Origin of the sequence: Bulleidia extructa W1219 (assembly GCF_000177375.1) — a bacterium.
Classification (GTDB): domain Bacteria; phylum Bacillota_I; class Bacilli_A; order Erysipelotrichales; family Erysipelotrichaceae; genus Bulleidia; species Bulleidia extructa.
This window is the reverse complement of record NZ_ADFR01000001.1, coordinates 1-56,578: the sequence shown is the minus strand read 5'-3', so window position 1 is coordinate 56,578 and position 56,578 is coordinate 1. Positions and strand designations below refer to the sequence as shown.

The window sequence follows — 56,578 nt, the reverse complement described above, 5'->3', positions numbered from 1 at the left end:
AAATTGCAGATGTGCAAAACTTAACGAAAATCTTGAATTTATTACATGTCGAAGTACATCAGGTTGCCAAGGATCATCTTATTATTGACCCGGGTCAAATGAAAGATGTGGAATTAGTGGATGAGGCGGTCACAAAGTTAAGAGCTTCTTATTATTTTATGGGAGCTTTATTGGGGAAGTATGGTCATGTCAAAATGAAAATGCCGGGGGGATGTGATTTAGGACCAAGACCGATTGATTTGCATTTAAAGGGGTTTGAAGCTTTAGGGGCTAAGGTGACCTATGAAAGAGGTTGTTATGTAATTAAAGCCGATGAATTGGTGGGTACTAATATTTTCTTGGATTTTGCCTCTGTTGGAGCGACTATCAATATTATGATGGCTTCTGTTTATGCTAAAGGTAGGACGACGATTGAAAATGCGGCGAAAGAACCTGAAATCATTGATGTCGCAACTCTATTAAATAATATGGGAGCTAAGGTTCGTGGAGCCGGTACGGATGTGATCACCATTGATGGAGTTAATACTATGTATGGTTGTATTCACGAAATTATCCCGGATCGAATTGAAGCGGGTACTTTCTTAATCATGGCTGCGGCTTGTGGAAAAAATGTGACTATTAAGAACGTGATTCCTCCCCACTTAGAAGCGCTTACTTCAAAATTAAGAGAAATGGGTGTTCCTTTAAAGATTGAAATTGATAAGATCATCGTGAAAGAAAGTCATTCTTTAAAAACAACGGATATTACCACCCGTATTTACCCGGGATTTCCAACGGATTTACAGCAACCGTTAACCGTATTACTAACCCAGGCAGATGGTGATTCTCATGTGGAAGAAACTATTTATAAAGAACGCTTTAAACATTGTGAAGAGCTCAATGGTATGGGGGCCAATATTGAAGTGGGACCGGGAGAGGCTGTGATTCATGGCCCAACTCCTTTATTTGGAGCAAAGGTAACGGCAACGGATCTTCGTTGTGGAGCAGCTATGTTGGTGGCCGGTTTGATTGCGGACGGGATTACAGAAATTCATGATATTTATCATATTGAAAGAGGCTATTCGGAGATTGACCAAAAATTGTTGGCGTTAGGGGCAGAAATTTGGCGAGAAGAGGTTGAATAAGACTTGCGATTGAAGAGAAATATGGTACTATATTATGGCAATAAGCACTTACTTTAAGCACAAATGAGGCTTAAGGCAGAAGGGAGATCATATTTATGAAACAAGGGATTCATCCGGAATACCATAAGGTAAAAGTGGTTTGTTCAAGTTGTGGTACGGAATTTGAAACAGGTTCTACAGCAAAAGAATTAAAGGCAGATACATGTTCAAACTGTCACCCATTTTACACAGGTAGACAACGTTTCGCTCAAGCTCAAGGACGTATTGAGAAGTTTAATCGTAAATACGGCATTAAGGAAGGCGAATAAGAGTGAGAAATCACTCTTTTTTTTGGCAGTCCAATTAGAGTACAATGTTTTAGTAAGGAGTGTTATACATGGATGCAGTAAGAGAAAAATTAATAGGAATGGATCAGCGATACCAAACTATTACTAATGATTTAATGGATGAAAAAGTATTTAGTAACCCTGCTTTATTAACGAAATTATCCAAAGAACAAGCTTCTTTGACACAAGCGGTAGAGGCTTGGCATAAATTAAAAGCCTTGGATGAACGAATTGAACAAGCGAATGAAATGATGAAAGAAAGTGATGTAGAGTTAAAAGAAATCGCAAAAATGGAGTTGGAAGAATGTTTGCCAGTACAAGAAGAGCTATTAGAACATATTCAACACTTATTAATTCCAAAAGATCCGGATGATGACCATGATGTTATTATGGAAATCCGTGGTGGTGCCGGCGGAGATGAGGGGAATATTTTTGCAGGGGATCTGTATCGAATGTATACACGTTATGCGGAATCTAAGGGATGGAAGGTTCAAGTCATGGAAACTTCTATTAGTGAAGCGGGTGGTTTCTCACAAGTGATTTTCTCCATCAAGGGTAATGAAGTGTATCGGGATCTAAAGTGGGAATCCGGTGTGCATCGTGTTCAACGGGTGCCTAAAACTGAATCGCAAGGGAGAGTTCATACATCAACTGCGACGGTTCTTTGTCAACCGGAAGCGGAAGAAGCGGACATTGAAATTGATCCGGCTGATTTAACGATTGAAACGCATCGGGCTTCAGGAGCCGGAGGTCAGCACATTAATAAAACAGATTCAGCTGTTCGCATTGTTCATGTACCAACCGGTATCACTGTTAATTGCCAAGAGGGGCGTTCTCAGATTGAAAATAGAGAAACAGCCATGCGCTTGATTCGTGCTCGTGTGTATGAGGAAATTAAGCGTCAAAGAGATGAAGAAGCTGGTGCTGCACGGAGAGCTAAGATTGGCACAGGAGATCGCTCGGAAAAGATTCGCACGTATAATTATCCACAAAATCGAGTCACCGATCATCGAATTGGATTAACCATTACACAACTTGATCGCATTATGGAAGGTAAATTGGATGGCATCATCGCAGGTTTACAAGCAGAAGAAGAAAAAAAGAAGCTAGAGGAAAGCCAAGGATGAGCCTATTCAGAAAATTGGTGTTGGATTTTGAAAAGAAAGCTTTAGAGAAAGGGATTCCCGAAGAAACCGTCATGGCGTATTTGGTGGAATTGAGTCAAAGAGAACGTTATGATTTATACCTTCACTTTGAAGAAGAGGCTCCGCAAGAGTTGGAAAAAGAATTTTGTTTAGGAATGGGAAGAATTCTAAATGGGGAACCCATGGCTCATGTTTTGGGTTATTCGTGGTTTTATGGTTATAAAATGTTGGTGAATGGAGAAGTTTTAATTCCTCGTTATGAAACGGAAGAATTGTGTGCCAATATTTTGAATCGAATGGATACTTTTTTTCCTCATTTAGAAAAAATTGATATTGCGGATGTGGGAACCGGTTCTGGAGCTATTGCAGTTACTCTTTGCAAGGAAGAAAAAAAATGTCAAATGAGAGCGAGCGATATTTCTTTAGAAGCGATAGAAATGGCGAAGAAGAACGCCCGACTTAATGAAGCTACTATTGAATTCTTTGTGGGAAATATGCTAGATCCTTTGATTGAAAAAGGAATTTACTTGGATGTGCTCGTGTGCAATCCACCTTATATTCCTCAAGAGGAAGAAATGGAGTCATCTGTTGTGGATTATGAACCCCATATTGCTTTATTTGGAGGAAAAGATGGTTTGAAATATTATCGGGAAGTATTTGAAAATGCCAATCGTATTTTAAAAAAGAAGTCTTTTATGGCTTTTGAAATGGGATGGAACCAAAGAGAAGCCATATCTCAGCTGATTCAAGAAATGTTGCCAAATGATCGTTTTGAAATTCTTAAAGATATGAATGGAAAAGATCGAATGTTGTTTGTGTATCATAACGGATGAAGAGTCGATGGAAGTGGAAAAACGCTCACTTCATTTGTACTCTTTTTTATTTCGTCTATAATGTATCCGTGATGAAAACGAAAAATAGTAAACCGAAAAAGTGGATTCTTATTTTGACAACTTTATTTTTCTTGTTGTCACTGTTGTTGACATTTACGGTGGTTTGGTTATTTCATACCTGGCCTAAATTACAAATACAGGAATTGATGTTTGAAATTGCGACTCCCTTAAAAGGAACGGGTTCAGATCAAATTCAAAAGTTTATAGTATGGGTCTTTTTGCCAACGCTGTTAGGATTGATATTGGTAGGCTTGGGTTATTATCATCTTAGAGAAGAAAAAAGGAAAAGGAGATATCGACAAGTGATATTGGTTGTATCAAGTCTGTCTCTGATTTTAAGCTTTTTACATTTTTGGATAAAACTGGATGTTGGTCATTATCTGAAAAATCAAGCCATGGATTCAACATTTATTCAAAAAGAATATGTGGATCCATCTAAAGTAAATTTGCAGTTTCCAAAGAAAAAAAGAAATTTAATTTATATTAGTTTAGAATCTATGGAAACCGGCTATTCCAGCAAAGAATATGGTGGAAAAAAACAGGATAACTATATTCCGGAATTGACTAAATTATCTCTTGCCGAACAAAATTTTTCAGCGAATCAATCCCGCTTAAATGGAGCAGTTTCGCTAACCGGAACGACGTGGACAATGGGAGGGTTATTTGCTCAAACATCAGGTCTTCCTTTAAAAATTAATGCAGAAGATCATCGAATGAATACGCAAGATTCTTTTTTCCCAAATATCACAAATCTAGGAGATATTCTCCAAAAAGAAGGGTATCATAATGTCTTTATGTTGGGATCGGATGCTGAATTTGGAGCCCGCCGGTTATTTTTTAAGAGTCATGGAAATTATGAAATTAATGACTATAATTATGCCAAAGCAAAAGGAATGATTCCGTCTAACTATCATGTGTTTTGGGGCTTTGAAGATCATAAACTGTTTGACTTTGCTAAAACAAAATTAACTGATTTAGGGACGAAAGAACAGCCATTTAATTTTCATTTGTTAACAGTAGATACACATTTTGAAGATGGCTATAAGGATCAGGAAACACCAACTAAATTTGGCAAAGATCAATATGGTAATGTGATTTATGGATCAGATCATCGAGTTGGGGAATTTGTGCGGTGGTGTCAGAAACAATCATGGTATCAAAATACAACCATTGTGCTTTCTGGGGATCATCCCACTATGGATAAAGATTTTATGGAAGGAGTGGATGCTCATCATAAGAGAACGGTGTATTACACGATTGTCAATGGGGCAGCTAAAAGGGAAGATGACTCTGTCAGTCGGTATTATTCCACCATGGATAGTTTCCCAACGACCTTAGCAGCGCTAGGGGTGAAAATACCTGGTGATCGTTTGGCTTTAGGTACGAATTTATACGCTAATAAAAAGACGCTTGTGGAAGAATATGGGGAAGACTTTCTGAATGAAGAATTGGCTAAGAAATCAATTTTTATGGAAAAATTAGCTTCGCTTAAGAGTCCGTCAAATGAACACAATTATACATTAGGTTTTACCAGCACTGTGAAAGATAAACAGCTGAAAATTGATTGGAAATATCTATTAGAAAAAGATCAATGGATCGATATAAAAGAAGTCCATGTCTGGCAAAAAAATAAGGAATTAACCAAGTCTTCAGATAATAGTTATCACTTATTAGATGAAAAGGCACCGATCACTTTGAAAGTGAAAGACCAATCTGTTCTTAGCGGAGATCCTCAATTTTTCAGTTTAGATTTTCATTCTTTCATACAAAGCTTAAAACAAGCTGACTTAAAGAAATATGATTGGTATATGGTCAGTTCAGGTGACTTTATGAACCAATTAGATGCAGAAAAAAAACAGGATCTAGAATCTCTGGGTTTATTACAAGAAAAATTTCTTTCGGATTCCAATGTACTTTTGACATCAACCGGTATTAAAGAAAGCTCAAAAGACTCAATTTATAAGAAACAAGATGAGGTGGAGTGCCTTTCTTCTTCAGATTCTAATCAAAAAGCTCGATTCATTTATAAAGGAAAAAAATACCCTATTTCGCAAGGGATTAATTTCTTTGTGGTTAATAAGGAAACAGGGGAAGTTACCAATCGTTCTTTTAATACCGTTGAAGGATATCCTTCTTTTGCTAAAAAATCCATTCGAGTTAAGAATCATCATCTTCACGTTGAAGTGGCTCAGTATTCCGGTATTATGGGGGAAGTCTTTGGCCATTTTCTGTTTGTGAGTGATGGAAAAGAAAGAAGAATGGTTTATTTGGATTTATCAAATGGAGTGTGGAAGGCGGATTTGGATCTTCAAGGAATGGATGAGACAAAGTTAAAAGTCATGGGCTTCTTGAATATAAAGAATCAAATATACTTTATCAAGGACATGGAGGTAAAGAAGTAAAATATAGGACTGATATATAATGAAGATAAGATAAGATGAGAGGTAAGCATGAAACAAAATAAGACGAAAAAGCCGTTAAGTAAGGGAATGAAGATTTTCTTGGATATTGCCATGGTTGTTAGTTTATTGGTGGCGGGCTTTTCAGCTTGGAATATTGTTCAGGTTTTAAAGGGATATCAAGAATCTAAACAAGCTTACGAAGAAGTCCGTAAAGAAGTTGTGGTAGTGGATAAAATCACAAAAAAGGAAAAAGTGGATTTTAAAAAATTGAGACAGCTTTATCCGGATACGGCAGCTTGGATTAAGATGAAAAATAGTGCCATTAATTATCCAATTGCGTATGGTGATTCTTTGATTCCGGAAAGAAGGGGGAATGAATTTTATTTGCATCACTTGATGGATGGTCGTTACCAAAATTCAGGAACTTTATTTTTGGATGTTCAAAATGGTCGTCACTTGAATTCGAAAGTACTGGTGGTGTATGGTCACCATATGCGAGATGGTTCTATGTTTGCAGATATTGATAAATTCCAGAAACAATCCTATTACGATAGTCATAAAGAAATGGAATTAGAAACTCCTAGTGGGAAATATAAAGTGTATCCAATTGCCGGTATTAAGACGACCGGATCGGATGATTATGTGCGATATCGTTTTGGATCAGATCAAGATTTTATGAAATATGTTCAAAGGTTTGAAAAGAATAGTACGTTTCGTTCTGAGCAAAAAGTGAGTGCTAAGGATCGCTTGATTTTATTTTCAACTTGTGATTATAGTTTGGAAGATGGTCGTTATGCCTTAATTGCGAAGTTGGTTAAGGAGTAGAAGGTGGATATATGTTAAAAACAAAAGATTGTTTTGATTTAAGCCATAGTTTAGCTGGCGATTATTTGAAAAAATATGAGTATCCTTGGCAAGCTTTGTCGGGAATCAAAGAGTTGATTCTGGATTTAGGAAATCAGCTTGGTGATGAATATGAAGAAGTACAACCACAAGTGTGGGTGCATAAGACGGCGAAGGTTTTCCCTTCAGCTTATTTAGGATCTCCTTGTATTATCGGGGCACGTACAGAAGTGCGTCACTGTGCGTTTATTCGTAGTTGTGCTTTGGTAGGAGAAGATTGTGTAGTGGGTAATTCTGTGGAATTAAAGAATGTGATTTTGTTTGATCATGTTCAAGTGCCTCATTACAATTATGTCGGTGATTCTATTCTTGGTTATTATAGCCATATGGGAGCCGGTGCAGTCACTTCTAATGTTAAATCCGATCATAGTTTGGTGACTCTTCGGGAAGGGGATCAGAAAATAGGAACGGGGCTAAAAAAGTTTGGAGCTATTTTAGCGGATTATGTTGAAGTTGGTTGTAATTCTGTTTTAAATCCGGGTACAGTTATCGGTTCTCATTCACGAGTTTATCCGACAACGGGGGTTCGTGGTTTTGTGCCGGAGAATAGTATTGTGAAAAAAACGGATGTAATTGTAAGAATAAAAGAAGAAAGATAAGTGTTTTTTGGTCTGTAGATGGGAATTGAAAGAAGAAGGTTGTGAAATCTTTTTCTTTTGTTGTATCAATCAGTAATAAATGATTGACTTCTTGATTTTAAGTTGTGAAGTAACCGGAATCTAAGTCGTATCTTATGTTTGTTCGAGGTGAGGGGTTTTCCTGTTGGGATGGCGATTGTGCATAGGTAGGAACGGTGGGTACCAAGAAACTAAAATCGATGGGTAGAGTCGTATTAAAGTGAAGGGGACAACATGAAAACTTATTATGTATGGATTGGGACGTTTGAAGAGGGTGATTTTGAACAGTATTGGGATAATGAACTTTATGAAAATGAAATAGAACTGTGGAAGAAAGGACAAAGAGCTAAACCGAGTGAAACCTTAAAGTGCGGATTTTGCAAGGAAATGGGCTTAGAAAAATTGGACAAGAAAGATTTTTGGTTTTCTGATAGGGCTTCTTTATGTACGATACGAGAGCTGGCAAAAGACTATATCGCAGATATAGGTGAATTTGAAAGAAAATGTGATGAGAAAGGAATTTTAGAGGGAAATGTAATTTGGGGCGTCTCTGTGAAAGATTTCTCTGATTTAGAACCGGAAGCTTGCCGCAGTATGTATTATGTTGGGAAGATAGAGATGTAAATAGGATGGTGTCAGATACTAGAAAATAGTGAAAATATAGTGGAATAAAATTTGATGTTGGAAAGCCTAAAATATTGATCTAAGACCTTTTATTTGTTTGTGGATTCATCCTAAATATAGAAAAGAGAAAAAACGATGCTTATATGTCAAAATAGTGAAATTAATGTGTTGGTAGACCTTCTTAGAAAAGATGAAGTCGTTGCGGTGCCTACGGATACGGTTTTTGGTGTCTGTGCTCGTTATGATCATATACAAGCGCAGGAAAATCTAAGAGATTTAAAAAAAAGACCGGAAACCAAGGCCTTTCCAATCATGTGTGCAGATATGGAACAAGTTTTACAAATTTGTGAAATGTGTGAAGAAGAAAAACGGGTTATGAATCAGTTTATGCCCGGTCCTTTGACCATGATTCTGAAGAAAAAGAAAGGAGTTCCTTCCTTTGTGAATGGGGGAAAGGATACAATTGCGATTCGTCTAGCGACGAGTCCTATCTTAGCAGAAATGATTGGAAAGCTTGGTGTTCCTGTCTATATGACGAGTGCAAATGTATCAGGTGAGCCGGCCGCTTTGACGGTAGAAGACGTTCCGGGGGTCAAAGCTGCTTTGGCGGGAAAGGTAGAGTTTGCCCAAGCCAGTACCATTGTTTTCTATGGAGAAGCAGGTTGGAAAGTATTGCGTCAAGGACCAATTTTGCTACAACAGATTCAAGAAGCTACTTCAAAAGGGAAGAAAGACTAGTCAATGGCTGAGTCTTTTCTTTTTCTTGTAAAGCTTTGGTATGAAATTTTCGACTATTTAAAGCGTAATGGATGGCTTCTTGCAGTTGATCAGGATGACACTCTTCTTTTTCAAGACATAAGCCGACCGAATACGGAATGTGCTTTTTCTTAGGCAATATGAGCTGAGGAATTCCTGCTTGCTTGCAAGTTTGGTATAAATATATATTTTCTTGATGGATGACTAAAGGGGCTTTATAGAATAAAATTTGACCTGGTTCTAAAAAACGATACTGATCCAGTATTGATGTCAATATCTTTTCATAATCAGTACCACGTTCTAAAAGAACTTTATTGGTAGAAATAAAGGATTCACTATTTTGAACTTTTAAAAGATGACCGGGGATATCAAAACTGAAATAGATACCCAGTTTTCGAAGATCTTGATATTGGAAGATTTGTTCAAGACGATTTTCTCTAAATAAACGGTTTAAACCACGAAATAGATTATGATCACTATGTAGTTTTTCAAGGTATCGCTCTTGTAAAAAGTAAAGAGGGATGTGGTATAGCGAAGTAACTACAAACGCCGCATATCTACCTAAAGAAATACAACAATCAGGCTGGTAATCTTGAATCGCTTTTTCCATAGAGGCGAGGTCTTTTTTTAAGAAGGAATAGGATAGTTCTCCTTTAGCGTAGTGATCTTCTAAAGCATTTTCAGGACAGAAAAAGAAAAGATGATGGTTTTTTGGGGAAGGATAATTTTTTTTCGCCCAAGAAAAGGTGTTAGTGGCACAAATCGCAAAGTCGGCGTCAAGATTAGATTGAAGACTTCTTAAAAGAGATTGATAATCCGCTTGATTTCGAACAAACCAAAGTACTTTCATGGCTCAAATATAGCATGATTTGGGTTTTGGGAAAATGAGGTTGTCTTGAATTCCTCTCTAATTTCGTATAAAATAGCGAAAGAAAATTGGAGGTAGAATCATGCTAGAAGTCTTACATCATCCACTTATTACGCATAAATTAACGCAAATGCGCCAAAATTCAACGACAACCAAGGATTTTCGTGAAAATTTAGATGAAATCGCTGAATTGATGGCTTATGAAGTTTGCCGTGATTTACCAACAAGACCGATTGAAATTGAAACACCGGTTTCTAAGTGTATTGGTTACGAATTGTCGAAGGAAGTTGTTATTGTGCCTATCCTTCGGGCAGGAATTGGGTTATTGGATGGAATTCGCCGTTTGGTGCCAACCGCTAAAGTTGGATTTATTGGTATGTATCGAGATGAAGAAACTTTAGAACCGGTTGAATATTTTGCAAAATTTCCTAATGATTTGGAACATTCGATCGTGATGATCGTAGATCCTATGTTAGCAACTGGAGGTAGTGCGAACGATGCTATCAATCAAATCAAGAAACGAGGGGCGAAAAATATCAAGTTGGTTTGTTTGGTAGGAGCGCCAGAAGGTGTTCAACTGATTCAAAAGAATCATCCTGATGTGGATGTATATTTAGCGGCACTGGATGAAAGATTGAACGAGCATGGCTATATTGTACCTGGTTTAGGGGATGCGGGAGACCGTATTTTTGGGACAAAGTAATTGTTTAAGTCGATGATTCAATCTTTTCTTTATTTGATGTCTTTGGTGATAAGCTATTATGCTTTACAAGCTTTTAATTTTGAAAAGGTATTGCGAAAAAATAGAGTGTATCAGGCACAAGTTTTATATGGTCTATTGGTGATTGCCTTAGCTTATTTGGTAGGATCATTTTTCTGTTTCTTTATTCATTAAATGATAAAAAGGAAATTTGGCTTTCTATGGGAATATAACCATAGGAGGCTTTTTATCATGAGTGCAAAAGAATTATGGGCAAATTATATGGATGAAAGAAGAAAAGTGTATGGCCTGGTGGTTCCAGAACAAGTCAATTCTGCTTTGATTTCAGAAGCGAACTGGATCACAAGATCACAATATAGTTCAGGGCAATATCTAGGTGTGCATGTTAAGGTAGGGGATATTTGTTACCTGGATTATGGACAAGCGTATCTTAACGAAATGGGTTATCAGCATTTTGGTTTAGTTTTTTCTTTATTTGCGAAAAAAGCATTGATTATACCAATGACTTCTAATCCAAACACTTATGCAAAAGCCTATGATGCTCGTTACCAACAACATGGTAAGGAACATTTGATGCGCATTGGGCTAATTCCGGGATTGATCAGACCCTCTGTGCTATTTTTAAACGATTTACGTTTTATCAATACGGCAAGAGTGATTGATGTCAAGGCATATATTTCACCGGATTCTTCTTTGTTTAAACGTATTGAAGAAAGAGTGAAAGAAGTGGTCTTTTCAGAAAGAAGGCGTTGAAATGTTGTAAAATAGGAACATGAAGAAATTAGAAGGAAAATGGTTAGTGGCTGTTTCAACAGGACCGGATTCTATGTATTTGGTGCACCAATGTTTAGAATTGGGAATGGATATTCAAATAGCTCATGTGAATTATCATCATCGCAAGCAAGCGGCTGAAGAAGAAGCGTTTATTCGTTTTTTTGCGGAAGAAAACCAAATTCCTCTTCATGTTCGAAACGATGCTTTTAAACCAAAAGGAAACTTTGAAGCTGAAGCGAGAGAATGGCGTTACACTTTCTTTGCGAAAATTGTCAGAAAAGAACAATTGAAGGGCGTATTGGTAGCTCATCAACAAGAAGATCTTTTAGAAACATTTTTAATGCAAGAAGAGAAGAGATTAGAACCGGATTATTTTGGTTTAAAAGAGCGAACGATGATGCAAGGGATTTCGGTTGTGCGTCCTTTATTGACCATGAGAAAAGCTGAGATTCTACGGTATTTAGATGAACATCAGTATCGCTATTTTATAGATCATACCAATTTGGAAGATAAATATCGCCGTAATCAAATTCGCCATAGTCAAGTGGAAACAATGACCGATTTTATGCGGGAAGCCTTGTTACAGGAAATTAATAGGAGAAATTCTATTCTACAAGAAAGAAGACATCGAGTAGCGAAGTATATTCAGAAAGGAAAAGTATCGTTAAAGTTGTATCGAAATTTGGAAAAAGAAGATCGCTTATCCACTTTAAGACAACTTTTAGACCAAAAAAAACATCACACAAAAGTTCAACTGATCGAGTTAGATCAAATTGTGATGCGGAAAGAGTCTTTTTATATTCCTTTTGAAAAGTGGTATTTCACCAGTGATGGTCAGTTCTTCTTTTTATGGAAGGAGGAAAATTACTCATATTCGGATATTCAAATAAAAGAGTATCCTTTCTTTAAAGTGGAAAAAGGGGAAAGTGGAGTTAATGCAGTGACAGTGCACGCTTCAGATTATCCATTGACCATTCGCAATTATCGAAAAGGAGATACCATTCAGCTTCGTTTTGGTAAAAAGAAAGTATCCCGTTTTTTTATTGATCGAAAAATACCTTTGTATTTACGGAAAGTATGGCCAATTGTTCTCAATAAAAAGGCAGAGGTCATCTTAGTTCCCGGATTGGGCTCAGATGTGAACCATTACTCTATAAACCCAACTTTCAATGTGATACAATACTTAAATACTAAGGAGTAATTATGTGGGAAAAAGAAACGATTAAAAAGGTGTTAATTAATCAAGAAGAAATTCGGCAACGTTGTGTGGAATTGGGTGCTGAAATTACGAGAGACTATAAAGGAAAGAAACCGCTGGTAGTGGCTTTACTTCGTGGTTCGGTACCATTCTTGGCTGAATTGATTAAAAATATTGATTTAAATCTTCAATATGACTTTATGGATGTTTCTTCTTATGAAGGGACGGAGTCCATTGGGGATATCCGTATTATCAAGGATTTGGATTCTTCTATCAAAGGAAAGAGCATTATTTTAGTAGAAGATATTGTGGATACAGGTCGTACAATTAAAACGGTTGTAGAAACGTTAATGAATAAGGGAGCCACTTCCGTTCAAGTGGTGACTTTATTGGATAAGCCAAGTCGTCGTGTAGTGGATGTAACACCAGATTATATTGGTTTTAAGATTGGTAATGAATTTGTGGTTGGCTTTGGAATGGATTTTAATCAAGATTACCGTTGCTTACCTTACATTGGTGTTTTGAAAGATGAATGTTACCAAATTGAGGAGTAAGAATGAAAAATAAAAATTTAATTCAGCGTTATTTACCGGTATTGATTATTTTGGTTGCACTAGCTAATTTAGTTTTATTCAATCCAAATCGTTCGTCTGGTAAGTTTACTATTAACGATTATTCAAAATTAGTGGAATCGGGAAAGATTGAAGAGGCAACCTTTTCAGTTGGAAAGAATATCACCACTGTAAAGGGAACTTATACGGATATGGCTAAAAAAGCCACCTTTGAGGTGTCATTTCCTAGTCACAGTGAATTGCTTAATACAAGCATTAATAAATTGAAAGAGAAGAATATTTCGGTCGTAGATTCAGAGGCATCTAATAAATTTGTCGATGCCATCATCAATTTAATTCCTTTTGTGTTGATGATGGGCTTTGGTTTTTGGATGATTTCTCGTATGGCTCAAGCTAACGGAGCGAATGGGAAAGCTTTTGAGTTCTCCAATTCAAAAGCTCGTTTGGAAAGTAAAATTCGAACTCGTTTTGAAGATGTGGCGGGATGTGATGAAGAAAAACAAGAAATGTCAGAGATCATCGACTATCTCAAATATCCAAAGAAATTTGAAAAAATGGGAGCTCGTATTCCAAAAGGGATTTTATTAAGCGGTTATCCGGGAACGGGTAAGACTTTATTGGCTAAAGCGGTAGCCGGGGAAGCGGACGTACCTTTCTATAGTATTTCCGGTTCTGACTTTGTGGAGATGTTTGTTGGTGTTGGGGCTTCTCGTGTTCGTGACATGTTTAAAAAGGCTAAGCAAACAGCACCTTGTATGATTTTTATTGATGAAATTGATGCTGTAGGGCGTCAACGTGGAGCCGGATTCGGTGGTGGCCATGATGAACGTGAACAAACACTGAATCAGTTACTGGTTGAAATGGATGGAATGGAAGAAAATAATGGTGTCGTTATCATTGCAGCTACTAACCGTCCGGATGTATTGGATCCTGCTTTGTTAAGAGCCGGTCGTTTCGATCGTCAAATCATGGTTTCTCTTCCAGATTGGAAAGGACGTAAGGCTATTTTAGAAGTTCATGCTCGTAACAAGAAATTAGCCTCCCATGTAAATTTGGAAGCACTTGCAAAGAGAACACCTGGTTTTTCAGGGGCTGATTTAGAAAACGTTTTGAATGAGTCCGCTATTTTAGCCGTTCGTGAAAATACTGATGAAATCAGTATGAACCAAATTGATGAGGCCATTGATCGTGTTATGATGGGACCGGCTAAGGTTTCTCGCACTTATGATGAGGAGACGAAGAAATTAGTAGCCTATCATGAAAGCGGTCATGCGATTATTGGCTTATTCTTTGACAATGCTCAAATTGTTCAAAAGGTGACGATTATTCCACGTGGTCAAGCAGGTGGATATAACTTAATGACACCAAAAGAAGAAAAGATGATGCATACTAAGAAGGATTTGATGGCTTCTATTATTTCTTATATGGGCGGTCGTACGGCAGAAGAATTATTCTTTGACGATATTACAACCGGTGCAGTGGATGATATTAAAAGAGCTACTAATATTGCTCAAGATATGGTTACTTTATATGGTATGTCCGATCTTGGACCGATTAAGTACCACTCAGGAAACGAGAATGTTTTCTTAGGTCGTGATTACAATCGACCAAATAATGTATCCGGTGAAGTGGCGTATGAAATTGATCAAGAAGTTCGCAAGATTGTGAATGCTTGTCATGATAAGGCAAGAGAAATCATTACACAGCATAAGAAAGAATTAGAGTCCATCGCAAATGCTTTAATAGAAAATGAAACATTAACGAATGAACAAATTCGCAATATTGTTCAAGGATTACCAATGGATGGAGAAGCTCTTCCGGAAGCTCAATAAGTACTCGAAAGAGTACTTTTTGTATCTCATTTTTGAAAAGGACAAGCGTTTTCATAATGAAACACTTTTATATTGACAAAAGTTTCACAGATTTTAAAATAAGAAAAGCACTCTAGGAGGAATTTATATGAAGAAAGTGTTAACGGCTGTTTTATCGATAGCTTTATTAGCTGGCTGTGCCGGTACAGCAGCTCCTAAGAAAGCAGCGACTAAAAAATTAAAAATTGGTATTGGATCTGTTTCGAATTTGAAGTCAAAAGAGTTAAAGAATAATAAAGGTTCGGTTCAATTTAATACAACGATTGCGACAGTTGTCTTGGAAGGGGACGTCATCAAGTATTTGAGTTTTGATGTAGCTCAAAATACATCTACTTTTGATGGTGCCGGTAAATTCACATCCAATCATTCGAAAACGCTGACAAAGAAGGAAAAGAAAGATGACTATGGCATGAAGAAGATTTCTAAGATTGGTAAAGAATGGTATGAACAGGCTGAAGCTCTTGAAAAGTGGGCTATTGGCAAGAAGGTATCGGACTTCAAAAATATGAAAACTAAGAAGAGTAGTCATGGTATGAAGACAGCTGAAACTGACTTGCAAACAAGTGTGACGATCGGTGTAGATCGTTTCTTAGCTAGTTTTGATAAGGCGGTGAAGACAGCTACCGAAGTAGAAGGAGCTACTCAAGTCGCAAATGCAAGTTCTACTAAGATCGTCAATAAAAATGCCATCAGTGCTCAATCAAATGTAACTTATGCGGCTTTGGCTTTAGATAAAGACGGAAAAATTTTATTGGCTTTAACAGATGTGGCACAAAATAAGGTGAAAGTAACGAATAAAGGGGCTTTTGACGGTGAAGTGAAAGAAACACCGACAAAAGTGGAAAGAAAAGACGAGTATGGTATGAAGAAAGCCTCTAAGATTGGTAAAGAATGGTATGAACAAAACGCTGCTTTAGATAAGTGGTTTGTTGGTAAAACAAAGACTGATGTAGAAAATATGAAGACAGAAGTCAAAAACAATCATGTGGTTTCAACGGATAAAGATCTCTTATCAGGAGCGACATTCGGGGTGGATGAATTCCAAAAGACAATAGTCAAAGCTTTCGCAAATACAACTGAAATAAAGTAATGAATAGAAAAACGAGGGGAATATGAGCTATATCCTTCATTCTGGTTTTGCCTAGAATAGGGGTATGGTTCATACCCGTTTTTTTGTTCTATCAAAAAAGCAGATAATTCGGTAAAATAAAAGAGATGAAAAAAAGTATAGGATTAGGAATCATTTTAGGTTTCTTATTGGCTAGTTTGGAAATATATATATGGCAATTTCGATCTCTTAGTATTTCTCAAGTCGATGGTTTTTTCTTAACACTAATGGGAGGAGCACTGGTATTGTGGAGTGATTGGTTTAGAAGATGGGTAGGAAGAGTTTGGCTTGTACAAGGCACTATGGTGATGACAAGTTCCATTATTGGTCTTCTTTTTATTGCGTATATCAGCTATCGTTCACTTCAATATTCCTTAGTTATTTTCTGGCTTATCTGGCATTTTGTTGAATTTGGTGTTGTCTACATCCATGTATTATTTCAGAAGAATCGAGAAGCGCATGAACATTAAACCATTTCAGGAATATCCTAGAATGCATTTACAAAGGGATAGCTATGTCAATCTAAATGGCTTATGGGATTTACAAATTTGTCCATCAGGACAGGAACCAACGGAAGAGGATTTTCAGTCTATTTTAGTTCCATTTGTACCGGGTACTGCTGCTTCTTTATATCCCAAGAAGCCAAAAAAGACAGATGTTCTTTGGTATCAACTTCAATTTGCATATTTACCTTGTGATAAACAAACCTTTCTTCATTTTGAAGCAGTAGATCAAGATTGTGAAATTTACCTAAATGGAATTTTCTTACAGAATCATCGAGGTAGCTATGATGCTTTTGAAGTGAACGTTACTTCATTGATTAAATATCAAAATATTCTTGTGGTACGTGTAGAAGATCATGAGTTATCAGCTTTTGGATATCAAAAAGATCATCCCTTTTCGGGTATTTATGGGTCTGTTTGGTTAGAAGATAGAGCGATGAACTGCGTGGAAGAAATTGAGGTAGAGTATAAAAATCAGAAAGTGTTTATTCATTTAAAAGGAAACTTTGAACAAGCAGCCATCACCATTACAGAAAAAGGAAAGCCGGTTCATTCTGGTATCACCAATCAAAAGGTTTATGAAGCCGAAATTAAAAATCCACATGTATGGTCATTGGAGGATCCTTTTTTATACGATATTTATATTCAAACGGAAGAGGATGTTGTCAAAAGCTATTTTGCTTTAAGAACCATTGAAAATAAACAAGGACAATTTTGTTTAAATGGAGAAGCATTATGGCTGAATGGTATTGTAGATGAAACATGGTTAGAAAAAAGTGGACCTATTTGTGTCAGTGAAGAAGAAATAAAACATCGTCTTTTTCAAATCAAAGAACTTGGTTTCCAAGCCGTTCGTAAATGTGGCACACTAGAGAGAAACCGCTGGTTTTATCTATGTGATCAATTGGGAATTTTGGTCTTTCAAGAAGTTCCTCAAAGTTTTTCTGAGACAAAATCTTTCTTATTTGGGAATAAAAAGGAAAGAAATGAAGAGGAAAAAAGAGACTATATTCGAGAGTCTTCTATTCTTTTTAAGCAATACCGGAATCATCCTAGTTTAGTGGCTTGGATTCTTTTTCCAAAAGGGTGGGGTGCTTTTGAGATAGAGTCATTAAAAATAAACTGTTTATGGGATATTTCTGAAGGACGAAAACTAACAGGTGGTGATTTTTGTCTAAATGGAAACTTAGATCCAAACCGTATTTCTATGAAGACTGTTGGGAGCTTGGGTTATTGGCAAGAAGTAAGAGAAGTATTAGGCAAGGCTCGGAAACAATATGATGATAAAATTGATTGGAATCAAGCTATTGAAGAATTACTGGAATCTCAACTTGAAACTGCCGTGCAAAAAGGATATGCCGGTTACTTTTATGAGCGATTTCAGGATTGTGGGCTTAAAAATGATGGTTTATTTAGTAAGGAATCATTAGTGATCAAAGTGAATGAAAGAATATTGAAACATTGGAATCGCCATTTTAGGAGGTTATACAAGCATGGAAGATAAAATTGTTATTGCACAAGCGTTTGATGGACAAGTGCGTATTCGTTCTATTCATAGTACTCATTTAGTGGAAGAAGCACGGCAAAAACATCATTTGATGGCTACCTCAGCCGCAGCGTTAGGAAGAATCATGACAGTTACAGCTATTTTGGCATCAGAATTGAAGGATCCAAAAGCGAAAGTAACCTCTATATTCAATGGTGAAGGACCAATAGGAACGGTATTGGCACAAGGGGATGGAGCTGGTCATATACGTGGTTTTGTTGGTAATCCATCCGTTTATTTGGTTCGTGAAGATGGTCATTTAGACGTAGGAGCCGCTATTGGTCAAAAAGGAACTTTAAAAGTGATTAAAGATCTGGGATTGAAAGAACCTTTCTCGGGTGTGGTGGATATTCAAAGTGGAGAAGTGGGAGATGACTTTGCGTATTATTTTGCGGTTTCTGAACAAACACCATCCATTGTTGCGGTGGGTGTGCTGGTGAATCCGAAAGGGGATATTCGGGTGGCCGGAGGAATGATTTTCCAATTGATGCCGAAAGCTAGTGAAGAAACCATTTGTGCTTTGGAAGAAATCGCTCATACGATGAAGCCAATCACTGAGTTAATCGATGAAGGGTTAACGCCAGAAGAAATGATTTATGCTTATGTTCCAAAAGCCCAAATACTTGGTGAAAAAGAAGTTATGTGGGATTGTCCGTGTTCAAAAGAACATTATTTTCAAGCTATGACTACACTTTCTGATCAAGAGATACAAGAAATGATAGAAGAGGATCATGGAGCAGAAGTAACGTGCCAATTTTGCAATACGACATATCAATTTACCGAAGAAGAATTAAAGGAAATCTTATATGCAAAACACATGGAAAATCGCTGATCTGGAAATAGAAAATCAAGTCGTTGCAGCTCCATTAGCCGGAATTTCTAATCCGGTGTATCGTTCTTTGATGCGTCAATCAGGAGCCGGGTTGGTGGTATCAGAAATGATATCGGATAAAGCTTTACATTATAAAAGTGAAAAAACATTTAAAATGTGTGAAACTGTAGAAGAAGAACATCCTGTATCTCTTCAACTTTTTGGCTCTGATCCAGATACTATGGCAGAAGCGGCGGAATATCTAAATGAGCACAGCAATTGTGACGTCATTGATATCAACATGGGTTGTCCGGTTCAAAAAAATCATTAAATCACATGCCGGGTCCTATTTATTACAAGATCCGCGACAAGCACAAAAGGTGGCGAAAGCGGTTGTGGATCATTCTAAAAAACCGGTTACGGTTAAGATAAGGACGGGTTGGGATCATCAACATAAAAATGCAGTGGAAGTAGCGAAAGTCTTGGAAGAAGCCGGGGTATCCGCCATAACGATTCATGGTCGAACCAAAAGTCAAATGTATAGTGGAACGGTGGATCTGGAAATGATCAAACAAGTCAAGCAAGCTGTATCAATTCCTGTTATTGGTAATGGAGATATTAAGACTGTAGAGGATGGAAAAAGAATGTTGGAAGAAACAGGAGTGGATGCCATCATGATTGGTCGAGGCTTATTAGGACGTCCATATTTTATGTCGGAAATGGTGGCTTTTTTAAATGGTGAAGAGTTTATTGAACCGAGTTTTTTAAAACGGATTCATTTATTAGAAGAGTATGCGATTCATTTATCTGCTCGAATGGGTGAAAAAAATGGGATCCAGATGATGCGGGGGATGGCGTCTTGGTATGTAACAGGAATGCCTAATTGTTCACAAATTAAAAAAGCATTATCGAGTATTCATACCTTAAAAGATTTACAACAAATTTTAAAAGATTATAAAAAGAGCCTGGCATCAGATCTTTTATAGGAAACGGGATACTGTTTTAAGCCAAGATTTTTTAGTACAATGAGAATATGAAGATTATTTTTTCACCAACTAAAAGAATGAAGATACAGGATGATCTTTTTTCAAATCAAAAACCATTTTTTTTAAAAGAAGCGAATGAATTATTAGCACAGATGAAAACTTATTCTGAAGATCAGAGAAGGAAGATTTTTAATACTTCTGAAGGGCTGTTTCAGAAAGTGAATCAAACGCTTTTAGATACGGAATCTATGATGGGAAGAACACCTTCCCTTTTTGCGTATCAAGGGCTGGCTTTTCAACATCTGTCAGCGAATTCGTTAGGTCAAGAAGAATTAGCGTATTTAGAAAAAAATTTGCGTATTTTATCTGCTATGTATGGTGTTTTGAAACCAAAAGATGCAGTGGTTCTTTATCGCCTGGAAATGAAAACAACTTTACCTTTGGGCAGTTTATATGCGTATTGGCAAAATAAGTTAAAAGATTATTTTCAAAAAGAGGAAATTATCAATGTGGCTTCTAAGGAATACAGTGATGTCCTTTTGAAAGAGTATCCGGGGAAAGTAACCCATATTATTTTTGGACATTTGGCTGATGGAAAACTGAAAACCAAAGGAACACTAGCAAAAATAGCTCGCGGCGACTTGGTTTATTCCATGGCAGAACGAAAAGTGACATCAGTGAATGAATTGAGGGTTGATTTTGACCGATATCGGTATCGAGAAGATCTATCAGATCAAGATCATATTGTGTATTTATATGGCTAATAAGCTGAAATGGGTATTTTTATTCAATGTATTAAAAAAGATGATATAGGTCTATCATCCTAAAAGTATTTATAGGTAAGCTACTCACATAGTATTTCACCTTCTACCTCTTCATCTTTATGATTAACATGACTATCAAAGTCTCCTTCAAAAAACCATTTATACGATCTTGAAGCTATCGTTTTAGTTTCAAAATAATCCAGCCCACCACCTACGGCTGCTCCAATGCCCGGAATAAGTTTACCTAAATTAATAAAACCTTTGCTTCCAAACTTTGTTAGTAATCTAAAACCTACCTTTTTATTGATAGCAATTAGAACTTTCCCAGGTATTTTTTCAACTAATTTGGTGGTGACTTTCATTGTTAGTTTGATTCCTGTTTTTTTCAGAATTTGATGAATGGCAACTCCTGCCAAGCAAGAATAAACCAATGTTTGTGTTTGATCGCTTTTCAGATCATAGCCTGCCATATAAGCGGTGCACGCTATCATGCGCATTTGTACATATAAAACATTCGCTATATTAGCCGGTAGAGTAACAGGTAGGGTTATGATTCCACCTAAACCACTGAGCACTCCGGATGTGGTACACTTTAATATTTGTTTATTCATCATATCTTTACAGGCTTCTTCTTTAGAGGTGTGTTTAGATAAATACTCATTCGCAAAATCTTCTATTGAAGGACTAACCAAAGGAATCCCATTTAATGTTTTTTTGTAAGATTCATCTAAAAATTTCATGATATCTTGTTGCGATAAAGGCGTTTTTGGATTCATAAACTTCTCCCTATAAAAATACGCTTTAATTATATATATATATATATATTCAAGACTTTATCCAAACACACAATGAAATTTTGCCTAAAAACTAAAGTGTATACCGATCAAAAAGGATCTATCAAAAAAGATTGATTTTCAAAATAAAATAAAGGAATTAAAAAGGTGCTTTTTAACCCTTTCAGAACGGAAGATAGTTGATTACAATAAAAGTGATGGAAGATAACTATTTACTCACTCTATCGTTACTTTATCGAAATGCTAAAAAGTACTTTGATCATAACCTATCTCCATATCATTTGGGATGGGGTCAAGTGCTTCCTTTACTCATGGTCAATGAACACGCTGGAATTACCATGCAAGAATTAACTCAGAAATCTGTGGTCGATAAGGGAACTACTTCTAAAGTGGTTCAAGGATTACTGGATCATGGTTATTTAAAGGTTAAAGTAGATGAACAAGATCACCGAGTCAAGCATCTTTATACCACTTCCAAAGCTTCGGATATTATCAGCTCTATTTATCATTATCGCCAAGAATATGGGCAGATTTTATCAAAAAAAGTGGACTTTGCTCGTTTTTTAGAAGATTTAGCCATGGTCATGAAAAATTCCGAAAGAAGTGTCCATGAAGAGGAGAAAGATTTCCATTGTCTACGCATCGGAAGCTATAAATGTTTAGATTTAGGGAATTATCCTGCTAAAATCAGTGCTACTATCTATGTCTCCGGTTGTAATTTGAAATGCCCTTTTTGTAATCAAAAAGACTTGGTTTTTTTGCCTCAAGAAGCCAATTTTTTAGAGACTCAAGATATTTTAGATGATTTGAAAACAAGAGTTGGTTTTTTAGAAGGAGTTTGTATCAGTGGAGGAGAACCTTGCCAGCAAGAAGCTTTGATTCCTTTTTTAGTAGAAATCAAAAAACTTGGCTTGGCAATAAAGTTGGAAACAAACGGTACATTTCCGCATGTGTTAGAACAGTTGATACAGAGAAAGTTGGTAGATTATATTCAACTGGATTGGAAAAATGTTCGTCGTAAACTTCCTGAAACCGTTGGTTTATTGGAAAAGGATGTACCAATTTTTCGTATGAAAGAAAGCTTGAGATTGGTTCGTCAGTCAGGAATTCCATATGAGATTCATACCACTGTCGTTAAAGGGCTCCATAGTGAGAAAGAAATACGACAAATGAGTAAAGAATTAGAAAATGATCGACATTGGAAGTTATATCCATTCCGTCAAAGTAAGCAGGTTATTCAAGCGAATTTGTCTGAATGGAGTGAAGAAGAATGGGAGAAAATGAGTCATGTGGAAAGTTAAGAAAAGAGATAATAGCTTAACAGAATTTGAAATGGATAAAATCAAAACAGCCATTAAGAAAGCTTTTCATGGTTCTAAAAAGCGCATTCATTCCTCGGTGTTGGATTTGCTTGCTATTCGAGCAGTGGCTGATTTTGAAGATAAAATGGTGGATGATGTCATTAGCGTGGAAGATATTCAGGATAGTGTGGAGCATGTTCTTTCGGAATGCGGATATTCAGAAGTGGCTAAAGCATATATCTTATATCGAAGAGAACATGAACGGATTCGAGAGATTGAAGAGGTGAATCACCGATATTTAAAGGATATGGAGCGTTATTTAGAGGGAAATCCAGAAAATACGATTGGTGGCTTAATTCTTAATCATTCAGCTTCTTTAACAAAACTTTATTGGTTGGAAGATATTTATGATCGAAGTATACGAGAAGCCGTTCAAAGAGGGGAATTGGAGATTAGGGGCATGGAAATGATGGCTCCCTATTCTTGCAAGTGGGATCTAAGTGTTTTGTTAGAAAAAGGGATTTTATCTGTTCAAGAAAAGGTGGGAACCTTACCGGCGAAGCATTTCAGCACTGCTTGTTCCCATATTATGAACTTTGTGGGAATCATTCAAAATGAGTGGGTGAGTGTTCAATCTTTTGAACATGTAGATACTTTATTGGCTCCTTTTGTACGCAAAGATCAATTGAATTATGCGGAAATCAAGCAATCCATTCAAACTCTTGTATATGGATTGAATGTTCCATCTCGCTGGGGAGGAAGAGCCCCTTTTAGTCATTTTGCATTGGATGGGGATATACCGGAATCTTTTGCGAACAAAGAAGTCTATATTGCTAATAAAAAAGAGAATTTTGTCTATGGAGATTTGAGTGAAGAAGCCAGAAAAATCCGTCAAGCTTTCTATGAAGTTTTGTTGGAAGGAGACGGTGAAGGTAAGCCGTTTGCCTATCCGTGGATTAGCTTATATCAATTAGAAGATGGAGCGTTGGATTTATTTAGGAAAGATCAATGTTTATTTTGGCGAGCTGTTCCCCAAGAAGTACCTAACCAAATGGTGAGTGGGAAGGTGAGTATTTCATTTGATCAAGCAACTTGGAAAGAAAAGTTGTTATTAGCTAGAAAAGTCTTATTAACTCAACAAATTATCTTGGATAAATTGTTTGAAAATGGGTTATATCCATATACCAAGGCCTATGGTTTACCAAGGAAAAAGGTCGCAAAAATTTGTTGGAAGAATCTTTCTTTGGAACAAGCAGAGGGTTTAGTGCAATGGATACAACAGGAAAAGAAGGCTCTTGAAAAAGAAGGAATTTATATGGAATTTATTCCTGAAAAAGAACCGGATGCCATGAAAGGATTTATGTTACAAGAAAAAACCCAAAGTGTAGATGGCTTTGGGAAAGTACAATCTATTGACTTGCCTGAAGAAATGAGTCATCAGGATATTTGTCATTATTTAGCTAAGATTCAGGAAATGTATCATCTTCATCTACTGGGTTTTCATTTAAAAATGAAAAAGTAGCGAATAGAGGATAATGATCGGAAGGTTCTTGTTCCGCATAATCCTTTTTTATTTTTCGTATGTTGAGAAGCTTTAAATGATGGATAAAGATTTGATCAATGGCTTCTTGTTGGTGACCAATAGAACCAATTTTACGGTTTACAGTTGTTCCTAAAGGAGGTGGACAAGTCCAAGAAGAATCTAATGTAGAAAGTGTCTTTTTGGATAAAGTGGTATTCATATCTCCACATAAAATAACAGAATCTTCAGGAAGAAGAGATAAAAGAATTTGAAATTGCCTAAAACGAATGGATTCAAAATTGGCATCCAAGTGGGTATTGGCAATGGTTAATTTTTTTCCGTATGGATCTTGAACGGTGGCTAGCGTTACAATTCTTGGAAACTGAGACAAGAATAATTTAGAGCCTTTTTGGGTGGGCTTTTTGGATAACCAAAAAGTTTGATAACGAAGGATTTGAAACCGATTTTTGCGAATAAAAATTAAATTTGCTTCATTATTGAAAAAACTGGCACGATATTGACCGACCACTTGGTAGTCTTTTTCCAATGATCGAAAAGCCCTTCGCATGGATTTGGTATATTCTTGGACACAAAGAATATCGGGTTGATGTTCGTTTAAACAAGCTAAAATGGCCGGTAATCGGTCAGAAATTTTTTTAGAACTCCATGGATACGTGAAGTCGGATAAAAGGTTAAAAGTCATAACGGAATACGGTTTCATCTTTTTAATAATAGCAAAAATGAGGGCATAATGAAAAAAAGAGAGGCATATGTTGAAATTTTTAGTTGTGAATGGAATCAAACAGCCACTAACGAAAGAGTTAAATGGTCTTTTTAATTGACATATACCTATATGGGGTATATATTAATATCCTATAAAAAGGGGAACATTTATGGAGTTTCATGCGCATGAACATAAAAAAAGAAGTGAAGAAGAAAAGAAGGCTTTGATGGTACGGTTGCGACGAATTGAAGGACAAGTACGAGGAATTGAAAAAATGGTAGAAGGAGATCAGTATTGTCCTAATATTGTGGTTCAAATTTCCGCGGTTTCATCCGCTTTAAATAGTTTTGCGAAAGAACTGATGACGACGCATATTCAAACTTGTGTGGTAGAAGATCTTCGTAAAGGAAATGAAGAAAGCATTCAAGAATTGGTTAAGATGGTTCAAAGGTTAATGAAGTAGGAGGATACATGGAGAAGTATCAAGTCAAAGGAATGAGTTGTGCGGCTTGTCAATCGGCAGTAGAAAAAGCCGTAAAAAAAGTTCCCGGCGTGAAATCTTGTTCGGTTTCTTTATTGACGAATTCAATGGTAGTAGAGGGGAATGTCAATCATGAAGAAATTGAAACGGCAGTGGAAAAAGCTGGTTATCGGATTGTTTTGAATGAACAAAAAGGAAAACAATCATTAGGAAATGAATTACCTGAAGAGGAAACACCAAAATTAGTAAAACGTTTTGTGGCCTCATTGGTCATTATTTTAATTTTAATGTATTTTAGTATGGGTTATAGGATGTTTCATTGGCCATTACCTTCTTTCTTGGATCAAAATTACATGGCTTTGGGATTGATTCAAGCTATTTTAGCTTTTGGAGTGATGGGAATCAATTATGCTTTCTTTGTGTCAGGCTGGAAATCATTGTTTCATTTGACGCCAAATATGGATACCTTAGTGACATTGGGATCGGGAATTTCCTATTTTTGGTCAATTGGCACTTTATTTCGAATGACGACAGCCTCTATTTCTGAACAAATGTGGTTAGCTCATCATCAGTATTATTTTGAATCAGCGGCTATGATTTTAGTCTTTATTATCTTGGGAAAAACCTTAGAAGCTTATTCTAAAGGAAAGACGACCAATGCGTTGAAATCTTTGATTCAATTAAGCCCAAATGAAGCTTGCCTTTTGATTCATGGAAAAGAAAAGCGAGTTTCTGTTGAAGAGGTGAAGGTGGGGGATTTCATTTTAGTAAAAGCCGGGGAAAAAATCGCTGTAGATGGTGTTATTTTAGAGGGACAAGCAACGGTGGACGAGAGTACATTAACAGGAGAAAGTTTACCGGTGGATAAAAAAGTGGGAGATGTTGTCAGGGCGGCTACAATCAATAAAACAGGGTATATAGTGATTCGGGCAACACAAGTTGGAGAAGATACCAGTTTAGCTCAAATTATCGAGTTAGTAAAAGAAGCTTCTATGACTAAGGCTCCCATTGCTAAAATTGCTGATCAAATTTCTTCTGTTTTTGTGCCGTCAGTGTTAGGAATTTCTTTCGTTGTCTTTTTAATTTGGTTATGGATAAGTCAAGATATTAGTTTATCAATGCAACATGCGGTATCAGTTATGGTGGTGGCTTGTCCTTGTGCCCTTGGTTTAGCAACACCGGTAGCTATCATGGTAGGTAGTGGTGTCGGTTTTCAAAACGGGTTGTTATTTAAAACATCTGAGTCTTTAGAAGAAATGGCCAAAATGGATATTATTGCATTGGATAAGACAGGAACGATTACAAAAGGGCAGCCACAAGTGGTGGAAGTATTTGAAGAAAGGGAAGAACTATGGCCATTAGCCTATGCTCTGGAAGCTAAGAGTGAACATCCTTTTGCGAAAGCGATCGTAAGAAAAGCGATGAAAAGAAAGATAGTCTTACAAGAAGTACAACAATTTGAAACATTAGTCGGCCATGGTTTAAAAGCTTATGTAAATGGAAATGAAGTGGTTGGTGGTTCATATCGCTATATTTCTTCTTTGAGTCTATTAAGTGAGGCTCAGAAACAAGCATTAGAAGCTCAAGCAAATATGGGAAGAACGCCATTATTGTTTATTCAAAATGGATGTTATTTGGGAGCTATGATAGTAGCGGATCCAATCAAAGAAGATTCTAAGGAAGCTATTGAAATTCTTCAAAATACCGGTCGAGAAGTGGTCATGATTACGGGTGATCAAGAAGCAACCGCACAAGCGATCGGAAAGCAGGTAGGGGTGAAACATGTGATTGCTGGTGTGTTACCAAATGAAAAAGAAGAAGTGATTTCTTGGCTTAAAAATTTTGGAAAAGTGGCTATGGTAGGTGATGGAATTAACGATGCTCCTGCTTTGACAAAAGCTAATTTAGGATTAGCTATAGGGGCTGGTACGGATGTGGCTGTAGAGGCGGCGGATATTGTATTAAGTCAATCCAGTTTAAAAGAAGTAGTGCAAGCCATTGATCTCAGTGAAAAGACGGTTAATGTGATTCATGAAAATTTATTTTGGGCGTTTATTTATAACTTAATATTAGTTCCATCCGCAACCGGCTTTATTCCTGGGATCACAATTGAACCAATGTGGGCAGCGGCAGCGATGGCTTTAAGTTCTGTTACAGTGGTATTAAATGCGTTAAGATTAAATTATATGAATATCAAACGTGTTCCAAAAAATAAAAAGAAAATAGAAATTCATTGGGAAGAGTGGAAAGAAAAGAGGAAAAGCCAAATGAAAAAATTATAAAAGTAGAAGGAATGATGTGTCATCATTGTGAAATGACAGTAAAGAAAACTTTAGAGATGATTGATGGAGTGGAAAGTGCGGTTGTTTCGCATGAAAAAGGGGTGGCTGAGGTATCCTTATCTAAGGAAGTCCCCGATGAACTGTTTCAAAAAGCAATTGAAGAAAAAGAGTATGGTTTCAAAGGAGTTGAACATGTTTAAAACAACAATTCAAGTGGAAGGTATGGCTTGTTCCATGTGTGAAAATCATGTGCAAGAGGCAATTCGTCGTTTAGGATCTGTCTCCAAAGTAAAAGCCAATCGGAAGAAAAAAGAAGTCAGCTTTTTATCGGAAGAAATACTTGATCCAAAGACGATTCAAAAAACAATTGAAGGGCTTGGGTATGAATGTAAGAGTATTTCCACAAGCGAATACAAAAAGAAATCTTTGTTTTTTTAAGCATGATAAAAGACTGGAGAGGAATTCTCCAGTCTTTTAGAAGTCGCAAGTATCCGGATCAATATGATCTGGACCATAGTTTCGAATACCATCTAAAAATTGAAGATCTTCTTTTGCTAGGTGGAAAGAATGGAGTTTTGTATAATCTTCCATTTCATCTAAATCATTGTTTTGAACTAAGGGGATAACCTCCTTATCCAATAGGTATCTAGCACATATCATACGCGTGGATACTTGATATTTATCTGCAAAAATTTTGATTTCCTTAGCATTTAAAATGGCCTCATGATTTGGTGGTAAAAAGCCAATTGTTTGAATTCCGTGAAGTTTGGCACAATCTAAATTATCCTCAAAAGGGAAGCCCGGGTAAAAACGAGCTTGGTTGACCATTGGGGAGATATTAGAAAATTCCAAGTATTCTTCGATATGATGAGCTTGGCAATTACCAATGCCGATCGCATGTATTTTTCCATTTCGATATAAATCCTCTAAGGCAAACCAGGTTTCTTTTTCAATGGTTGTATGATTTTCTCGAAATTCTAAAGGATTTGGCCAATTTATTAAGAATAAGTCAATGTAATCAGTCTTGAAAACTTTTAACAAATGACCAAAATAACGTTTAACGCCATTAGCACCATGGTCGTGATTTTGAAGCTTGGCTGTCAGAAACAGATCGTCTCTGTGGATGTGCCTTTCTTCAATCGCTTTTTGGATAAGGGGGAAATAGGTTGGATTTGAGGGTAAATCAAGATGACGGAAGCCACATTGAAGGGCGTTTAAAACATCCGTATAGATGGCACTCTCTCTTGAGTGATCAATACGATATCCTGGATAGGGAATAATAACACCGTTATGTAAAATCGTGGTGCGAAAGGCTGTTTTCATATTTTTATTATACCCTCATTTTCTTTTGATAGATATTTTATTCAAAGGGAAAATATTTTCTGTCTGATATTCTTCGAAGAGGATAAAGTAGAGATAGAAAGAGAGGATAACAAGATGGCGATCAAGCGAGTGTTTCATCCAAAGGAGTGTATTCAATTAGAAAATCTATCGGTTTTGGAGTTGTATGAATTATTTTCGAAAGAAGATAATTGGGAAGAATTAGCTAAAATCAATTGGCCAAAGACAAGAAAAAAGAAAAAGATTTATACTTGAAATGGTAAAACGTCGCTTATTGAAAAATATAGCTTAAGTTTCAAAGTAAATGCCACTTGCTGGAGCATTTCGTTGGAATTTAACGGTTTTGGAATTTACAGCTTGATTTTCAAAAAATGTATGGTATATTATTTAAGCACGCCTTAATAGCTCAGTCGGCAGAGCGAGCGGCTGTTAACCGCTAGGTCACAGGTTCGAGCCCTGTTTAAGGCGCTGTAACTTAATAGAAAGGTGTTTACAGTAGTCATGTAGACACCTTTTTTGGTATTTCTTAAATATTTCGGGAAGAGGAATAAGTATGTATAAGTGTGTTTTCCAAGAAGAGATTGTTGCATGGAATTATACGCTTGAAGATACAACGAAACTTGCAAAAGAGCGGAGAATAAAATTAGTAAAAGACAAATTAGAATTAGTATTGATATGCCAGAAGACACTTTTGCAAAAGACTGTACAAGTGAAGGGATAAGAATTAACTTCAGATTTCATATGAAATATTGCAAATTCATGAAGAGGAATCCGGTTGATTTTTTTGAGGGTCTAGCAAAGAAGATATTGGCAAACAGATTTCTGAATTATTTCTGATTTATCTTTCAAAGTTTCTTAGCATTCCGATCTTATCGCATGGACGAGATTCCCAAATAAAGAAAGACAATTTATGTAGGAGTAAGGGCAGATGTACTCAAAGATAAATTAAGCTTGAAAGAATATAAAGATCCATTTGGAGAAGAGACAAGATGCACTATGACTTGGACAAGCCAGTCATTTTGAGAGTCAGGCAAAGAAAAAGAGGCTGATAGCCTCAGTTCAACCCACCTGTTTTACGGGTAGGTATGATTTACTTCTTTAAACTTTTGAGATATTCTTTTTGTTCAAAAGTGATACGATGACTTTCACGGGCTTTTTGGATGGTTTTATTATGAACCCATAGATCAAGATTTCCATTCTCTAGATAAGGAATAGTAGCTTGCCATTGCTTAGCTAAAGCAGTAGCGAAAAACCAGGCAATCATCATATTGACATAGTATTCATCTGAGTGAACTTGTGCCGGCATTTTCAAATAGGAGTCATTGAAGTCATCATCTAAAAAATGTGACATTAGTATTTCGATACCAAAGCGACAGGTATAAGGATGTTTAGAAAAAATCCAACGCGGTATTTCAGCCATAAGTAAGGAGTGATTTTGTTTGAAAACTCGTGGAGATAAGATATCACAGACCGCCCAGTTATCCACAAAGGGAAGAAAGGTATCAATGGCTGAAATACAAGATTTGAAGTCCTGAATTTCAGAAATCAATAGGCTATGTAACATATTCTCATCGTAATAGACATGGGGAAGTGTCCTTAAAAAAATGGAAGTATCTTTTTCCTTTGATAGCTTTTTAGCTAGTTTTCTAAGTTGTGGAACACGTATTCCAAGGATAGAGGTTCTGGGTATGTTGGGGATTAGATTACTTTGAAAATCGGCGTAATTGGTATCTTGTAAAACAAATAGTTCTTTTTGAATGGTCATAATCATTTACTCGATCCAGAAAACTCTTCCTTCTGCTCGCTTAGCAGGATTAGGAATAGTACCATCAATATAACCAATAGCACAATGACCGATTCCCTCCCATTTTCCTTCAATATGAAGTTTCTTTAATAAATCCTGATACATAGGCATTTCAAATTCTTCTTTAGCACGATGAATCCAAATACTTCCTAAACCAAGTGAATGGGCAGCCAGCATCATGTTTCCTAGAACTAAACTTCCATCGTATAAGTAAGTCGCTTGATTTTTATCAGCAAGAACAATCAGAATAACAGGAGCCCCATAGAAAGGATCAAAATCCTTTTTCCAACCGCCAATCTTAAAATTATCAGCTGAAATTCGATTTCTAAGTTCTTGGTTGGTCACAGCAATGGTCATGGTTGCTTGTTGCCCTTTACCACTAGCCGCATAGCGACCAGCTTCAATAATTTGTTCAATATCCCTTTTATTCGGTATATCTGACTTGAACTTGCGAATGCTTCGGCGGGTTTGGATAGCAGCTAAGATATCATTCATAAAAATCTCCTTTTCTATTGAATGGTCATGGTTTTAAAATGAAATCGAGTCCTATTTTCGCTTAAATAGACGAGAGAAGAATCCCTTTTTCTTTTCAGGAGCAGAGGAAGTTTGTTTCGTTGTATCCGGAATATCAGTCGCGCTTTTTTGATAAATGATTTCTTGAGAAACTATTTTTTGCAAAATCTCCTTTTCTTCCATACCGGTTAATTCTTTGAATTGTGCTATGGCAACATCATGATAGACATAGGCACCTTTCGGATCACAGAAACGGATGTCTGAATAACAAGTAGACTTATTGATGTCGAAGGGATCAACTTCAATGATTTCCGTTGCTTCCATAAGACCGCTGTTTGTGTCGGAGGCTTCTTGCAAAGCCAAGAGAAAAACCTCTAAGTTGGTTGCGAAAAAATCTTTTAAAATTTCATGGATTGTCTCATCGTTTTCATAATCAGACAACAAAGCTTTGACTTGATCGGGATTCATATAAATTCCAGAGGAATAATTTTCTTCAATGCGTGAGTGGATGGGGGCTTTTACCCAATCCGGAAGGAAACTAGACCATGGACTGCAATATTTTTCCATTTCGGGATGTTTCTCTAATAGGAAAGAATAAGCGGTTCCCCTAATATACTGATAGCGAGTGAATAGACCACTGATCACAGCCATTCCATAGAGAAGCCCTTTTTCGGAAGGTAAATCAAGCTGGTTAACAATACTTTGAAGAACATAGCTGTACTTTTCAGCAAAAAAGGTTTCTGGTTGTTTTTGGATGATGTCTTGAATAACAGAGTCATCTCCATTTTGAAGTGCTTTTAATGGTTGAAAAAACCATGAATTCATTTGATCCTGACGAATTGGATGATAGCTAATGTCAAATCCCATGTTTCCTCCTTTTTATCTTGGCTTTATGCCGGATAGGATAGCTTAATTATATAGTATAATAACGGTATTGCTTTGTGAAATGTCATTAAGAATGGCTATTTAAAAGAAGCTTTTTTAACATCTTGAGGTTTAAAAAAGAAATGATATTCAAAAAAAGAAAAAGCCTCTTTCATTAATTGACGATATTCATCTGATTTAAAGTCATCGGTTTGGCATAACATTTCATACCATACATAATTCTCTTTAAAATAATAATGGGTTTCTTGGAAGCCATGGCGGAGATAAAAATGCTTTCGACGATAAGGAATAGAATGTTTTTCTTCGACCAGTTCGGTTAAAAGAAATATTTTTTTGTCTTGGAAATGTTGGACAATGCGATCTAAAGCCTCGCCCCCTAATCCTTGGTTTCTGACCGATGGTTCAAGAGCGAAGAAGAATAAATAGACACAATTTTTATTTTCGACAGTAAAGAAGAAACCAATAAACTTCTTTTCTTGGACAATTGGATAGAATTTTCCTTTTTCCTTTTTTGGATGTTTTTGAGAATCCGAAATTGAATTCTTTCCAAAAATGGGAAAGAAGAAGTATAGAGTTTTCGAATTTCTTTTTCGAATTTCATAGATGATATCTCCTATATATGATACAAGTAGCATTAAATTTTCAATAAGTCAAAAATAATGGGAAATATTAGACAAAATAACCTTTTTCGCATAAAATCAGAAGGTAGAAGCGAGGATACACGATGGATTGGAAAACGTTACAAGGTTATGAAGAAAAATATGCGAAGATCACAGTCAAACCGCATAAAACATTTGATGGAAAGGTCATTGAAGTCCTTTATGGAGCTTTAGATGAAAATGGGCAACCAACGTTGGCTGTAGAGGGGCATGAGGATGGACATGGCCGTTGGTATGGAATTGAATCAAATGGGGAGTATATGATGCTTGTTTGGCAAAAACCGGTTAGCCAAGGTGGGGACATTGAATACGGAACAGAGTTTAGAGAAAATGCGGTTGAGGAATTAGAAAAGGATGTTCGTCATAAGCAAGAATTGTGTCGTCGAGTGGAAATGTTCCATGCTGGTACAAGTGCTGAAGAAATTGAAGCCGTGAAGAAAGAATGGGAAGCTATCCAAAATTGGAAAACAGCGAAAGAAGTGGAATACAAGGCTTGGTTTGATGAATCATTAGAAAAGTTAGAAATTCGTCGAGAAAAAGCGGTTGAAAATGCGGGTATAAAAGAAGCTTTGGTTCAAAAAGCAGAAGAATTAAAAAATTCTACTACATGGAAAGAAACCCAAGAAGCTTTTCATCAATTGCAAGATCAATGGCAAGAAACCGGGCATGCAGGAGAAAAGGAAAACACTCTTTGGGAAGCTTTTAAAGAAGCTCGCAAGGAATTTAATAAGAAACGTAAAGAGTATTTCGCTAACTTAGACAGTATTCGAGCTGAAGTGAAGATTAAAAAAGAAGAATTGATTAAGTCCGTTCAAGAAGCGATGGAAAAGAACGCTAATTATAATGCCTTATCCAGCAAGATGGATGAATGGATGAACGATTGGAAAGCTTTAGGATCTGCCGGTCGCGAATGGGATGATCAGTTATGGGAAGCTTTTAATGGGGCTAGACAAAAGTTCTTTGCTGAACGGAAAGAATTCTTTAAGAAGAGAAATGAAGAATTTAGTACTAGTTTAGCGAAGAAGAAAGCGTTGATTGAACAAGCAAAGGAAATTGTGGCGACAGGCAATTTAGATAAAGAAAATACTGAAAAGATGAAGAATTTGGATGTGGCTTGGAAAGATACGGGATATTCGGGCAGAAAAGATAACGATCGTATCTGGGAAGAATTCAAAGCTGTTAAGGAACAATTCTGGGAAGCAAAACATCAGGCCAATCAACAACGTTTTCAAGAAGTTTTAGCCCATAAGGAAGAACTGGCTGAATCGTTACGAAAGGAGATCAACCAACTTCAAGAAGATGTTTTCCAAGTTGATGATTATGAAGAAGTTCATGAAATGGAACGTCAAATCGCTCGCAAGAAGTCTATGTTAGATCAAACAAAAGTTGACATTGAGGATTTAAAGAACAAACTCAATTAGTTTTCTGAAAGCTTAAAGTGGTTTCCATTTTAAGCTTTTTTCTTTCTATAAGAATATAGATTTTTCATAGATGATTCACAACATGGAATTCTTTTTTGTTATAGTAGGTATGAGGTAGCGGTATGTCAGTCAATCAAATTGTATTTTTAGTATTAGATAGTGTTGTCTTTGTGATGTTTGTGAGAATGATGATTCATTCTAGGCAAGTGGAGGTGGAAACCAAGGTTGGTAATCGTTGGGCTGTGTTTGGGTTATTTGTGTTGTTAGCTATTGTGGGTTTTGGACATAATAAAGGATTCTTCCGTTACATTCAATCTGGTATTGTTTTGGTATTGGGCTGGATGTATATGACGATGAAATCTGGACTTTCTCCAAAAGGAGTGGTTTTAATGGGGTCTTTAATTTCATATGAGAAGATAGGACAGTTAACTTTATCCAAAAAAGATTCCAGCTTATTTTTTGAGCACCTACGTAAAACAAATGCTTTGTTTTTTGAACCTTCTCAATACGAAGAATTTCGTGCTTATTTAGCTAAACATTCAGTGTCTGTGAAAAAGATGCCACGATGAAAAGGATTTTTCTCTTTACTTGGGAATAGATAAGTATGGAGAAAATTCTTTTTTCATTGGTATGGTTTAGTTTTTGTTTGACGTTTTCTTATCGACAGTATTTTCACCGTAGTCAAAAAGGAAAGAGCGTTTGCGATGCTTGTTATAGAGAATTGAAATGGTGGATGAAAATACCGATCTTGGGGTATTTGTTGAATCAAGGTCATTGCCCTTATTGTAAAAAGCCGATTCCATTTTTTTGGTTCGGCATGGATGTATATAGTCTTTTGATAGGGGTGGCTTGGCAAAAATCTAAGATGACTCTTCTTCCATTTATGAGTTTATCTTTTTTATTTATCAAGATGGGTTTAGAAGATGCCTATAGTGAGAGAATGCGAACTTTTGACTTGGGATTAAGCAGCGTTTTGATGGCATTGTTTTATTTTCAAGGAATAAAAGGAAAATGGTTGATCTCTATTTTATGTATTTTCATTTCTCCTTATTTGAAAAATCCTTGGATAGGGGAGGGAGATATTTGGTTGTTTGGAATTTTTTTATTGGGTTTACCGTTGGAATTGGTTCATTTGTGGTTAGGGATTGCCAGTGGCTTGGGATTATTATTTTCTATGGCCACGAAGAAAAAAAGAATTCCCTTTGGCCCGTGGTTGTTTCTAGTGGGCTGGTTACTACTAATTATTGGGGAACAATGCTAAAATAAACGCATGAAAAAATGGTTCATTCGATTCAATCAGGTGATAGCACTATTCGTTGGTTTATTAGCTACTTTTTTATTGATTCAATGGCTAGTGGCACCTATTTATCAAATAGCTTTATCTTATTCATATTCTCTCATCGTCAGTGTAGAATTGGTTCATTTGATCATGCTTTATTTTTTAAATAAAGCCATTGATCGACAAGACGGTCGTATTATTTCACAACGGTTTCATTTAGGGCGTTATGTGTATTTATCATTAGTGCTTCAGGCAATGATTCTTTTTATTTACTATATCATTGACGTTTGTTGGTTAGAGTCGGAATTTTACTTTTGGAATCAAAAAGTCAGCGTTTTGGTATTAAGTTGTTTTGGGATTTATTACCTAGGAAAATGGTATTTGAATCGGTTTGAAAATTACTTTTTACTTTGGAAGGATAAAAAGAAGTCTAATCAGAAAGGAAAGGAAGCGTTTAGTTTATTGATTGATCGAGTAGACGGTTCTTATATCGAAGGCTTTTTAAGAGGGGAAATTTTTCAGGGTGAAAAAGTGTCTTTGTTGGATCAGCTGATTGAAAAAGATGGGGAAATGACACCGACTGTATTAGCCCAAGGAACAGTAGAGGAAATTTTGGTACAGGATCAGCGTAGGAAGTTTGTAAAGGAAGAAAAAGTTCGTTTGAAAATTTGTTTTGATGAACCGTTAACCATCAATACGTACCAATTGTTATTAGGCTATTTGCCTAAAGATCGAACTAAGAGTGAATATGTGAATGGTTTATTGAAGGAAGTTCAAAGTCGTGTGACGGATTATCAATATCTCCATCAACTGTTTTGTTCATTTGAAAAGACGGATTTTTATCAGTTGAAATACAATGGTCATCTGGAACAAAATACCGTTTTGTACGATAAGGTTTTTATTCCGGCGACAAATGCCTATTTAAAGTCTATTTATACCAGCCCAAAGGAAGCGTTTCGTAATCAGGACTTATTGGAATTGGAAGGCTTGAAGTTGACGAAAGTTCCTTTTCAAGAAGTTTTAGAACAGGCTAAACAAGATCAAATGGGGATCATTATCAACCCTTTTGGAACAAGTCGATTTGTGGTGGATATTCAGCAATTTGAGAATCAAATAAGAGAATTAAGTCGTGTGATAAGAGCGATGCGTGGAGGAAACATAAAATGAGAAATTCGAATTTATATGAAAAATTAGCGAAATTGGCAGTCAATATGGGGGTGAACGTTCAAAAAGGTCAGCCATTATTGGTTAAGGCGAATATACAGGATGTGGAGTTTGTACGTATGATTTCGAAGGAAGCTTATGAAGCGGGAGCCTCAAATGTTATCGTGGATTGGAGTGATGAGAAATTAACTCGTTATCAATTTCAATACCAAAATTTAGAAGAGTTAAAGAATATTCCGGATTGGGTCCACGATAAAAACAAGTACCTTCAAGAACAAAGGGTATGTTCTTTACGAGTGGAGTCGGATTGTCCAGGTGGATTAAAGGATCTTGACCAAGAAAAGATCAGTGCTTATTCGCAAGCTTTCTCTGAAAAGATGCACGATTTGGTGGATTATACGATGAAAAATATTGGCCAATGGTCTATCGTTGCTTTGCCTTCACAAGATTGGGCAGAATTGGTATTTCCGAAGTTAAATCCGAAAGAAGCGTATGATGCTTTGGAAAAAGCGATTTTTTCAGCCTCCAGAGTTGATGAAAATTCGGATCCGGAACAAAATTGGCGTGAACATGATGCTCGTTTGACAGCTTATGCAAAAACAATGACAAACTATCAATTTACAAAATTACATTTCATTTCTGAATTAGGAACAGATTTAGAAGTGGGATTGGTAGAGGATAATATATGGGAAGGCGGAGGTTCCATCTCTGCTTCAGGGGTGCACTTTGAACCAAATATTCCAACCGAAGAAGTTTTTTCAATGCCTCATAAGGATAAGGTCAATGGAATTGTCTATGCTTCTAAGCCTTTGAGTTATTCGGGAAAGGTGATTGAAAATTTTTGGTTCCGTTTTGAAAATGGAAAAGTGGTGGAATATGGAGCTGAAAAGGAAAAGGAAGCTTTGGATAAATTGGTTCATTTTGATGAAGGCTCTTCACATTTAGGGGAAGTGGCATTAGTTCCGTATAATTCTCCTATTTCACAATCGGGTATTTTATTCTTTAATACTCTATTTGATGAAAACGCTGCTTGCCATTTGGCTTTAGGTCGTGCTTATCCGGAAAACATCAAAGGTGGTTTAACGGATGATGAAGAAAGTTTAAAGAAGCGGGGTATGAATACCTCTTTCCAACATGTAGACTTTATGTTTGGAACCAAAGAAATGAAGGTGGATGGGATTCAAAAAGATGGAACGGTTGTTCCTGTATTTCGGAAAGGAAACTTTGTGATTGGTGAAACGCTATGATGCAAAATGTAAATGAACAGTTAATGAAATTGATTGATGCTTCGCCAACGGCTTATCATGCGATTGATCAGGTAAAAAAGAAATTGATTCGTGGTGGATATACGGAACTATTGGAAAGCGAAGCTTGGCATTTAGAAGAGGATGGACGTTATTTTGTTTGTCGAAATGGATCTAGCCTTTTAGCTTTTCGTGTTCCTGTGAAAGATTACCATGGATTTATGATTGGAGCGGCTCATTCTGATTCTCCGAGTTTTAAATTGAAAGAAAATGGAGAAATTGAAAAAGAGGGCTATCTTCAATTGAATGTAGAGGGCTATGGTGGCATGTTAATGGCACCATGGTTTGATCGTCCTTTAGGGATTGCCGGACGTGTGGTGGTCAAGGAAGGAAAAACGTTTTCTTCACATTTGGTGGATTCAAAAGAGGCAATTGCGATGATTCCAAATTTAGCCATTCATATGGATCGTCAAGCCAATGAAAATCATAGTTATAACATCCAAAATGACTTATTACCAATCATTGCTCAAGGAAAGAAAGATGAACAAGTTTTGCATTATTTTGCGAAAAAGTTAGAGGTTGAAAAAGAAGCGATTCTTTCTCATGATTTATTTTTGTATCCAAGAAATGAAGCTTATATTTGGGGTATGAATCAAGAGTTTTTAACTGCTCCTCGCTTAGATGATTTACAATGTGCTTTTGCGAATCTATATGGTTTTTTAGCGGCTAAGGATTCCAATAGTATTCCGATTATGGTGATTTTTGATAATGAGGAAGTGGGCTCTTTGACAAAACAAGGGGCAGACAGTACCTTCTTAAGTGATTGTTTAAACCGTATTCATCAAGCTTTAGGCCATGATGGAAAGACTTATGCACAAGCCATTGCGAATTCAATGATGGTATCGGCGGATAATGCTCATGGGGTGCATCCAAACTATATTGGAAAGCATGATCCTGTCAATCATCCTAAGTTGAATGAAGGGATTGTCATTAAGTTTAACGCTAATCAACATTATACAACTGATGGTATCAGTGCTGCTTTATTTAAAGATATTTGTCAGAGCCAAGAAATCCCTTTCCAAGTGTTTACCAACCGCTCAGATGTCCGTGGGGGTAGTACATTAGGAAATATTTCAAATGCTCATGTGTCTTTGGTGACGGTGGATGTTGGATTAGCTCAGTTGGCTATGCATTCTCCTGTGGAAACTGCCGGGGTAAAGGATACAACTTATATGGTGGAGGCTTTGGCAGAATTCTTTAGTCGATCGTTAATTCAAACAAAGTCTGGTTATGAGTGGAAATAGGAAAATCAGGTTTATCTGTTAAGATAGATCTCCTTTAAAATGGCAAGAAAGGGAGGTAAATTAGAATGAGGAAAGGAGTGTTCCATGTAATATGGGCTTAAGAGGATGGGTTCATAGGTATAAACGGATAGGTTATTATGTTTACTAAGAAACAGAAAAGAATCATTTTAATATCCAATGTTGTCATTTCTATTTTAATAGGATTGATTTCACAGGCTCCTATTGTTAATACGTTGATTGTTGTAGTGGGGATGATTACTTTTTATATCATTGATCTACAGAAAATAGAAAAGAAAAATATCATCGAAATGGTTGGACTTACTATATTTTTGATTTTTATATTTATGATCTGGAAACCTGAAAGTGCTGCTTTATCAATCATCAGGTATATCTATATTCCAACTCTTGGAGCGGGACATATCATGTATGTGTTAAAATACAGTAAAAATTGGTGATTGAGATTTTCATAGAAAGTTCAGTTCAAACGGAGTCGGGAAACTGATTCTGTTTTTGTTTGATATAATAAGGGACAGAAAGAGGTTGTATGAAGTTTGCACACATTGGTGATTTACATTTGGGAAAAATACTCAATGGTCATTCTTTATTAGAAGATCAAAGGTATATTTTAGATCAAATACTTCATCATTTAAAGAGTCATCGGGTGGATTGCTTATTGATAGCCGGCGATATTTATGACAAAACCATTCCCAGCTCAGAAGCAACGGAAGTATTAAACCATTTTTTAAAGTGCTTGAATGAACAAAAAATTAACGTGATTTTAATTAGTGGTAATCACGATAGTGCTTCTCGTTTAGCCTTTGGATCTAGTTTTTTTAAACAAGGAAATGTCTTTATTCAAACCCATTATTCCAATCAACCAATTGTTTTAGAGGATGAATATGGATTGATTGATGTGTATGCGATTCCTTATATGAATCGTTTTGACATAAAAAAAGCACTTGGATTAGAAGAAACCCCCAGTCTAAAAGAAGGATACCATCGTTTACTGGAACAATTGAATCTTGACTTAGAAAAAAGGAATATTTTAGTGGCTCATCAGTTCGTTCTTGGGGTGAGTGAGCCGGGTGAAGATAGCTCTGAAGAACTATTGATTGGTGGTTTGGAGGAAGTCAGCAGTCCCATTTTAGAAGACTTTGATTATGTGGCTTTAGGACATATTCACAAACCGGAAACCATTTTAAATCTAAGCGGTCGTATTCGGTACAGTGGTTCTCCATTAGCTTATTCGAAAGCAGAAGCGAATCAACTTAAATCCATGCCTATATTTGAGTTGAAAACTAAACCTGATTGGGAACTGAAATTGATTTCTCTATTCCCCCAACATCCAGTTAAAATGGTTAAAACGACAGCAAGTGATGTTTTAAATGGGATAAGAGGATTAGAAATGATGGATTATCTCTATCTTGAATTGACAGATGCGTATTTTCCGTATGCGGCTATTTCAGAAATAGCGAAGAAGTATCCAAATTATTTAAGCATTTTTCCATCTCATCAAAATTATTTATTTCAAGAAAATGATGAATTTGATCATCTTCAAAAATTAAAACCAATGGAAATCATCAATTCTTGGCATCAAAGAGTCAGTGGACGAAATTTAAGTGACGAACAGTTGGGTTGGATTCAAGAATTATGGAATAAAGGAGAAAAAGAATGAGACCTCTACAATTGACTTTGCAAGCTTTTTCTTCCTATCAAAAAAAGACGGTTTTAGATTTTCGATTATTGGGACAAACGGGAGTTTTTGTGATCTGGGGAGATACGGGATCAGGGAAGACCAGTATTTTTGATGGTATTTCTTATGCTTTATATGGAGAACAAAGTGGTCAGGAGGTACATAAACCACTTGACTTTCGAAATCGTCAAGAACAGGATTCAAAAGTTGAAACTATTGTTGAATTGGAATTTGAAAATAAAGGATTGGAGTATACTATTCATCGCTCTTTTAAACTGAAAAAAACGGGAAATGAAGTTCAGCAGAAATCCTTTTTAGCTTTACCGGATGGGAAAGTTTTAACTAAGCAAGTGGAAATTAATGAGAAAATCAAAGAAATGATTGGTTTAGATAAGAGACAATTTCGCCAAGTAGTGATGATTGCTCAGGGAACTTTCCGTGATATTCTCTCTAAGAAGGGAAATGAAAGAGCGGATTTATTGAAAACGGTTTTTGATATATCGGCTTTTAGTTCCTTTATTGAACGAAGCAAAAAAGAAGTCGATCTTCTTCAGAAAGAAGTGGATGAATCAAAACAGGAAGTAGAGCGTCTTTTAGCTGAAATAGGCTGGTATTTAGAGGGAAGAAGTATTCCGGAAGTATTGAAACTGGTGAAGCTTCAACAAAAACAAGATTTGCATGATTATCAAGATATTGAATCTAATCTAGAGCGAATAGAGCAGCACTTAGAAAATCTAACTCTTCAAAAACGATTTTTTTTAGATCAACAAATCATTCGGAAGGAATATGAGAAAACCAAAGTGGAAAAGTCGGTTTTAGAAAAGAAGAGTCAAGTCTTACAAGAAGCTTGGCAAGCTTTTCGATTAGAACATAATGATGAATCGTTCCAACAAAGAGAAAAAGAGCTGGAACAGTGGAAAAATCAATTAGCTCTTTATCAAGTGGTTGAGCAATTGGAAATTGAATTGAGAGAACAAGAACATATTGTTCAAAAGATGAAGAAAAATTTGGAACAGAAACGGGGAAATTTTACACAAGCTCAAGCAAAGCAAGAGTCTTTCAAAGACTTGGATGAAAAACAAATGCAACAAAGGCTATTGGTACAACAAGAAGAAAATGACTTAGAGAAACAGAGCCTTTTGATTCAAGAATTAAAAGTGAACTTGGAAGAAAAAAAAGCTTTTGAAAAGGCTCGAATGACATACCAAAAACATGGACAAGAGTACGATGTTTTTCAACAAGAGTATGAACAGTGTCAAAAAGAATATGAATATCAACAAACTCGTTTTTTACAAGAACAAGCAGGTATTTTGGCACAGCAGTTGAAGGAAGGAACACCATGCCCGGTTTGTGGTTCTTTGGATCATCCGGTCATCGCCCAAAAAAGTGCCTCTGTATATTCGCAAGAAAAGATCCAACAATTGCAAAAAGAGGTGCAACAGAAAAATCAAAGCCGAATGGAATTGGCACAGAGAATGAGTGCAGAAAAAGCCTCGTTACATCACCAAGAGAAACAGTTAACAGCTATAGCTCAAAAGTATGAAGTTCCTTTGGCACGATGGTCTTCCTTTTATGAAGATCTTCAGAAAAAATGGCGGAAATCAAAACAAGAATTACAGAGAAATCACCTTCTTTTAAGTGATTACAACCAACAAAAAAAAGATTTTGAACAAAGAGCTATTTTTATTCAAACGTGCCACAAAGAAATAGAGCAGGAACAGATGGATCTTCAAAAGGCAGCGTTGATGTTAAAATCTGTTCAAGTGAAATACGATTTAGAAAAGAAGAAGCTACCTTCTATTTCACAAGAAGAAGCGAAAGCAAGGTATCAACAAGAAAGTCTTCTTTTCACTCATTTCTTAAAACAAAATAAAGAGTATCAAGATCAAATACAGAGTCATCAAGTGGAACTGGCTACTTTGACGGCTAAAATAGAGACGCTTTCCAAACAGCTGAAAGAAGAATTGCCCCTAAGTCTTGAAAAGTTGGGAAAAGAAATAGAAGAGATCACTCAACAAAAAGAAAGATTAGATCAAGAAAGACGAGATACATACGTTCGTTTGAAAAGAGGAACAGAAGTTTATCATAAAGTTCAAAAATCCTATCACCAACAAGAAAAGAAGATTCAAACATTAACTTGGAAACAAGATATAACAAAGTATTATGTTCGTGCAGGAGAGGATGGGAATAAATTGAGTTTGGAATCGTATGTGTTGAGCCTTTATTTGGATCAGATATTGAGCTTTGCGAATGAACGGTTTCAAAAGATGTCTAATGGTCAATATGCACTGGTTCGAACTAGTCAAAAAAGTGGTCAAACGGAACAAACTTTATCTTTGGATATCCAGGATTTTTACGCCGGTCAAAGTCGCCCTGTTCAAACATTGAGTGGCGGGGAAGCGTTTATGGCTTCTTTATCCTTAGCTTTGGGAATGGCGGATGCGATTCGTTCTTTACATGGAGGGATTGAGATGGAAACCATTTTTATTGATGAAGGTTTTGGTAGTTTGGATCAAGAATTATTGAAGAAAGTATTGTCTGTTTTAGAAAAAACAGCGGGTAATCATCGTTTGGTAGGGATTATTTCACATGTGAAGGAGTTAAAAGATCGTATTGAAAAGAAAATAGTGGTCACAAAGAGCCTGCAAAAAGGTAGTACTGTGGAGATTTTAGGAAATAAGATATGATTGGAAGAACCATTGTGAAAAAGATGAATCCTATCGTAGTAGAATTTAAAAAAAGATCGGTATCAGATACCGATTCTTTTTATAAATCACTACAATCTTCGAGCTTTCTCTTAATACCATTTAAAATGACATAACCCTGCTCAGCTTCCGGTTTATCTAAGATTTTTGGCTGTGGAAACTGATTTGAATCTCCCAATATCTTTTGAAGACTTACTTTTCGGGCTTCATATCTAGCCGGTTTGTGGGATTCTTCATGGATAGTCTTGTGAATGATAATGATCATCAATATACCAACAAAGACAATCAAATAAATTAAAATAGGAATAGGAAAATCCATATTTATTCGCTCTTTTCTTCTTTAATAGTTTCAACAACACCTTTTGCCAGACCGGCAATGCCTTGAATTTCAGAAGGAACAATAATCTTTGTGGCTCTTCCGTTAGCCGCTTGAACAAAAGCTTCTAAACTCTTTAATTTGATAACAGCTTCATTGGCATCGGCTTCTTTGACGGCTCTTAAGCCATCAGCAGTTGCTTTTTGAACGGATCGGATTGCTTCAGCACGACCTTCAGCCTCCTTAATTTCCCTTTCGCGTTCTGCATCAGCGGCTAGAATAGTTGCTTGCTTTTTGGCTTCTGCGGCTAAAATAGTTGCTTGTTTTTTGGCTTCCGCATCTAATACCGCAGACTCTTTGTTTCCTTCTGCCGCTAAAATCATGGCTTGTTTTTCACCTTCAGCAGTTAAGATGGCAGCACGTTTTTCACGCTCTGCTTTCATTTGTTTTTCCATGGATTCACGTATCGCAGCTGGTGGTTGAATATTTTTTAATTCAACACGAGTGACTTTGATGCCCCAAGGATCTGTAGCTAAGTCAATGGTTTGTAACATTTGTCCATTGATGGCTTCCCGTGAAGTGAGAGTTTGATCCAATTCCATATCACCGATAATGTTACGAAGGGTGGTGGCGGTTAGATTTTCCATCGCCATAATTGGATTTTCAACACCATAAGCGTATTCATGAGGAGAGAAAATCTTAAAATAAACAACAGAGTCGATTTGCATCGTGACATTATCTTTAGTAATAACTGGTTGAGGAGCAAAATCCGCCACTTGTTCTTTTAGAAGCGTTCGTTTAGCAATACGATCCACTAGAGGGAATTTAACATGAATTCCGGCATCCCAAGTGGTATGATAGCGACCAAGTCGTTCAATGACATAAGCGTGTTCTTGAGGAACAACATTCAGTGTACTGCTAATAATCAGTATTGCAATTAAAATAACAACGATCCAAAAAATTAATTCAGTTATATCAGGCATAATTAATCACCTTCCTTTACTCATTATCATATAGCGAAAATTCTATAAAATCCACAAGAAGAAATAATGATATGATAGTAGGGCAAGGAGAGTGACTATGAACGAACAAATTATTCAAAATATAGCAAAAGAGCTAAACATACAATTGGATCAGGTAGAACATACTTTATCGCTTTTACAAGAAGGAAATACGGTTCCTTTTATTGCTCGTTATCGAAAAGAAGCAACAAAAGGTTTGGATGAGGAACAAATTCTTTTCATCCGAAAACACTTTGATTACCAAAATAAATTAGCGGAAAGAAAAGAGGCGGTCTTAAAGTTAATTGCGGAACAAGGTAAATTGACACCGGAATTAGAAAAAGAAGTTCAAGCTTGTGAAAAATTATCGCAAGTGGAAGATATTTATCGACCTTACGCTCAAAAGAAAAAGACTAGAGCGACCGAAGCGGTTAAGAAAGGCTTACAACCGTTAGCGGATTGGCTATTGGGTTTACCAATAGAAGGTAGTATTGAAGAAATGGCTGAGAAATTTGTGAATGATCAGGTGACCAATGTCGAAGAAGCTCTACAAGGTGCTAGAGATATCATTGCAGAATTTGTGTCGGATAAAGCTAAACAGCGGTGGCGTTTTAAAGAATTTATTTTAACTTCCGGACAGATTCAAACAAAATTGAAGAAGGACGCACAAGATGAAAAACATACGTATGAAATGTATTACGACCGTATCGAAAAAATCAATCATGTGGCGGACCATCGAATCATGGCAATAGATCGAGCCGAAAAGGAAAAGGTGATTACCGTTTCTTTGGTTTATGATAAAGAGCATTTGGAACAAGAAGCTTTAGAAGAACTCTTAAAAGGAGAAAAGACGATTGCTCAAGAACAATTGGCTTTTGCTTCAAAAGATGGCTGTGAACGTTTGCTGTTTCCGTCTATTGAAAGAGAAATTCGTTCGGATTTAAGTGAACGGGCACAAGGAAAGTCGATTGAGATCTTCTCAATGAACTTAGAAAAACTTTTAAGTCAGGCTCCTTTAAAGGGAAGAGTGGTCTTGGGATTTGACCCTGGTTTCTTTAATGGTTGTAAATTAGCAGTCATTGATGAAACCGGAAAAATGTTAGCAGTACAAAAGATTTTTCCATTTTCTAAAAAGGGAGAAGAGCTGGAAGTTTCAAAGAAAAAGTTATGGCAATTGATCCAAAGATATCAAGTTCAAATTGTGGCCATCGGTAATGGAACGGCTTCTCGTGAATCGGAAAAATTAGTGGCAGATGTGATTCGTGAAAACCAATTGGATATTTCGTATGCGATTGTTTCAGAAGCAGGGGCTTCGGTTTGGTCTGCCCAAGAAGAAGCACGTGCTGAATTTCCTGATTTAGCGGTGGAAGAAAGGTCAGCTGTTTCTATTGGTCGCCGTTTACTGGATCCACTGGCAGAACTGATCAAAATCGACCCGCAATCCATTGGAGTGGGTCAATATCAACATGATTTACCACAAAAGAAATTGACTGAGCGATTAGAAGAAGCCACTATGAAAGTTGTGAATCGAACGGGGGCTGATTTGAATACAGCTTCTAAAGAATTACTGACGCACATTTCAGGGTTAAATGCCGGAATTGCCCAGGAAATTGTGAAATATCGAAATGAAAATGGTCGCTTTACTAACCGAAATCAATTATTAAAAGTGAAAAAATTAGGGCCTAAGGCGTATACTCAATCCGCCGGTTTCCTACGGATCAAAGGAGGGGAAGAACCTTTGGATCAAACGTCTATTCACCCGGAAAGTTATGAGGCAGCAAGACAGGTGATGGAAGCGTATGGTATTACACAATTAGGGCAAAAAGAGGTGACAATGGATGGTTCTAAAGATCAACTATTGGGTATTGATGCGTATACGTTAAAGGATATTAAAGAAGCGATCCGCCAACCATTACGAGATTATCGTGATCAATTTGATGGGGCTTTATTGAAGAGCGATGTTTTAAGTTTAGAAGATCTTCATGTTGGTGATCAATTAAGTGGTACAGTTCGAAATGTTGTTGACTTCGGAGCTTTTATTGATATCGGGTTACACGAAGATGGATTAGCACATATATCCCATATGGCCATGAAAAAGTTTAATCACCCAAGCGAAATTTTATCGGTAGGTGATATTGTGACAGTTTGGGTATATGAGATTGATATAAATCGAAATCGAGTTCAATTATCCCTGTTACCTTTGGAAAAATTAAAGGAAAGAGAGGCACAAGTGAAGTACCGTAAATCGGCTAAGAATCGTAAGTCAAAGAAGAAAATTACTATGGAAGATGCGTTATCTCGATTGACGGCTCGCTTTGGAAAGCACTAAGACTCACAATGTGGGTCTTTTCTTTTATAATAAACGTAAGAGGAAATTGGATATGAAAAAGAAAATCATAATAGCGGGAGGATGTTTCTGGGGTGTTGAAAAAGCCTTTCGTTTGTTAAAAGGAATCAAAGAAACAAAAGTAGGTTATGTTAATGGGCGTGGAGATTGTCCAAGTTATCAAGAAGTTTGTACCGGTTTAACAGGCTACAAAGAAGCGGTTGAATTGAAGTATGAAACAGAGGAAGTGGATTTAAAGCTTATTTTAAAAGCCTTTTTTCTCTTTGTTCATGCCGATCAGAAAAATGGTCAGGGGAATGATATTGGCGATCAGTACTTAGCGGGAGTTTATTATGAAAGTGAAGAGGATCGTTTAGTGATTGAAGAATATTTTGAATCGGAAAAGAAGAAACGGGATTTGTTTTATGTGTCAATTCACCAATTGGAAGTATTTTATCCGGCTGAAGAGTATCACCAACGTTATTTGGAAAAGAATCCAACCGGCTATTGTCATATTCCTTTTCATGTTTATCAAAAGATTGAGGGATTGAATCATGACAAAATTAAAAATTAAAACATACGATCAAACCTATGAACTAAACATTCAAGAAGCGGTAATGATTCGAAACCTTGTCAAAAAAATACAAAAGAATTGTTGTTATCCTTTAGTAGCGGCTATGGAAGGTTATCAGTTTTTATTGATGGAGGATCAAATAAGCGGTGGTTCAATTGAATTGTTGGATATGCGCTCTTCCATTGGGAATCGAATGGTACAGCGATCATTGGCGTTTTTATATCGCTATGCGGTTCATGAGGTACTTGGTTATGAAACCAAAGTGGTCATTGCCAACGCTATTTCAAAAGGGGTGTTTACAAAAGTTAAATCAAATCAAATCAATAAAGAAACGATCATAAAGATTGAAAAAAAGATGAAAGATTGCCATTTACCTATTTTTCAAAGACGATTGAGAAGAAATGAATTGATCCAATGGGCAAGAGAGTATGAATTAAAGGAATCGTTGGTACTATTGGAAAGCAATCCTATTTTGGAAATGGGTTATGCTTGTGAAATCGGTCGAGAGAAACATGTGTTTTTTGAACCGCTGGTAGTACATACGTCTTTATTGCCTATCTTTGCTTGTCGGTTGTATCGAAGCGGTATTTTATTACGTTATCCAACACCGGATGAACCGGATGTATTGCCTGCTTTTGAAGAAGAACCGACTTTATATGAGGCTTTTTCACAAGAAACGCAATGGGAAAAGTTGTTAGGAGCGCAATGCTCGTATGACTTGAATGATAAATTTAGAAAAGGAGAGGGAAAGGATCTAATTCTTTTGTCTGAAGCTCTTCATGAGATGCGTATTGCCGAGATTGCTAAGAAGATTCAAAGTCAACACAAACAGTTGATTTTAATTGCCGGACCTAGCTCTTCGGGAAAAACCAGTTTTGCAAAACGGCTGATTCTGCAATTAAAGGTATTGGGATTAAAACCTTTATATTTGGGAACGGATGATTATTTTGTAGATCGTTTAGAATTAAAACCGAGGGCAGATGGGAAAGTGGATTTTGAGTCTTTGGATGCGGTTGATTTAACACTCTTTAATCAACAAATGAATGACTTATTAGCGGGTAAGAGAGTGGATATTCCTCATTTTGATTTTATTCAAGGTAAGAAAGTGTTTGGTCAACGGTTTGAACAGTTAGCGATGAATCAACCGATTGTCATTGAAGGAATACATGGTCTAAATCCGATTTTGAGTGAACAAGTGGCGGATGAGGTAAAATTTAAAATCTATATTAGTCCCTTAACCCAATTGAATATTGATACTTTACAACGTATTCCAACGACTGATGTGCGTTTATTAAGGCGAATTCTACGAGATCATCGAACACGTGGATATAGTGCTAGAAAGACATTGTTATGTTGGCCCAACGTTCGCCATGGAGAAGACGTGAATATTTTTCCATACAATAGTTGTGCTGATGCGTTTTTTAATACTCAAGCAATTTATGAATTATCTTTATTAAAGCCTTTAGTGGAACCTTTATTAGAGGAAATTCTGCTGGATGAACAAGTGGGTAAAGAGGCGAAACGTCTGTTGAATTTATTGATGTACTTCGTGTCTGTTTCACAAGAAGAATGGATTCCGAATAACGCCATCATGCGAGAATTTATTGGTGGTTCTATTTTGTTTTAGAAGAAGCTTTTTAATCAGGAACGCTTCTTCTTTTTCTTTGAAATAAGGTATAATGTAAATTATGAAAAAGGAGAAGAGAATGAAGAAAAAATTTTCATCAAAGACTTCGTTATTGTTACATTTTGTTCGAGGTGCTAAACGTTATTTTATTCTATCCATTGTTTTCTCTTTCTTTGTGACGGCCTTGCAACTGATTAATCCAAAAATTATTGGATATACAGTAGATGCGATATTGGATCAAAACGAGTCAAAATTACCGGCTTTTATAAAGGGAATCATAGGAAAATTCGGGGGCATATCCTATCTTCAAAGAAACCTTTTTTTGGTTGCCTTATTGATGGTTTTGATAGCTGTTTTAGCGATGATTTTTCGCTATTTATCACAAATCAATAATCAAAAAGGTTCTGAGACGTTGGTCTGTACAATGCGTCATGATTTATACAATCATATTTTATCCCTACCCTATGCTTGGCACGGGATGAATCATACAGGAGATATTATTCAAAGGGCTACTTCAGATGTGGATACGATTCGTAATTTCTTAACACAACAATTATTGGCGCTGGTGCGTATCTTGATTTTTGTCTGTACGATTTCCTTTTTTATGGTGCAAGAAAATGGAGTATTAACGCTTATTGCATTCGCATTTTCACCATTGATTATCGGCTTAGGTGTCAAATTTAGTCAGAACTTTCAGACGCAGTTTAAAAAAGCGGATGAAGAAGAAGGGGTTTTATCCAGTATTGTTCAAGAAAATTTAACAGGAGTTCGAGTGGTTAGAGCTTTTGGGCGAGAAATTTATGAAAAAGAACGTTTTGAGAAACAAAATACATTCTATACAGGACTTTGGATTGGGATTATTAGAGAAATTTCAAAATTCTGGGCAAGCATGGATTTATTGGCCCTTTTTCAAAAGTTAACGGTGATGACGGTAGGGGCTTATTTTGTGGTGCAAGGGTGGATGAGTGCCGGTTCTTATATTGCTTTTGTAGCGTATAACATTATGTTGGAATGGCCTATTCGCTCTTTGGGAAGAGTGATTTCGAATATGTCAAAGGCCGGTGTATCCATAGAACGTTTGGCTTATATTATGAATTCAGAAGAAGAACAAGATGAACCGGACGCTAAAGAAGTAGATATGAAACAAGATATCCATTTTAACCATGTATCTTTCCGCTATGGAAAAGAGTTGCCTTGGGTATTGGAAAACATTCATTTAGATATCAAAGCGGGGACTACCGTTGGTATTTTAGGGGCTACCGGTTCGGGTAAATCCACTCTTATGTACCTGCTAAATCGTTTATATACTCTAGAAGATGGAAAAGGATCCATTAAAATTGGAGAGGTTGATGTCAAACAGATTCAAGCTCATTGGCTAAGGAAGAATATTGGGATGGTGTTGCAAGAACCGTATTTGTTTTCACGTTCTTTGAAAGAAAATATCCGTATTGCAAAACAAGAAGCGGATCAATCGGAGGTGGAAACAGCGGCTCGTATGGCAGCTTTAGAGGAAGCGATTCATCATTTTAGCCAAGGATATGAAACACATGTCGGAGAAAGAGGGGTAACTCTTTCCGGCGGTCAGAAACAAAGAACGGCGATTGCTCAAATGTTGATACGAAAAGCACCAATCATGGTGTTTGATGACTCTTTATCAGCCGTTGATGCGGAAACCGATGACAAGATTCGAAAAGCTATCTATGAAAACCTAAAAGATAGCACAATCATCTTGATCACCCATCGAATTTCAACGTTGATGAAGGCAGATCAGATTGTTGTTTTGGATAAAGGAAAGATCATCCAAAAAGGAACTCACGAAGAACTTCTGAAACAGGAAGGGATGTATCGTCATATTTATGATTTGCAATCACGACAAGCAGAATAGGGGAGCTATATGAGTGAACAAACAAAAACACCACATTTAAAGTATTTTGGCATTCCTCGCATTTGGCCTTATATCCGTCGATATCGAAAAAGGTTGCTGGTAATGGCTGTTTTGGGAAGCGTTTCTTCTATCGCAGACTCAATATTTCCTTTATTCAACCGCTATGCGATCAATCATTTTGTGGCTTTAAAGACCATGGATACGATTATCTTCTTTGTTTTGTTGTACATGGCCTGTATGTTGATGAGAGTAGTGTCGGATCGTCATTCAACTTTTTTGGCGGCCAAAATGGAAATGGAAGTGAATCGGGATTTAAGAAATGCGGGATTTTATCATTTACAAAATTTATCCTTTTCTTATTTTAATCAGAATAATGTTGGTTACATTCATTCCCGTGTGATTTCAGATACCGGTCGTGTGGGCGAGATGATGTCTTGGGTCTTTATGGATATTATTTGGCAATTCACCTATATTTTATTTGTGTTGGTAAATATGGTGTTGTTGAATGCAAAACTGGCTCTTTGGGTGATTGTATTAGTTCCTATTGCGGTCATGACCATCATCTTCTTTCAAAAGAAATTACTGCTTCAAAATCAACGCGTCCGGGAATTAAACTCAATCATCACTTCTGATTTGAATGAAGGAATCACCGGAGCTAAATCCATTAAAACGATGGTCATTGAAGAAAAAATGGGAGAAGATTTTCAAAGAGATATTGACAAGATGCATCGTGAATCCATCCGTACAGCTCGTTATTCCAGCAGCTTTAATGCTATTTTGAGTTTACTTGGCTCAGTGGCTTTAGCCATCATTCTTTGGCAAGGTGGCCATTTAACATTGGAAGGGATCTTTGAATTAGGGACACTTTCTGTTTTTATGACGTATGCTTTAAACTTGATGGATCCGATTCAATATTTGATTGAAGAGCTTTCCGGTGTTATCAGCACACAGGTGAATATTGAACGTTTTGACAAGATGATGAGTACCAAGTCGGATGTGATTGATCGACCGGAAGTGATTGAAATATATGGAGACACTTTTCATCCTAAGAAAGAAAATTGGGAAGAATTGAAAGGTGATATTCGGTTTGAAAATGTGGATTTTCAATATCCGGATGGAGACGAACTGGTTTTAGAACAGTTTAATTTGGATATTCCCCATGGTACCAATGTCGCCATTGTAGGAGAAACAGGAGCCGGAAAATCTACTTTGGTGAATTTAGTTTGTCGCTTTTATGAACCGACACGAGGGCGCATTTTGATTGATGGAAAAGATGCACGGGATCGTTCACAGTTATGGTTGCATTCTCATATTGGATATGTGCTTCAAACGCCACAATTATTTTCGGGAACCGTTCGCGAGAATATGCGTTATGGAAAACCGGATGCGACAGATGAAGAAATTTGGGCTGCTTTACAATTAGTGGAAGCAGATGAAGTGGTTTTGAAATTAGAAGATGGTTTGGATTCTGTTTTAGGTGAAGGAGGAGGAAGCCTTTCTACGGGTGAGAAACAATTGATTTCCTTTGCAAGAGCGATCATTTCTAATCCTTCTTTATTGGTTTTAGATGAAGCAACAGCTTCGATTGATACATTGACAGAAAAGAAGATTCAAGATGCAGTGGCAACCGTCATTCAAGGGCGTACATCTTTTGTGATTGCCCATCGTTTATCTACTGTTGTGGATGCGGATATTATTTTAGTATTTAAAGATGGTAAAATCATTGAACAAGGTAAACATAAGGAACTTATGGAACAAAAAGGGTATTACTTTAACTTATATACGCGTCAATTTAAAGAAATGTTGATTCAAGAGAGTTTGTCATAAAAGAATCATCTCCATCAAAGCTTAGAAAAATTAAGAAAAAAATAAGAAATAGGGGATTGAGTTAACATCGGCTTGTATTGATCGTATGTTTTGATACTAAGAGGGTTTACCTGAGTACTTTAAAGGACTTGCGAAAAGCAAATAAATGGGTAAGATTAAAAGGACAAATACCGTCTATGAGGAGGTTCTATGCGTTTTCTAGACCAATTTGAGTTATTTACAGATGTGATCTTTGTGGTAATGACAGTAGCGTATCTATATCAATTTTTCTATATTATTTACAGCATTTTTAAGTATAAAGTTCCGGTGATGCCGGAGGCGAAAAGACTTCATCGTTATGCCGTGTTTATTTCAGCTCGTAATGAAAGAAATGTGATTGGGGAGTTGTTGGATAGTTTGACCAATCAGGATTATCCAAGGGATAAATATGATATTTATGTGACAGCAGATAATTGTACCGATGATACAGCCCAAGTAGCAAGAGATCATGGAGCCTATGCGTTTGAACGGTTTAATGATGAGAAAAAGGGAAAGGGCTATGCTTTAAATGAAATGTATCATCAAGTCATCGCTTTAAAAGGGCAAGGCTATTATGAGGCGGTTGTGGTTTTTGATGCGGATAATATTGTAGATGCACAATTTCTAAAGGAAATGAATAAGACTTTTGATACGGGAAAGTATGATGCTCTTACAACTTATCGAAATTCTAAAAATTTTGGGCAAAACTGGTTAACAGCAGCGTACTCATTATGGTTTATGCACGAAGCTCGTCACTTGAATTATGCTCGTATGATGCTGGGAGCTCAGTGCATGATTTCAGGAACGGGTTTTGTGGTTTCCACAAAATTGATGGATATTAACGAAGGTTGGCCTTATTATTTATTGACAGAAGATATTCAATTTTCGGTGGCCAGTACGCTACAAGGGTTTCATATCGGCTATTGTGATACAGCTATTTTATACGATGAACAACCGGCTACTTGGAAACAAGCTTGGCGTCAGCGCCTCCGCTGGGCTAAGGGATTTTATCAAATTGATGGTCGTTATCTTGGCCCATTAGCTAGTGGAGTGGTCAAGGGGAAAAACCGTCGTTTGGCTTTTTATGATATCTTAATGACGGTATTACCTTCTTCTTTATTGACAGTAGCTTTGATTATTTTGGCTTTGTGGGTTTTGGTATCTTCTTCAGTGATGCCTTATTATGTGGCCATTGTATTTCAAAATGAGATGTTATGGTATTTGATTAAATTGATTGGTGGTTCTTGGATCGGCTTGACTTTAATGGCTTTTGTGACGACGGTACAGGAATGGAAACGAATTCCGGCCACAAAAGTGGAAAAACTAGGGGCTTGTCTATTATTTCCGGTGTATTTGTTATCTTATATTCCGATTTCTATTGTGGCCATTTTTAAGAAGGTAGAATGGACACCGATTCAACATTTCTCGACTGAGGAATTACAAAAGAAAAACAAGTGAGTCGAAACTCACTTGTTTTGTGTTAAGGTAGTATGATGAAAGAAGAAACGATTACAGTTCATGGATATCATTTTCGAGTTTGTTACGAAGGCGAAGAAATTGATGGCATCTATCGAACAGAACAAAAAGGAAAGAAAGCCGGTTCACCTGTTGTACAAAAACTGGAGTCTCAATTAAAGGAATATTGGGAAGGGGAAAGAAAATACTTTGATGTAAAACTTCAGATGAAAGGAACGGATTTTCAGATAGCTTGTTGGAAAGCTTTGTTGAAAATACCGTATGGTGAAACAAGAAGTTATCAAGAGATTGCCAGCATGGTGGGAAAAGAAAAAGCTTGCCGAGCAGTAGGACAAGCCATTCATCAAAATCCTTTTATAATTGTGGTTCCTTGTCATCGGGTGATTTCAAAAAATGGTTCTTTGGGCGGTTATTTTTATGGAGAGGATATGAAACGTCATTTATTAGAAATAGAAAAAAGTGAGCCAAGTCATGGAATAATTGATTATAGAAAATAGATTTTATGCATTTCTTCTCAGAATATAAAAAATACCGTCTGATAACGGTACTCGGTAAAGTGGAGCTTAGGAGGATCGAACTCCTGACCCCCTGCTTGCAAAGCAGGTGCTCTCCCAGCTGAGCTAAAACCCCATATCTAACGTCAATGAATCAAGTAGTGGGCCTGAATGGATTTGAACCATCGACCTCACCCTTATCAGGGGTGCGCTCTAACCAACTGAGCTACAGGCCCATTCATTGAATGCTCATCTATAATACCAATGCGATTATTCGATGTCAATAACTTTCTTGAATTTTTTTAAAAGCCTTGGTATTCTTGTGACACGGAGGTAGCTATGGAATCTTTTGTGGTGTGGTGGGCAGAAAATATAGGAAAATTTGTATCTCCTTTGTTATCCACTTTTTTAGTGAGCTTATTGCCTATTGTTGAGTTAAGAGGTGGTTTAATTTTAGCTTCTTTATTGAAGGTTCCATTATGGCAAGCCGTCCTTGTAGCGGTTTTTGGAAATATTGTACCTGTACCATTCCTATTATGGGGGATTGAAAGCCTCTTGCATTGGTTGGTGAAACATCACATGAGTCGATTGGCTGAATTCATTGAACGAAAAGGGGAAAAAAATAAGGCCAAAATAGAGAAAGTCGGCTTATGGGGACTGGTTCTGTTTGTAGGGATTCCTTTACCTGGAACAGGAGCTTGGACGGGGGCTTTGATTGCCGGTTTATTGGATATGGATCGTAAGAAAGCGAGTATGGCCATTACACTGGGAGTTTGTTTGGCGGCATTGATTATGTCGCTTGTATCCTATGGTGTTTTAGGAAATATAGTGCATTAAAGGATTTTTGATAGGAATCCTTTTCATTTTGTGTTTTAATAAGAAAAACGAGGTGTGTATGAAGTATAGTGCTGTCATTGTCGCTGCCGGGGTGGGGCAACGAATGAAATTGGGCTTTAATAAAGCTTATGCAAAATTATCCACTGGTAAAACGATTATTGAAACAACGGTGGAAGTTTTCCTTCAAGACCCTGATTGTAAACAAATTGTATTGGTGACAGATATGGAGGATCCCTACAGTAAGCAATTGTCAGATCAATATGGTCGCTTGGTGGTCGCAAGAGGCGGGGCAACTAGGCAAGAAAGTGTCTATTCCGGTTTGAAAGGGACTTTATGTGATTATGTTTTGATTCATGATGGAGCCAGACCTTATGTGAGTTTAGAATTGATTGAACGTATTAAGAGGGCTTTGGAAACGGAAAAAGCGGCTTTACTGGCGATTTCGTCCAAGGATACAGTCAAACGTGTAAAAGATGGCTATGTACTGGAAACTTATCCCCGAAGTGAGTTGATGTTAGCCCAAACTCCACAAGGCTTTGAAACAGATTTGATTTTAGAGTGTTATAAAA

At 36.7% G+C, this 56,578-nt stretch carries 57 protein-coding genes and 3 tRNA genes (1 of these 60 cut by a window edge); 48 read left to right on the top strand and 12 right to left on the bottom strand.

The window, feature by feature from the left end; all coding sequences use genetic code 11:
- The 9 genes from HMPREF9013_RS00285 to HMPREF9013_RS00245 form a co-directional block, all read left to right on the top strand.
- Positions 1-1,124 carry the 3' portion of a UDP-N-acetylglucosamine 1-carboxyvinyltransferase gene (locus HMPREF9013_RS00285; protein WP_006626363.1) on the top strand. The gene continues 139 nt to the left of window position 1, outside the view, so the window shows 1,124 of its 1,263 coding nt (coding positions 140-1,263); its start codon lies off the left edge, out of view; the stop codon is at positions 1,122-1,124.
- A 95-nt stretch (positions 1,125-1,219) separates the two neighbouring features.
- The gene (gene rpmE, locus HMPREF9013_RS00280) at positions 1,220-1,432 is read left to right on the top strand and encodes a 50S ribosomal protein L31 (RefSeq protein WP_006626362.1); all 213 of its coding nucleotides are present in this window, start codon (positions 1,220-1,222) and stop codon (positions 1,430-1,432) included.
- 68 nt (positions 1,433-1,500) lie between these two features.
- On the top strand, positions 1,501-2,577 hold the full coding sequence (gene prfA, locus HMPREF9013_RS00275; RefSeq protein ID WP_006626361.1) for a peptide chain release factor 1: 1,077 nt from the start codon (positions 1,501-1,503) through the stop codon (positions 2,575-2,577).
- Positions 2,574-3,428, top strand: a complete 855-nt coding sequence (gene prmC / locus HMPREF9013_RS00270; RefSeq protein WP_006626360.1) for a peptide chain release factor N(5)-glutamine methyltransferase — start codon at positions 2,574-2,576, stop codon at positions 3,426-3,428. Before prfA ends, prmC begins: the two co-directional genes overlap by 4 nt.
- Positions 3,429-3,499: 71 nt before the next feature.
- Entirely contained in the window at positions 3,500-5,890 is a 2,391-nt protein-coding gene (locus HMPREF9013_RS07135) for an LTA synthase family protein (protein ID WP_006626359.1), read from the top strand.
- Between the two features lie 48 nt (positions 5,891-5,938).
- Positions 5,939-6,715: a class B sortase gene (gene srtB, locus HMPREF9013_RS00260; RefSeq protein ID WP_006626358.1), complete on the top strand. Its 777-nt coding sequence runs from the start codon at positions 5,939-5,941 to the stop codon at positions 6,713-6,715.
- Positions 6,716-6,726: 11 nt separating this feature from the next.
- Positions 6,727-7,392 (top strand): acyltransferase, encoded by a 666-nt coding sequence (locus HMPREF9013_RS00255; RefSeq protein ID WP_006626357.1) that lies wholly within the window; start codon positions 6,727-6,729, stop codon positions 7,390-7,392.
- 252 nt (positions 7,393-7,644) lie between these two features.
- The gene (locus HMPREF9013_RS00250) at positions 7,645-8,034 is read left to right on the top strand and encodes an immunity 22 family protein (RefSeq protein ID WP_006626356.1); all 390 of its coding nucleotides are present in this window, start codon (positions 7,645-7,647) and stop codon (positions 8,032-8,034) included.
- 135 nt (positions 8,035-8,169) lie between these two features.
- Positions 8,170-8,772, top strand: a complete 603-nt coding sequence (locus tag HMPREF9013_RS00245) for an L-threonylcarbamoyladenylate synthase (protein ID WP_006626355.1) — start codon at positions 8,170-8,172, stop codon at positions 8,770-8,772.
- On the opposite strand, the gene HMPREF9013_RS00240 is transcribed toward HMPREF9013_RS00245, so the two are convergent.
- A complete protein-coding gene (locus tag HMPREF9013_RS00240; RefSeq protein WP_006626354.1) occupies positions 8,747-9,640 on the bottom strand; it encodes a hypothetical protein in 894 nt (297 codons plus the stop codon). The two genes, HMPREF9013_RS00245 and HMPREF9013_RS00240, sit on opposite strands and share 26 nt — an antisense overlap.
- A gap of 100 nt (positions 9,641-9,740) precedes the next feature.
- On the opposite strand from HMPREF9013_RS00240, the gene upp reads away from it, so the two are divergent.
- The 13 genes from upp to HMPREF9013_RS00180 all read left to right on the top strand — a co-directional run bounded on the left by upp (position 9,741) and on the right by HMPREF9013_RS00180 (position 20,512).
- Entirely contained in the window at positions 9,741-10,361 is a 621-nt protein-coding gene (gene upp / locus HMPREF9013_RS00235) for a uracil phosphoribosyltransferase (RefSeq protein ID WP_006626353.1), read from the top strand.
- 12 nt (positions 10,362-10,373) lie between these two features.
- Positions 10,374-10,553: a DUF1146 domain-containing protein gene (locus HMPREF9013_RS00230; RefSeq protein ID WP_006626352.1), complete on the top strand. Its 180-nt coding sequence runs from the start codon at positions 10,374-10,376 to the stop codon at positions 10,551-10,553.
- A 57-nt stretch (positions 10,554-10,610) separates the two neighbouring features.
- Positions 10,611-11,132 (top strand): hypothetical protein, encoded by a 522-nt coding sequence (locus tag HMPREF9013_RS00225; RefSeq protein WP_006626351.1) that lies wholly within the window; start codon positions 10,611-10,613, stop codon positions 11,130-11,132.
- 19 nt (positions 11,133-11,151) lie between these two features.
- Complete coding sequence (tilS, locus tag HMPREF9013_RS00220) at positions 11,152-12,354, top strand: tRNA lysidine(34) synthetase TilS (RefSeq protein ID WP_006626350.1); 1,203 nt, start codon at positions 11,152-11,154, stop codon at positions 12,352-12,354.
- A gap of 2 nt (positions 12,355-12,356) precedes the next feature.
- Positions 12,357-12,905 carry a hypoxanthine phosphoribosyltransferase gene (gene hpt, locus HMPREF9013_RS00215; RefSeq protein ID WP_006626349.1) on the top strand — a complete coding sequence of 183 codons (549 nt, stop codon included), beginning with the start codon at positions 12,357-12,359 and terminating at the stop codon, positions 12,903-12,905.
- 2 nt (positions 12,906-12,907) lie between these two features.
- Positions 12,908-14,755: an ATP-dependent zinc metalloprotease FtsH gene (gene ftsH, locus HMPREF9013_RS00210; RefSeq protein ID WP_006626348.1), complete on the top strand. Its 1,848-nt coding sequence runs from the start codon at positions 12,908-12,910 to the stop codon at positions 14,753-14,755.
- A 127-nt stretch (positions 14,756-14,882) separates the two neighbouring features.
- On the top strand, positions 14,883-15,884 hold the full coding sequence (locus HMPREF9013_RS00205; RefSeq protein ID WP_006626347.1) for a hypothetical protein: 1,002 nt from the start codon (positions 14,883-14,885) through the stop codon (positions 15,882-15,884).
- Positions 15,885-16,009: 125 nt separating this feature from the next.
- Positions 16,010-16,372 carry a hypothetical protein gene (locus HMPREF9013_RS00200; protein ID WP_006626346.1) on the top strand — a complete coding sequence of 121 codons (363 nt, stop codon included), beginning with the start codon at positions 16,010-16,012 and terminating at the stop codon, positions 16,370-16,372.
- A complete protein-coding gene (locus tag HMPREF9013_RS00195; RefSeq protein WP_040333186.1) occupies positions 16,362-17,909 on the top strand; it encodes a glycoside hydrolase family 2 in 1,548 nt (515 codons plus the stop codon). The genes HMPREF9013_RS00200 and HMPREF9013_RS00195 overlap by 11 nt, the downstream gene beginning before the upstream one ends.
- Positions 17,899-18,783, top strand: a complete 885-nt coding sequence (gene hslO, locus HMPREF9013_RS00190; protein ID WP_006626344.1) for an Hsp33 family molecular chaperone HslO — start codon at positions 17,899-17,901, stop codon at positions 18,781-18,783. The genes HMPREF9013_RS00195 and hslO overlap by 11 nt, the downstream gene beginning before the upstream one ends.
- Entirely contained in the window at positions 18,758-19,093 is a 336-nt protein-coding gene (locus HMPREF9013_RS07680; RefSeq protein WP_006626343.1) for a tRNA-dihydrouridine synthase, read from the top strand. Before hslO ends, HMPREF9013_RS07680 begins: the two co-directional genes overlap by 26 nt.
- Positions 19,029-19,748 (top strand): tRNA dihydrouridine synthase, encoded by a 720-nt coding sequence (locus HMPREF9013_RS00185; protein ID WP_332247686.1) that lies wholly within the window; start codon positions 19,029-19,031, stop codon positions 19,746-19,748. Before HMPREF9013_RS07680 ends, HMPREF9013_RS00185 begins: the two co-directional genes overlap by 65 nt.
- Before the next feature lie 47 nt (positions 19,749-19,795).
- Positions 19,796-20,512 (top strand): YaaA family protein, encoded by a 717-nt coding sequence (locus HMPREF9013_RS00180; protein ID WP_006626341.1) that lies wholly within the window; start codon positions 19,796-19,798, stop codon positions 20,510-20,512.
- An 80-nt stretch (positions 20,513-20,592) separates the two neighbouring features.
- Here the strand turns inward: HMPREF9013_RS00180 and HMPREF9013_RS00175 are convergent, their stop codons facing one another.
- The gene (locus tag HMPREF9013_RS00175; protein WP_006626340.1) at positions 20,593-21,288 is read right to left on the bottom strand and encodes an EcsC family protein; all 696 of its coding nucleotides are present in this window, start codon (positions 21,286-21,288) and stop codon (positions 20,593-20,595) included.
- Between the two features lie 215 nt (positions 21,289-21,503).
- Here HMPREF9013_RS00175 and HMPREF9013_RS07130 point away from each other — a divergent pair, with 215 nt between their 5' ends.
- Together HMPREF9013_RS07130 and nrdD are read left to right on the top strand one after the other, a co-directional pair.
- On the top strand, positions 21,504-22,607 hold the full coding sequence (locus tag HMPREF9013_RS07130) for an anaerobic ribonucleoside-triphosphate reductase activating protein (RefSeq protein ID WP_050772066.1): 1,104 nt from the start codon (positions 21,504-21,506) through the stop codon (positions 22,605-22,607).
- A complete protein-coding gene (nrdD, locus tag HMPREF9013_RS07125; RefSeq protein ID WP_006626338.1) occupies positions 22,594-24,129 on the top strand; it encodes an anaerobic ribonucleoside-triphosphate reductase in 1,536 nt (511 codons plus the stop codon). Before HMPREF9013_RS07130 ends, nrdD begins: the two co-directional genes overlap by 14 nt.
- Here the strand turns inward: nrdD and HMPREF9013_RS00160 are convergent.
- A complete protein-coding gene (locus HMPREF9013_RS00160; protein ID WP_083793744.1) occupies positions 24,068-24,850 on the bottom strand; it encodes an endonuclease/exonuclease/phosphatase family protein in 783 nt (260 codons plus the stop codon). The two genes, nrdD and HMPREF9013_RS00160, sit on opposite strands and share 62 nt — an antisense overlap.
- Before the next feature lie 172 nt (positions 24,851-25,022).
- On the opposite strand from HMPREF9013_RS00160, the gene HMPREF9013_RS00155 reads away from it, so the two are divergent.
- The 4 genes from HMPREF9013_RS00155 to HMPREF9013_RS00145 are packed head-to-tail and all read left to right on the top strand — an operon-like array spanning position 25,023 to position 28,054.
- Positions 25,023-25,316 (top strand): metal-sensing transcriptional repressor, encoded by a 294-nt coding sequence (locus HMPREF9013_RS00155; RefSeq protein WP_006626337.1) that lies wholly within the window; start codon positions 25,023-25,025, stop codon positions 25,314-25,316.
- 8 nt (positions 25,317-25,324) lie between these two features.
- Complete coding sequence (locus tag HMPREF9013_RS00150) at positions 25,325-27,616, top strand: heavy metal translocating P-type ATPase (RefSeq protein WP_006626336.1); 2,292 nt, start codon at positions 25,325-25,327, stop codon at positions 27,614-27,616.
- Between the two features lie 14 nt (positions 27,617-27,630).
- Entirely contained in the window at positions 27,631-27,816 is a 186-nt protein-coding gene (locus HMPREF9013_RS07510; protein ID WP_006626335.1) for a heavy-metal-associated domain-containing protein, read from the top strand.
- Entirely contained in the window at positions 27,809-28,054 is a 246-nt protein-coding gene (locus tag HMPREF9013_RS00145; protein WP_006626334.1) for a heavy-metal-associated domain-containing protein, read from the top strand. The genes HMPREF9013_RS07510 and HMPREF9013_RS00145 overlap by 8 nt, the downstream gene beginning before the upstream one ends.
- Before the next feature lie 36 nt (positions 28,055-28,090).
- Here HMPREF9013_RS00145 and HMPREF9013_RS00140 read toward each other — a convergent pair whose 3' ends face one another.
- The gene (locus HMPREF9013_RS00140; RefSeq protein WP_006626333.1) at positions 28,091-28,939 is read right to left on the bottom strand and encodes an aldo/keto reductase; all 849 of its coding nucleotides are present in this window, start codon (positions 28,937-28,939) and stop codon (positions 28,091-28,093) included.
- Between the two features lie 114 nt (positions 28,940-29,053).
- On the opposite strand from HMPREF9013_RS00140, the gene HMPREF9013_RS07410 reads away from it, so the two are divergent.
- Together HMPREF9013_RS07410 and HMPREF9013_RS00135 are read left to right on the top strand one after the other, a co-directional pair.
- Positions 29,054-29,212, top strand: coding sequence for a hypothetical protein (locus HMPREF9013_RS07410; RefSeq protein WP_006626332.1), 159 nt, complete (start codon positions 29,054-29,056; stop codon positions 29,210-29,212).
- 140 nt (positions 29,213-29,352) lie between these two features.
- Positions 29,353-29,425 (top strand) — tRNA-Asn (locus HMPREF9013_RS00135).
- Positions 29,426-30,047: 622 nt separating this feature from the next.
- On the opposite strand, the gene HMPREF9013_RS00130 is transcribed toward HMPREF9013_RS00135, so the two are convergent.
- The 4 genes from HMPREF9013_RS00130 to HMPREF9013_RS00115 form a co-directional block, all read right to left on the bottom strand.
- Complete coding sequence (locus tag HMPREF9013_RS00130) at positions 30,048-30,722, bottom strand: DNA alkylation repair protein (protein WP_040333189.1); 675 nt, start codon at positions 30,720-30,722, stop codon at positions 30,048-30,050.
- 6 nt (positions 30,723-30,728) lie between these two features.
- A complete protein-coding gene (locus tag HMPREF9013_RS00125) occupies positions 30,729-31,256 on the bottom strand; it encodes a nitroreductase (RefSeq protein ID WP_006626330.1) in 528 nt (175 codons plus the stop codon).
- Between the two features lie 51 nt (positions 31,257-31,307).
- Positions 31,308-32,141: a hypothetical protein gene (locus tag HMPREF9013_RS00120; protein WP_006626329.1), complete on the bottom strand. Its 834-nt coding sequence runs from the start codon at positions 32,139-32,141 to the stop codon at positions 31,308-31,310.
- Positions 32,142-32,236: 95 nt separating this feature from the next.
- The gene (locus HMPREF9013_RS00115) at positions 32,237-32,794 is read right to left on the bottom strand and encodes a GNAT family N-acetyltransferase (RefSeq protein ID WP_006626328.1); all 558 of its coding nucleotides are present in this window, start codon (positions 32,792-32,794) and stop codon (positions 32,237-32,239) included.
- An 89-nt stretch (positions 32,795-32,883) separates the two neighbouring features.
- Between HMPREF9013_RS00115 and HMPREF9013_RS00110 the strand changes: the two genes are divergently transcribed.
- From HMPREF9013_RS00110 to HMPREF9013_RS00070, 9 genes are all read left to right on the top strand, one after another.
- On the top strand, positions 32,884-34,239 hold the full coding sequence (locus HMPREF9013_RS00110; RefSeq protein ID WP_006626327.1) for a DUF349 domain-containing protein: 1,356 nt from the start codon (positions 32,884-32,886) through the stop codon (positions 34,237-34,239).
- A 122-nt stretch (positions 34,240-34,361) separates the two neighbouring features.
- Positions 34,362-34,808, top strand: coding sequence for a hypothetical protein (locus tag HMPREF9013_RS00105; protein ID WP_006626326.1), 447 nt, complete (start codon positions 34,362-34,364; stop codon positions 34,806-34,808).
- Positions 34,809-34,843: 35 nt separating this feature from the next.
- Positions 34,844-35,500, top strand: a complete 657-nt coding sequence (locus HMPREF9013_RS00100; protein WP_006626325.1) for a prepilin peptidase — start codon at positions 34,844-34,846, stop codon at positions 35,498-35,500.
- A 9-nt stretch (positions 35,501-35,509) separates the two neighbouring features.
- Positions 35,510-36,685, top strand: a complete 1,176-nt coding sequence (locus HMPREF9013_RS00095; protein WP_006626324.1) for a hypothetical protein — start codon at positions 35,510-35,512, stop codon at positions 36,683-36,685.
- A complete protein-coding gene (locus HMPREF9013_RS00090) occupies positions 36,682-37,929 on the top strand; it encodes an aminopeptidase (protein WP_006626323.1) in 1,248 nt (415 codons plus the stop codon). The genes HMPREF9013_RS00095 and HMPREF9013_RS00090 overlap by 4 nt, the downstream gene beginning before the upstream one ends.
- Positions 37,926-39,230 carry a M18 family aminopeptidase gene (locus HMPREF9013_RS00085; protein WP_040333184.1) on the top strand — a complete coding sequence of 435 codons (1,305 nt, stop codon included), beginning with the start codon at positions 37,926-37,928 and terminating at the stop codon, positions 39,228-39,230. Before HMPREF9013_RS00090 ends, HMPREF9013_RS00085 begins: the two co-directional genes overlap by 4 nt.
- A 137-nt stretch (positions 39,231-39,367) precedes the next feature.
- A complete protein-coding gene (locus HMPREF9013_RS00080; protein WP_006626321.1) occupies positions 39,368-39,685 on the top strand; it encodes a hypothetical protein in 318 nt (105 codons plus the stop codon).
- Between the two features lie 89 nt (positions 39,686-39,774).
- Positions 39,775-40,905, top strand: a complete 1,131-nt coding sequence (locus HMPREF9013_RS00075; protein WP_006626320.1) for a metallophosphoesterase family protein — start codon at positions 39,775-39,777, stop codon at positions 40,903-40,905.
- Positions 40,902-43,610, top strand: a complete 2,709-nt coding sequence (locus HMPREF9013_RS00070; protein ID WP_006626319.1) for an SbcC/MukB-like Walker B domain-containing protein — start codon at positions 40,902-40,904, stop codon at positions 43,608-43,610. The genes HMPREF9013_RS00075 and HMPREF9013_RS00070 overlap by 4 nt, the downstream gene beginning before the upstream one ends.
- 79 nt (positions 43,611-43,689) lie before the next feature.
- On the opposite strand, the gene HMPREF9013_RS00065 is transcribed toward HMPREF9013_RS00070, so the two are convergent.
- Together HMPREF9013_RS00065 and HMPREF9013_RS00060 are read right to left on the bottom strand one after the other, a co-directional pair.
- Positions 43,690-43,947: a hypothetical protein gene (locus HMPREF9013_RS00065; protein ID WP_006626318.1), complete on the bottom strand. Its 258-nt coding sequence runs from the start codon at positions 43,945-43,947 to the stop codon at positions 43,690-43,692.
- 2 nt (positions 43,948-43,949) lie between these two features.
- The gene (locus HMPREF9013_RS00060; protein ID WP_006626317.1) at positions 43,950-44,927 is read right to left on the bottom strand and encodes an SPFH domain-containing protein; all 978 of its coding nucleotides are present in this window, start codon (positions 44,925-44,927) and stop codon (positions 43,950-43,952) included.
- 97 nt (positions 44,928-45,024) lie between these two features.
- Here HMPREF9013_RS00060 and HMPREF9013_RS00055 point away from each other — a divergent pair, with 97 nt between their 5' ends.
- From HMPREF9013_RS00055 to HMPREF9013_RS00025, 7 genes are all read left to right on the top strand, one after another.
- Positions 45,025-47,274: a Tex-like N-terminal domain-containing protein gene (locus HMPREF9013_RS00055; protein ID WP_006626316.1), complete on the top strand. Its 2,250-nt coding sequence runs from the start codon at positions 45,025-45,027 to the stop codon at positions 47,272-47,274.
- Positions 47,275-47,326: 52 nt separating this feature from the next.
- Complete coding sequence (msrA, locus tag HMPREF9013_RS00050) at positions 47,327-47,845, top strand: peptide-methionine (S)-S-oxide reductase MsrA (RefSeq protein ID WP_006626315.1); 519 nt, start codon at positions 47,327-47,329, stop codon at positions 47,843-47,845.
- A complete protein-coding gene (locus HMPREF9013_RS00045) occupies positions 47,826-49,472 on the top strand; it encodes a uridine kinase family protein (protein WP_006626314.1) in 1,647 nt (548 codons plus the stop codon). Before msrA ends, HMPREF9013_RS00045 begins: the two co-directional genes overlap by 20 nt.
- Before the next feature lie 79 nt (positions 49,473-49,551).
- A complete protein-coding gene (locus HMPREF9013_RS00040) occupies positions 49,552-51,357 on the top strand; it encodes an ABC transporter ATP-binding protein (protein ID WP_006626313.1) in 1,806 nt (601 codons plus the stop codon).
- 9 nt (positions 51,358-51,366) lie between these two features.
- Positions 51,367-53,184: an ABC transporter ATP-binding protein gene (locus HMPREF9013_RS00035; protein WP_006626312.1), complete on the top strand. Its 1,818-nt coding sequence runs from the start codon at positions 51,367-51,369 to the stop codon at positions 53,182-53,184.
- Positions 53,185-53,373: 189 nt separating this feature from the next.
- Positions 53,374-54,660, top strand: a complete 1,287-nt coding sequence (locus HMPREF9013_RS00030) for a glycosyltransferase family 2 protein (RefSeq protein WP_006626311.1) — start codon at positions 53,374-53,376, stop codon at positions 54,658-54,660.
- Between the two features lie 35 nt (positions 54,661-54,695).
- Positions 54,696-55,175, top strand: a complete 480-nt coding sequence (locus HMPREF9013_RS00025; RefSeq protein ID WP_006626310.1) for a methylated-DNA--[protein]-cysteine S-methyltransferase — start codon at positions 54,696-54,698, stop codon at positions 55,173-55,175.
- A 60-nt stretch (positions 55,176-55,235) separates the two neighbouring features.
- On the opposite strand, the gene HMPREF9013_RS00020 is transcribed toward HMPREF9013_RS00025, so the two are convergent.
- Positions 55,236-55,308, bottom strand: a tRNA-Ala gene (locus HMPREF9013_RS00020).
- A 26-nt stretch (positions 55,309-55,334) separates the two neighbouring features.
- Positions 55,335-55,408 (bottom strand) — tRNA-Ile (locus HMPREF9013_RS00015).
- 103 nt (positions 55,409-55,511) lie between these two features.
- Between HMPREF9013_RS00015 and HMPREF9013_RS00010 the strand changes: the two genes are divergently transcribed.
- On the top strand, positions 55,512-56,009 hold the full coding sequence (locus HMPREF9013_RS00010; protein WP_006626309.1) for a COG2426 family protein: 498 nt from the start codon (positions 55,512-55,514) through the stop codon (positions 56,007-56,009).
- 58 nt (positions 56,010-56,067) lie between these two features.
- Positions 56,068-56,578, top strand: a 511-nt coding sequence (locus HMPREF9013_RS00005) for a 2-C-methyl-D-erythritol 4-phosphate cytidylyltransferase (RefSeq protein ID WP_006626308.1), incomplete at its 3' end; no start/stop codon positions are given.

What these genes read in the sequence shown, in the direction of transcription:
- HMPREF9013_RS00105 (WP_006626326.1), top strand. Translation starts at nt 34,362, where the DNA reads ATGTCAGTCAATCAAATTGTATTTTTAGTATTAGATAGTGTTGTCTTT.
- HMPREF9013_RS00055 (WP_006626316.1), top strand. Translation starts at nt 45,025, where the DNA reads ATGAACGAACAAATTATTCAAAATATAGCAAAAGAGCTAAACATACAA.
- HMPREF9013_RS00115 (WP_006626328.1), bottom strand. Translation starts at nt 32,794, where the DNA reads ATGCTACTTGTATCATATATAGGAGATATCATCTATGAAATTCGAAAA.
- HMPREF9013_RS00095 (WP_006626324.1), top strand. Translation starts at nt 35,510, where the DNA reads ATGAAAAAATGGTTCATTCGATTCAATCAGGTGATAGCACTATTCGTT.
- HMPREF9013_RS07410 (WP_006626332.1), top strand. Translation starts at nt 29,054, where the DNA reads ATGGCGATCAAGCGAGTGTTTCATCCAAAGGAGTGTATTCAATTAGAA.
- HMPREF9013_RS00205 (WP_006626347.1), top strand. Translation starts at nt 14,883, where the DNA reads ATGAAGAAAGTGTTAACGGCTGTTTTATCGATAGCTTTATTAGCTGGC.
- HMPREF9013_RS00100 (WP_006626325.1), top strand. Translation starts at nt 34,844, where the DNA reads ATGGAGAAAATTCTTTTTTCATTGGTATGGTTTAGTTTTTGTTTGACG.
- HMPREF9013_RS00200 (WP_006626346.1), top strand. Translation starts at nt 16,010, where the DNA reads ATGAAAAAAAGTATAGGATTAGGAATCATTTTAGGTTTCTTATTGGCT.
- HMPREF9013_RS00070 (WP_006626319.1), top strand. Translation starts at nt 40,902, where the DNA reads ATGAGACCTCTACAATTGACTTTGCAAGCTTTTTCTTCCTATCAAAAA.
- ftsH (WP_006626348.1), top strand. Translation starts at nt 12,908, where the DNA reads ATGAAAAATAAAAATTTAATTCAGCGTTATTTACCGGTATTGATTATT.
- HMPREF9013_RS00230 (WP_006626352.1), top strand. Translation starts at nt 10,374, where the DNA reads ATGATTCAATCTTTTCTTTATTTGATGTCTTTGGTGATAAGCTATTAT.
- hslO (WP_006626344.1), top strand. Translation starts at nt 17,899, where the DNA reads ATGGAAGATAAAATTGTTATTGCACAAGCGTTTGATGGACAAGTGCGT.
- hpt (WP_006626349.1), top strand. Translation starts at nt 12,357, where the DNA reads ATGTGGGAAAAAGAAACGATTAAAAAGGTGTTAATTAATCAAGAAGAA.
- HMPREF9013_RS00180 (WP_006626341.1), top strand. Translation starts at nt 19,796, where the DNA reads ATGAAGATTATTTTTTCACCAACTAAAAGAATGAAGATACAGGATGAT.
- HMPREF9013_RS00145 (WP_006626334.1), top strand. Translation starts at nt 27,809, where the DNA reads ATGTTTAAAACAACAATTCAAGTGGAAGGTATGGCTTGTTCCATGTGT.
- HMPREF9013_RS00150 (WP_006626336.1), top strand. Translation starts at nt 25,325, where the DNA reads ATGGAGAAGTATCAAGTCAAAGGAATGAGTTGTGCGGCTTGTCAATCG.
- HMPREF9013_RS00120 (WP_006626329.1), bottom strand. Translation starts at nt 32,141, where the DNA reads ATGGGATTTGACATTAGCTATCATCCAATTCGTCAGGATCAAATGAAT.
- HMPREF9013_RS00110 (WP_006626327.1), top strand. Translation starts at nt 32,884, where the DNA reads ATGGATTGGAAAACGTTACAAGGTTATGAAGAAAAATATGCGAAGATC.
- HMPREF9013_RS00225 (WP_006626351.1), top strand. Translation starts at nt 10,611, where the DNA reads ATGAGTGCAAAAGAATTATGGGCAAATTATATGGATGAAAGAAGAAAA.
- HMPREF9013_RS00250 (WP_006626356.1), top strand. Translation starts at nt 7,645, where the DNA reads ATGAAAACTTATTATGTATGGATTGGGACGTTTGAAGAGGGTGATTTT.
- rpmE (WP_006626362.1), top strand. Translation starts at nt 1,220, where the DNA reads ATGAAACAAGGGATTCATCCGGAATACCATAAGGTAAAAGTGGTTTGT.
- HMPREF9013_RS00195 (WP_040333186.1), top strand. Translation starts at nt 16,362, where the DNA reads ATGAACATTAAACCATTTCAGGAATATCCTAGAATGCATTTACAAAGG.
- HMPREF9013_RS07680 (WP_006626343.1), top strand. Translation starts at nt 18,758, where the DNA reads ATGCAAAACACATGGAAAATCGCTGATCTGGAAATAGAAAATCAAGTC.
- HMPREF9013_RS00045 (WP_006626314.1), top strand. Translation starts at nt 47,826, where the DNA reads ATGACAAAATTAAAAATTAAAACATACGATCAAACCTATGAACTAAAC.
- srtB (WP_006626358.1), top strand. Translation starts at nt 5,939, where the DNA reads ATGAAACAAAATAAGACGAAAAAGCCGTTAAGTAAGGGAATGAAGATT.
- HMPREF9013_RS00255 (WP_006626357.1), top strand. Translation starts at nt 6,727, where the DNA reads ATGTTAAAAACAAAAGATTGTTTTGATTTAAGCCATAGTTTAGCTGGC.
- HMPREF9013_RS00080 (WP_006626321.1), top strand. Translation starts at nt 39,368, where the DNA reads ATGTTTACTAAGAAACAGAAAAGAATCATTTTAATATCCAATGTTGTC.
- prmC (WP_006626360.1), top strand. Translation starts at nt 2,574, where the DNA reads ATGAGCCTATTCAGAAAATTGGTGTTGGATTTTGAAAAGAAAGCTTTA.
- msrA (WP_006626315.1), top strand. Translation starts at nt 47,327, where the DNA reads ATGAAAAAGAAAATCATAATAGCGGGAGGATGTTTCTGGGGTGTTGAA.
- HMPREF9013_RS00185 (WP_332247686.1), top strand. Translation starts at nt 19,029, where the DNA reads ATGAGCACAGCAATTGTGACGTCATTGATATCAACATGGGTTGTCCGG.
- HMPREF9013_RS07510 (WP_006626335.1), top strand. Translation starts at nt 27,631, where the DNA reads ATGTGTCATCATTGTGAAATGACAGTAAAGAAAACTTTAGAGATGATT.
- HMPREF9013_RS07130 (WP_050772066.1), top strand. Translation starts at nt 21,504, where the DNA reads ATGGAAGATAACTATTTACTCACTCTATCGTTACTTTATCGAAATGCT.
- prfA (WP_006626361.1), top strand. Translation starts at nt 1,501, where the DNA reads ATGGATGCAGTAAGAGAAAAATTAATAGGAATGGATCAGCGATACCAA.
- HMPREF9013_RS00065 (WP_006626318.1), bottom strand. Translation starts at nt 43,947, where the DNA reads ATGGATTTTCCTATTCCTATTTTAATTTATTTGATTGTCTTTGTTGGT.
- nrdD (WP_006626338.1), top strand. Translation starts at nt 22,594, where the DNA reads ATGTGGAAAGTTAAGAAAAGAGATAATAGCTTAACAGAATTTGAAATG.
- HMPREF9013_RS00075 (WP_006626320.1), top strand. Translation starts at nt 39,775, where the DNA reads ATGAAGTTTGCACACATTGGTGATTTACATTTGGGAAAAATACTCAAT.
- HMPREF9013_RS00125 (WP_006626330.1), bottom strand. Translation starts at nt 31,256, where the DNA reads ATGAATGATATCTTAGCTGCTATCCAAACCCGCCGAAGCATTCGCAAG.
- HMPREF9013_RS00160 (WP_083793744.1), bottom strand. Translation starts at nt 24,850, where the DNA reads ATGAAACCGTATTCCGTTATGACTTTTAACCTTTTATCCGACTTCACG.
- HMPREF9013_RS00130 (WP_040333189.1), bottom strand. Translation starts at nt 30,722, where the DNA reads ATGACCATTCAAAAAGAACTATTTGTTTTACAAGATACCAATTACGCC.
- HMPREF9013_RS00245 (WP_006626355.1), top strand. Translation starts at nt 8,170, where the DNA reads ATGCTTATATGTCAAAATAGTGAAATTAATGTGTTGGTAGACCTTCTT.
- HMPREF9013_RS00030 (WP_006626311.1), top strand. Translation starts at nt 53,374, where the DNA reads ATGCGTTTTCTAGACCAATTTGAGTTATTTACAGATGTGATCTTTGTG.
- HMPREF9013_RS00040 (WP_006626313.1), top strand. Translation starts at nt 49,552, where the DNA reads ATGAAGAAAAAATTTTCATCAAAGACTTCGTTATTGTTACATTTTGTT.
- HMPREF9013_RS00155 (WP_006626337.1), top strand. Translation starts at nt 25,023, where the DNA reads ATGGAGTTTCATGCGCATGAACATAAAAAAAGAAGTGAAGAAGAAAAG.
- tilS (WP_006626350.1), top strand. Translation starts at nt 11,152, where the DNA reads ATGAAGAAATTAGAAGGAAAATGGTTAGTGGCTGTTTCAACAGGACCG.
- HMPREF9013_RS00175 (WP_006626340.1), bottom strand. Translation starts at nt 21,288, where the DNA reads ATGAATCCAAAAACGCCTTTATCGCAACAAGATATCATGAAATTTTTA.
- HMPREF9013_RS00240 (WP_006626354.1), bottom strand. Translation starts at nt 9,640, where the DNA reads ATGAAAGTACTTTGGTTTGTTCGAAATCAAGCGGATTATCAATCTCTT.
- upp (WP_006626353.1), top strand. Translation starts at nt 9,741, where the DNA reads ATGCTAGAAGTCTTACATCATCCACTTATTACGCATAAATTAACGCAA.
- HMPREF9013_RS00010 (WP_006626309.1), top strand. Translation starts at nt 55,512, where the DNA reads ATGGAATCTTTTGTGGTGTGGTGGGCAGAAAATATAGGAAAATTTGTA.
- HMPREF9013_RS00140 (WP_006626333.1), bottom strand. Translation starts at nt 28,939, where the DNA reads ATGAAAACAGCCTTTCGCACCACGATTTTACATAACGGTGTTATTATT.
- HMPREF9013_RS00085 (WP_040333184.1), top strand. Translation starts at nt 37,926, where the DNA reads ATGATGCAAAATGTAAATGAACAGTTAATGAAATTGATTGATGCTTCG.
- HMPREF9013_RS00060 (WP_006626317.1), bottom strand. Translation starts at nt 44,927, where the DNA reads ATGCCTGATATAACTGAATTAATTTTTTGGATCGTTGTTATTTTAATT.
- HMPREF9013_RS00025 (WP_006626310.1), top strand. Translation starts at nt 54,696, where the DNA reads ATGAAAGAAGAAACGATTACAGTTCATGGATATCATTTTCGAGTTTGT.
- HMPREF9013_RS00090 (WP_006626323.1), top strand. Translation starts at nt 36,682, where the DNA reads ATGAGAAATTCGAATTTATATGAAAAATTAGCGAAATTGGCAGTCAAT.
- HMPREF9013_RS00035 (WP_006626312.1), top strand. Translation starts at nt 51,367, where the DNA reads ATGAGTGAACAAACAAAAACACCACATTTAAAGTATTTTGGCATTCCT.
- HMPREF9013_RS07135 (WP_006626359.1), top strand. Translation starts at nt 3,500, where the DNA reads ATGAAAACGAAAAATAGTAAACCGAAAAAGTGGATTCTTATTTTGACA.